This window comes from Methylobacterium sp. D48H (assembly GCF_053345715.1).
The window spans coordinates 56024-111013 of record NZ_JBKFAP010000019.1; the positions used below are offsets into that span (position 1 = coordinate 56024).

Annotated in this window: 54 protein-coding genes and 1 pseudogene (2 of these 55 only partly in view); 19 read left to right on the plus strand and 36 right to left on the minus strand. The window is 72.8% G+C overall.

What is annotated here, in order from left to right; translation table 11 throughout:
* Together tcuC and ACLBX8_RS23795 are read left to right on the plus strand one after the other, a co-directional pair.
* A protein-coding gene (gene tcuC, locus ACLBX8_RS23790) for a tricarballylate/proton symporter TcuC (RefSeq protein ID WP_447715831.1) crosses the window boundary here: on the plus strand, window positions 1–765 show its 3' portion. Its footprint begins 543 nt before the window's first position; 765 of the gene's 1308 nt are visible here — the last part of the coding sequence; its start codon lies off the left edge, out of view; the stop codon is at window positions 763–765.
* Between the two features lie 15 nt (window positions 766–780).
* A pseudogene (locus ACLBX8_RS23795) lies at window positions 781–885 on the plus strand (integrase core domain-containing protein); the annotation flags it as partial.
* A gap of 213 nt (window positions 886–1098) precedes the next feature.
* On the opposite strand, the gene urtA (ACLBX8_RS23800) reads toward ACLBX8_RS23795, so the two are convergent.
* The 12 genes from urtA (ACLBX8_RS23800) to ACLBX8_RS23855 form a co-directional block, all read right to left on the minus strand.
* Window positions 1099–2331, minus strand: a complete 1233-nt coding sequence (gene urtA / locus ACLBX8_RS23800) for an urea ABC transporter substrate-binding protein (RefSeq protein WP_091681517.1) — start codon at window positions 2329–2331, stop codon at window positions 1099–1101.
* Window positions 2332–2505: 174 nt separating this feature from the next.
* Window positions 2506–3342 carry an urease accessory protein UreD gene (locus ACLBX8_RS23805; RefSeq protein WP_103985793.1) on the minus strand — a complete coding sequence of 279 codons (837 nt, stop codon included), beginning with the start codon at window positions 3340–3342 and terminating at the stop codon, window positions 2506–2508.
* Between the two features lie 2 nt (window positions 3343–3344).
* Window positions 3345–3971, minus strand: coding sequence for an urease accessory protein UreG (gene ureG, locus ACLBX8_RS23810; RefSeq protein ID WP_132367921.1), 627 nt, complete (start codon window positions 3969–3971; stop codon window positions 3345–3347).
* A 42-nt stretch (window positions 3972–4013) separates the two neighbouring features.
* On the minus strand, window positions 4014–5726 hold the full coding sequence (ureC, locus tag ACLBX8_RS23815) for an urease subunit alpha (RefSeq protein ID WP_447715832.1): 1713 nt from the start codon (window positions 5724–5726) through the stop codon (window positions 4014–4016).
* A 10-nt stretch (window positions 5727–5736) separates the two neighbouring features.
* Window positions 5737–6432, minus strand: a complete 696-nt coding sequence (locus ACLBX8_RS23820; protein WP_447715833.1) for an urease subunit beta — start codon at window positions 6430–6432, stop codon at window positions 5737–5739.
* Between the two features lie 10 nt (window positions 6433–6442).
* The gene (locus ACLBX8_RS23825; RefSeq protein WP_354455968.1) at window positions 6443–7126 is read right to left on the minus strand and encodes an urease accessory protein UreF; all 684 of its coding nucleotides are present in this window, start codon (window positions 7124–7126) and stop codon (window positions 6443–6445) included.
* Window positions 7120–7584, minus strand: a complete 465-nt coding sequence (gene ureE, locus ACLBX8_RS23830; RefSeq protein WP_447715834.1) for an urease accessory protein UreE — start codon at window positions 7582–7584, stop codon at window positions 7120–7122. Before ureE ends, ACLBX8_RS23825 begins: the two co-directional genes overlap by 7 nt.
* A gap of 90 nt (window positions 7585–7674) precedes the next feature.
* Window positions 7675–8982, minus strand: coding sequence for a type III glutamate--ammonia ligase (glnT, locus tag ACLBX8_RS23835; protein WP_427508435.1), 1308 nt, complete (start codon window positions 8980–8982; stop codon window positions 7675–7677).
* 75 nt (window positions 8983–9057) lie between these two features.
* Window positions 9058–10386 (minus strand): FMN-binding glutamate synthase family protein, encoded by a 1329-nt coding sequence (locus ACLBX8_RS23840; protein ID WP_100252593.1) that lies wholly within the window; start codon window positions 10384–10386, stop codon window positions 9058–9060.
* A 103-nt stretch (window positions 10387–10489) separates the two neighbouring features.
* Window positions 10490–11176 (minus strand): GltB/FmdC/FwdC-like GXGXG domain-containing protein, encoded by a 687-nt coding sequence (locus ACLBX8_RS23845; protein ID WP_447715835.1) that lies wholly within the window; start codon window positions 11174–11176, stop codon window positions 10490–10492.
* A gap of 34 nt (window positions 11177–11210) precedes the next feature.
* On the minus strand, window positions 11211–12119 hold the full coding sequence (locus ACLBX8_RS23850) for a class II glutamine amidotransferase (protein ID WP_447715836.1): 909 nt from the start codon (window positions 12117–12119) through the stop codon (window positions 11211–11213).
* Between the two features lie 101 nt (window positions 12120–12220).
* Window positions 12221–12907, minus strand: coding sequence for a helix-turn-helix domain-containing protein (locus tag ACLBX8_RS23855; protein WP_331326846.1), 687 nt, complete (start codon window positions 12905–12907; stop codon window positions 12221–12223).
* A gap of 308 nt (window positions 12908–13215) precedes the next feature.
* Between ACLBX8_RS23855 and ACLBX8_RS23860 the strand changes: the two genes are divergently transcribed.
* From ACLBX8_RS23860 to ACLBX8_RS23875, 4 genes are read left to right on the plus strand one after another with little or no spacing between them, the layout of a single operon-like run.
* A complete protein-coding gene (locus ACLBX8_RS23860; RefSeq protein WP_447715837.1) occupies window positions 13216–14670 on the plus strand; it encodes an FAD-binding protein in 1455 nt (484 codons plus the stop codon).
* Window positions 14671–14729: 59 nt separating this feature from the next.
* Window positions 14730–15149, plus strand: coding sequence for a DUF4383 domain-containing protein (locus tag ACLBX8_RS23865; RefSeq protein ID WP_447715838.1), 420 nt, complete (start codon window positions 14730–14732; stop codon window positions 15147–15149).
* Window positions 15146–16273 carry a hypothetical protein gene (locus ACLBX8_RS23870; RefSeq protein ID WP_447715839.1) on the plus strand — a complete coding sequence of 376 codons (1128 nt, stop codon included), beginning with the start codon at window positions 15146–15148 and terminating at the stop codon, window positions 16271–16273. The genes ACLBX8_RS23865 and ACLBX8_RS23870 overlap by 4 nt, the downstream gene beginning before the upstream one ends.
* Window positions 16257–16556, plus strand: a complete 300-nt coding sequence (locus ACLBX8_RS23875) for a hypothetical protein (RefSeq protein ID WP_447715840.1) — start codon at window positions 16257–16259, stop codon at window positions 16554–16556. The genes ACLBX8_RS23870 and ACLBX8_RS23875 overlap by 17 nt, the downstream gene beginning before the upstream one ends.
* Before the next feature lie 46 nt (window positions 16557–16602).
* On the opposite strand, the gene ACLBX8_RS23880 is transcribed toward ACLBX8_RS23875, so the two are convergent.
* From ACLBX8_RS23880 to ACLBX8_RS23930, 11 genes are all read right to left on the minus strand, one after another.
* Window positions 16603–16947, minus strand: coding sequence for a hypothetical protein (locus ACLBX8_RS23880; RefSeq protein ID WP_447700137.1), 345 nt, complete (start codon window positions 16945–16947; stop codon window positions 16603–16605).
* Between the two features lie 139 nt (window positions 16948–17086).
* Complete coding sequence (locus ACLBX8_RS23885; RefSeq protein WP_447715841.1) at window positions 17087–18013, minus strand: lysozyme inhibitor LprI family protein; 927 nt, start codon at window positions 18011–18013, stop codon at window positions 17087–17089.
* Window positions 18014–18104: 91 nt separating this feature from the next.
* Window positions 18105–18524, minus strand: coding sequence for a hypothetical protein (locus ACLBX8_RS23890; protein WP_447681871.1), 420 nt, complete (start codon window positions 18522–18524; stop codon window positions 18105–18107).
* 143 nt (window positions 18525–18667) lie between these two features.
* Window positions 18668–19468, minus strand: coding sequence for a hypothetical protein (locus ACLBX8_RS23895; protein ID WP_447715842.1), 801 nt, complete (start codon window positions 19466–19468; stop codon window positions 18668–18670).
* A 67-nt stretch (window positions 19469–19535) separates the two neighbouring features.
* The gene (locus tag ACLBX8_RS23900) at window positions 19536–20294 is read right to left on the minus strand and encodes a hypothetical protein (RefSeq protein WP_447715843.1); all 759 of its coding nucleotides are present in this window, start codon (window positions 20292–20294) and stop codon (window positions 19536–19538) included.
* A 52-nt stretch (window positions 20295–20346) separates the two neighbouring features.
* Window positions 20347–21714, minus strand: a complete 1368-nt coding sequence (locus ACLBX8_RS23905; protein ID WP_042671981.1) for a hypothetical protein — start codon at window positions 21712–21714, stop codon at window positions 20347–20349.
* 12 nt (window positions 21715–21726) lie between these two features.
* Complete coding sequence (locus ACLBX8_RS23910) at window positions 21727–23154, minus strand: peptidoglycan-binding protein (protein WP_042671982.1); 1428 nt, start codon at window positions 23152–23154, stop codon at window positions 21727–21729.
* Window positions 23151–24512, minus strand: coding sequence for a hypothetical protein (locus ACLBX8_RS23915; RefSeq protein WP_447715844.1), 1362 nt, complete (start codon window positions 24510–24512; stop codon window positions 23151–23153). Before ACLBX8_RS23915 ends, ACLBX8_RS23910 begins: the two co-directional genes overlap by 4 nt.
* Window positions 24513–24534: 22 nt before the next feature.
* Window positions 24535–26490, minus strand: a complete 1956-nt coding sequence (locus ACLBX8_RS23920) for an AAA family ATPase (RefSeq protein ID WP_447681877.1) — start codon at window positions 26488–26490, stop codon at window positions 24535–24537.
* 85 nt (window positions 26491–26575) lie between these two features.
* Window positions 26576–27676 (minus strand): AAA family ATPase, encoded by a 1101-nt coding sequence (locus ACLBX8_RS23925; RefSeq protein ID WP_447715845.1) that lies wholly within the window; start codon window positions 27674–27676, stop codon window positions 26576–26578.
* A 3-nt stretch (window positions 27677–27679) separates the two neighbouring features.
* Complete coding sequence (locus ACLBX8_RS23930; RefSeq protein ID WP_042671987.1) at window positions 27680–28273, minus strand: hypothetical protein; 594 nt, start codon at window positions 28271–28273, stop codon at window positions 27680–27682.
* Between the two features lie 274 nt (window positions 28274–28547).
* On the opposite strand from ACLBX8_RS23930, the gene ACLBX8_RS23935 reads away from it, so the two are divergent.
* The 3 genes from ACLBX8_RS23935 (at window position 28548) to ACLBX8_RS23945 (ending at window position 32165) form a co-directional block, all read left to right on the plus strand.
* Window positions 28548–29180, plus strand: a complete 633-nt coding sequence (locus tag ACLBX8_RS23935; protein WP_042671988.1) for a LuxR C-terminal-related transcriptional regulator — start codon at window positions 28548–28550, stop codon at window positions 29178–29180.
* Between the two features lie 142 nt (window positions 29181–29322).
* The gene (locus ACLBX8_RS23940; protein WP_447715846.1) at window positions 29323–30093 is read left to right on the plus strand and encodes a hypothetical protein; all 771 of its coding nucleotides are present in this window, start codon (window positions 29323–29325) and stop codon (window positions 30091–30093) included.
* A 425-nt stretch (window positions 30094–30518) separates the two neighbouring features.
* Entirely contained in the window at window positions 30519–32165 is a 1647-nt protein-coding gene (locus ACLBX8_RS23945; protein WP_091926788.1) for a hybrid sensor histidine kinase/response regulator, read from the plus strand.
* Window positions 32166–32180: 15 nt separating this feature from the next.
* Here ACLBX8_RS23945 and ACLBX8_RS23950 read toward each other — a convergent pair whose 3' ends face one another.
* The 7 genes from ACLBX8_RS23950 to urtA (ACLBX8_RS23980) form a co-directional block, all read right to left on the minus strand.
* Entirely contained in the window at window positions 32181–32477 is a 297-nt protein-coding gene (locus ACLBX8_RS23950; RefSeq protein ID WP_042675131.1) for a hypothetical protein, read from the minus strand.
* A gap of 100 nt (window positions 32478–32577) precedes the next feature.
* Window positions 32578–32784: a hypothetical protein gene (locus ACLBX8_RS23955; RefSeq protein WP_020095148.1), complete on the minus strand. Its 207-nt coding sequence runs from the start codon at window positions 32782–32784 to the stop codon at window positions 32578–32580.
* 300 nt (window positions 32785–33084) lie between these two features.
* Window positions 33085–33780 (minus strand): urea ABC transporter ATP-binding subunit UrtE, encoded by a 696-nt coding sequence (gene urtE / locus ACLBX8_RS23960; RefSeq protein ID WP_020095147.1) that lies wholly within the window; start codon window positions 33778–33780, stop codon window positions 33085–33087.
* A 2-nt stretch (window positions 33781–33782) separates the two neighbouring features.
* The gene (gene urtD, locus ACLBX8_RS23965; protein WP_020095146.1) at window positions 33783–34586 is read right to left on the minus strand and encodes an urea ABC transporter ATP-binding protein UrtD; all 804 of its coding nucleotides are present in this window, start codon (window positions 34584–34586) and stop codon (window positions 33783–33785) included.
* Window positions 34583–35737, minus strand: coding sequence for an urea ABC transporter permease subunit UrtC (urtC, locus tag ACLBX8_RS23970; RefSeq protein WP_056530760.1), 1155 nt, complete (start codon window positions 35735–35737; stop codon window positions 34583–34585). Before urtC ends, urtD begins: the two co-directional genes overlap by 4 nt.
* A 5-nt stretch (window positions 35738–35742) precedes the next feature.
* Window positions 35743–37314 carry an urea ABC transporter permease subunit UrtB gene (urtB, locus tag ACLBX8_RS23975; protein ID WP_447681882.1) on the minus strand — a complete coding sequence of 524 codons (1572 nt, stop codon included), beginning with the start codon at window positions 37312–37314 and terminating at the stop codon, window positions 35743–35745.
* Window positions 37315–37405: 91 nt separating this feature from the next.
* A complete protein-coding gene (urtA, locus tag ACLBX8_RS23980) occupies window positions 37406–38701 on the minus strand; it encodes an urea ABC transporter substrate-binding protein (RefSeq protein WP_056530753.1) in 1296 nt (431 codons plus the stop codon).
* Window positions 38702–39026: 325 nt separating this feature from the next.
* On the opposite strand from urtA (ACLBX8_RS23980), the gene ACLBX8_RS23985 reads away from it, so the two are divergent.
* Both ACLBX8_RS23985 and ACLBX8_RS23990 read left to right on the plus strand, forming a co-directional pair.
* On the plus strand, window positions 39027–39245 hold the full coding sequence (locus tag ACLBX8_RS23985; RefSeq protein WP_020095142.1) for a DUF6894 family protein: 219 nt from the start codon (window positions 39027–39029) through the stop codon (window positions 39243–39245).
* A gap of 224 nt (window positions 39246–39469) precedes the next feature.
* Window positions 39470–40249: a Crp/Fnr family transcriptional regulator gene (locus ACLBX8_RS23990; RefSeq protein ID WP_042675138.1), complete on the plus strand. Its 780-nt coding sequence runs from the start codon at window positions 39470–39472 to the stop codon at window positions 40247–40249.
* 3 nt (window positions 40250–40252) lie between these two features.
* Here ACLBX8_RS23990 and ACLBX8_RS23995 read toward each other — a convergent pair whose 3' ends face one another.
* Window positions 40253–40972, minus strand: a complete 720-nt coding sequence (locus ACLBX8_RS23995) for an HWE histidine kinase domain-containing protein (RefSeq protein ID WP_042675139.1) — start codon at window positions 40970–40972, stop codon at window positions 40253–40255.
* A 57-nt stretch (window positions 40973–41029) separates the two neighbouring features.
* Complete coding sequence (locus tag ACLBX8_RS24000) at window positions 41030–41761, minus strand: Crp/Fnr family transcriptional regulator (protein WP_042675140.1); 732 nt, start codon at window positions 41759–41761, stop codon at window positions 41030–41032.
* 424 nt (window positions 41762–42185) lie between these two features.
* On the opposite strand from ACLBX8_RS24000, the gene ACLBX8_RS24005 reads away from it, so the two are divergent.
* Genes ACLBX8_RS24005 through ACLBX8_RS24025 form a run of 5 tightly spaced genes read left to right on the plus strand, consistent with a single transcriptional unit; the run spans window position 42186 to window position 47288 of the window.
* Window positions 42186–43148 (plus strand): ABC transporter ATP-binding protein, encoded by a 963-nt coding sequence (locus tag ACLBX8_RS24005; RefSeq protein WP_447681885.1) that lies wholly within the window; start codon window positions 42186–42188, stop codon window positions 43146–43148.
* On the plus strand, window positions 43145–44038 hold the full coding sequence (locus ACLBX8_RS24010; RefSeq protein ID WP_042675144.1) for a branched-chain amino acid ABC transporter permease: 894 nt from the start codon (window positions 43145–43147) through the stop codon (window positions 44036–44038). The genes ACLBX8_RS24005 and ACLBX8_RS24010 overlap by 4 nt, the downstream gene beginning before the upstream one ends.
* A gap of 9 nt (window positions 44039–44047) precedes the next feature.
* Entirely contained in the window at window positions 44048–45079 is a 1032-nt protein-coding gene (locus tag ACLBX8_RS24015) for a branched-chain amino acid ABC transporter permease (RefSeq protein WP_376738926.1), read from the plus strand.
* 33 nt (window positions 45080–45112) lie between these two features.
* Window positions 45113–46480 (plus strand): ABC transporter substrate-binding protein, encoded by a 1368-nt coding sequence (locus ACLBX8_RS24020; protein ID WP_447681887.1) that lies wholly within the window; start codon window positions 45113–45115, stop codon window positions 46478–46480.
* Window positions 46481–46487: 7 nt separating this feature from the next.
* Complete coding sequence (locus ACLBX8_RS24025; RefSeq protein ID WP_447681888.1) at window positions 46488–47288, plus strand: ABC transporter ATP-binding protein; 801 nt, start codon at window positions 46488–46490, stop codon at window positions 47286–47288.
* A 27-nt stretch (window positions 47289–47315) separates the two neighbouring features.
* On the opposite strand, the gene ACLBX8_RS24030 is transcribed toward ACLBX8_RS24025, so the two are convergent.
* The 3 genes from ACLBX8_RS24030 to ACLBX8_RS24040 all read right to left on the minus strand — a co-directional run bounded on the left by ACLBX8_RS24030 (window position 47316) and on the right by ACLBX8_RS24040 (window position 49220).
* Entirely contained in the window at window positions 47316–47537 is a 222-nt protein-coding gene (locus ACLBX8_RS24030) for a hypothetical protein (protein ID WP_091681463.1), read from the minus strand.
* Between the two features lie 98 nt (window positions 47538–47635).
* Window positions 47636–48886, minus strand: a complete 1251-nt coding sequence (locus ACLBX8_RS24035; RefSeq protein ID WP_447715847.1) for a hypothetical protein — start codon at window positions 48884–48886, stop codon at window positions 47636–47638.
* A 55-nt stretch (window positions 48887–48941) separates the two neighbouring features.
* Entirely contained in the window at window positions 48942–49220 is a 279-nt protein-coding gene (locus ACLBX8_RS24040) for a hypothetical protein (RefSeq protein ID WP_020095131.1), read from the minus strand.
* Between the two features lie 646 nt (window positions 49221–49866).
* On the opposite strand from ACLBX8_RS24040, the gene cysE reads away from it, so the two are divergent.
* The 3 genes from cysE to ACLBX8_RS24055 all read left to right on the plus strand — a co-directional run bounded on the left by cysE (window position 49867) and on the right by ACLBX8_RS24055 (window position 54547).
* Complete coding sequence (cysE, locus tag ACLBX8_RS24045; RefSeq protein WP_020095129.1) at window positions 49867–50739, plus strand: serine O-acetyltransferase; 873 nt, start codon at window positions 49867–49869, stop codon at window positions 50737–50739.
* A gap of 429 nt (window positions 50740–51168) precedes the next feature.
* On the plus strand, window positions 51169–52566 hold the full coding sequence (locus tag ACLBX8_RS24050; protein WP_026605239.1) for a family 2B encapsulin nanocompartment shell protein: 1398 nt from the start codon (window positions 51169–51171) through the stop codon (window positions 52564–52566).
* Window positions 52553–54547 (plus strand): family 2A encapsulin nanocompartment cargo protein cysteine desulfurase, encoded by a 1995-nt coding sequence (locus ACLBX8_RS24055; protein WP_447715848.1) that lies wholly within the window; start codon window positions 52553–52555, stop codon window positions 54545–54547. The genes ACLBX8_RS24050 and ACLBX8_RS24055 overlap by 14 nt, the downstream gene beginning before the upstream one ends.
* Before the next feature lie 114 nt (window positions 54548–54661).
* On the opposite strand, the gene serA is transcribed toward ACLBX8_RS24055, so the two are convergent.
* Window positions 54662–54990, minus strand: the 3' portion of a protein-coding gene (gene serA / locus ACLBX8_RS24060; RefSeq protein ID WP_082558002.1) for a phosphoglycerate dehydrogenase. It continues 892 nt past the right edge of the window; the window shows 329 of its 1221 coding nt (coding positions 893–1221); its start codon lies off the right edge, out of view — the gene reads right to left on this strand; its stop codon occupies window positions 54662–54664.

Consider the following 54990-nt stretch of genomic DNA (forward strand, 5'->3'; position numbering starts at 1 on the left):
ATGCTCGCCTGGGGATGGCGCATTCCGTTCCTGATCGGCTGCCTGATCATCCCCGTCCTGTTCTGGATCCGGCGCTCGATGCAGGAGAGCGAGGATTTTGCGCAGCGGGCGAAGCATCGCCGCGTAACCCTCGGCGAGATCTACCGGTCACTTCTCCAGAACTGGGCGATCGTGCTCAAGGCGGTGCTGCTCGTCACACTGACGAGCGTCTTCTTCTACATGATCACGGCCTATACCCCGACCTACGCGCGTCAGGTTCTTGGCCTAAGTGCGCATGACAGCTTCGTGGTCACCGTCTGCGTCGGCGTGGCGAACTTCGTCTGGGTGCCCGTTATGGGGGCGGTGTCGGACCGGGTCGGGCGGCTTCCGGTGCTCCTGACCTTCTCGGTGTTGATCGGTCTCACGGCTTACCCGGTCATGGCGTGGCTCGTGACAGACCCGTCCTTCGGCCGCTTGCTGGCCGCCCTCATGTGGATGTCGTTCCTGTATGGCGGCTACCAGGGGGTGATGGTCGTCACGCTGACCGAGATCATGCCGGCCGAGGTTCGCGCCACAGGCTTCTCCCTGGCCTACAGTCTCGCACAGGCAATTTTCGGCGGCTTCACCCCGGCGATCTGTACCTATCTGATCCACGCAACGGGGAATCGAGCCATGCCAGGCCTCTGGCTCGCTTGTGCGGCCCTGTTCTCGATCGTGGGCGCTCTGACCCTCTACCGCAACGTGCACATCTCCCGACGTGGGACGACGGCTGTCACGCCGGCCTGAGCGCGGACCGGCACAAGCGCGTTGGCCGACTCGTTCAATGGCCGCCTGCGCGACGAGTGCCTGAACGCGAACTGGTTCTCGTCGTCGGCCGCCGCGAGGAGCGAGATCGATGCGTGGCGGCCGCAGGCCAGCCCGGCTGGACCACAGCCTCCGTCTCTGGGCGCCTCAAGGCGTTTCAGCTCTTCCGACGACGGACACGCGGCGCGGCCCCGTCATCGGCGTCGTCGACCCGCAGGCGGCGATCAAACGCGACATCGCCGGCCACAACCGACACGCCGAGCCCGTCATCTGGACCCGGCCGGCCACCGATATCCTCGCAGCCGTCAGCCTGGCCTACTGGTACCCTTTCGGGAACGGATCGGGCTTGATCAGTTCGGGGCTGGTGTAGACGATCTCGAACTGGCCGTCGGGCTTGGCCCGGCCGACCCGGGTCTTCGACCAGAGATGGTGGTTCTCGTCGATCTTCACGTAACCTTCCGGCGCCCCCTTGAATTCCAGGCCGGGCGAGGCCGCCACGACCTTGTCGACGTCGAAGGTGCCGGCCTTCTCGCAGGCCATCTTCCACAGGAACGGGCCGAGATAGGCCGCCTGCGTCACGTCGCCGATGACCGTCTTCTCGCCCCACATCTTCTTGAACGCGGCCACGAACGCCTTATTGTTCTCGTTCTGGATCGACTCGAAGTACTTCATGCACGAGTAGGCCCCGGCGATGTTCTCGCCGCCGATGCCGTCAACCTCGTCCTCGGTCACCGACAGCGTCATCAGCACCTGCTTCGACAGGTCGATGCCCGCCGCCTTCAGCTGCTTGTAGAACGCCACGTTCGAGCCGCCCACGATCGTGGCGAAGATCACCTTCGGCTTGGTGAGCTTGATCTTGTTGATGACCGAGTTGAACTGCGTGTGGCCGAGGGGGAAGTACTCCTCGCCGACGACCTTGCCCTTGAGCACGGTCTCGATGTGCCGGCGGGCGATCTTGTTAGAGGTGCGCGGCCAGATGTAGTCCGAGCCGATGAAGTAGAAGCTGTCGCCGCCCTTCTCCTTGTGGACCCAGTCGAGCCCGGCGAGGATCTGCTGCGTGGCCTCCTGGCCGGTGTAGAAGACGTTCTTCGACTGCTCCAGGCCCTCGTAGAAGGTCGGATAGTACAGCAGGCCGTTGTACTGCTCGAAGACCGGCAGCACCGCCTTGCGCGAGGCCGAGGTGAAGCAGCCGAACACGGCGGCGCAGTGGTCGTTGACGAGGAGTTTCTTGGCCTTCTCGGCGAAGGTCGGCCAGTCGGAGGCGCCGTCCTCCTGGATGATCTTGATCTTGCGTCCGAGCACGCCGCCGGCGTCGTTGATCTGCTGGATCGCCAGCTTCTCGCCCTGGCTCGGCCCGGTCTCCGAGATCGCCATGGTGCCGGTGATCGAGTGCAGGATGCCGACCGTCACCTCGCTGTCGGTCACCGCCAGAGCGCCGGCCTCGGCGGCCGCCGCGACGCGCGGCAGCGATGCCGCGAGCGGGGCCGCCGCCAGCCCGAGCAGCAGGCGCCGGCGGAGGGTGAAGTGCGCGGGATCGTCTGTCGCCATGGGGGGCAAATCCTTCAGATCGTTCGAGAAGGTGGGCCGCCCCGTCCGCACCGGATCAGCCGTCGCGCACGGATCGTCTCCTTCGGCACATTTCTTCAAAAGAAAATAAATTTCGCAAGATGAAAACATCGGCAGCCTGCCCATATCGGCGGCGGCGCTCCCGGGCGCCGGCTCCTATTTGCGGCGGCGCGCCGGGGCGAGCCCGGTCAGCGCCGCGAAGGCGCGACCGGCGGCCGCCTCCAGCCCCGCCGCCAGGGTGCCGCCGTCGGGCGCGAGGAGCCGGAGGCCGAGCCCGGCCGCGTTCGGCAGCGGGCTGAGCCCGGCCCGGCAGCCGGTGCGGTCGGCCGCGGCCTGGACGTCCCCGGGATCCGGCAGGCACGGGGCCGGACCGAGGATGACGAGGGCGCCGTAGGCCCGCCACGGGCCGAGCGGCGAGGCCGGATCGCGGAACTCGGCGCCGGCGATGCGCGCCCGCTCGCGGACCAGGACGGCCCCCGCCGCCGTCTCGATGCCGAGGGCGAGTTCGACGTGCTCGAACGGCCTGCCGCGGCCCTCCGGGTCGTGACACGCAATGCTCTCGGAGACGACGGCACGGGCCCCGGGCTCGAGCGTGACCCGGGTCGAGGCCGAGAGGGCGGCGCCGGGGAACAGGATCAGGGGATCGGGCACGCAGTGGAGGAAGGCATCGGCGCCGACGCGGATCCGCGTGTCCTGGCGGGCCGGCTGGTCGGCGCTGCGATGGACGACCGTGGCGGCCTGGGTGGTGACGTGCGCCGCCGAGCCCGGACCCATCGCGATGTCGAGGCCGAGACGGTCGCCGCGGTAGAGGCCGCCGGAGGCCGATTGCAGGTACAGGGTGATCAGCTCCGGCCGCTGCGGATACAGGCGGAACGGCTTCGTGATGTGGAACGGGTACGGCACGTGCTGGTCGGCGAGCACGCTGGTCCCGCCGCCGCGCACGAAGCCGAGGCGGGCCGTCGCGCGGCGGCCGGTCTGGACGTCGTCGGGCACGGCTAGGGCGCGAACAGGACGGCCCGGCCGATGGCATCCGCCACCGCGTCGATGCCGAGGCCCGCGCGCGCGTTCGTGGCGAGGACCGGCCTGCCGCTCCGGACCCGCGCGGCCTCCGCGAGCATCCCGTCGAGGTCGACGCCGACATGCGGCGCGAGGTCGATCTTGTTGATCACGAGGAGGTCGCAGCGCAGCACGCCCGGGCCGCGCTTGCGCGGGATGTCGTCGCCGCCGGCCACGTCGATCACGAAGATCCACCAGTCGACGAGGTCGAGGGAGAAGGTCGAGGCGAGGTTGTCGCCGCCGGATTCGAAGACGAGCAGCTGCAGGCCCGGGAAGCGCGCCTCCAGCGCGTCGCCCGCGGCGATGTTGAGGGTCGGGTCCTCCCGGATCACCGTGTGCGGGCAGGCCCCGGCCTCCACCGCCTCGACGCGGCTCGGATCGATCAGCCCGGAGCGGCGCAGCCGCTCGGCATCCTCCTTGGTGACGAGATCGTTCGTGATCACCGCGAGATCGACGCCCCGCGCCCGCAGCACGGGGATCAGCCGCTCGATCAGCGCGGTCTTGCCGGATCCGACCGGGCCGCCGATCCCGATCCGGGCGGCGTTCGCGGGAGTCACGTCGGTCATGGGGAGCGGGGCCGTGAGAGGGGTGGCGGGGTTCGGCGCCGCTCAACGCAGCATGTAGCGCTGGGCGAGCGGCAGAGTCCGGGCCGGCTCGCAGGTGGCGAGCACGCCGTCGACGAAGACGTCGAAGGTCTGCGGGTCGACGCGGATCTCCGGGCAGGCGTCGTTCCAGAGCATGTCGGCCTTCGTCAGCGTGCGGGTCCCGCGGGCGGGCAGGAGCGCCTTGCGCAGGCCGAGCCGGCCGCCGAGATCGGCCTCGATCGCCAGGGGGTGGACGAAGCAGGCCGAGAGCGCCTGCTTGGCGCGCCCGAAGGCGCCCCATTGCGGGCGCATCAGCACCGGCTCGCAGGTCATCAGCGAGGCGGCGGAATCGCCCATCGCGCCCCAGGCGATGAAGCCGCCCTTGATCACGAGCTCCGGCTTGATCCCGAAGAAGGCCGGCCGCCAGACCACGATGTCGGCCATCTTGCCGGGCTCCAGCGAGCCGACATGCTCCTGGATGCCGAAGGTGCGCGCCGCGTTGATCGTGTACTTGGCGATGTAGCGCCTGATCCGGGCATTGTCGCCGAAGCCCGGCCTCTCCTCGGGGAGCGGGCCGCGCTGGTCCTTCATCTTCGAGGCGAGCTGCCACGTCCGGCAGACGACCTCGTGGATCCGGCCCATGCCCTGGCTGTCGGAGCCGAGCATCGCGATCGCCCCGATGTCGTGGAGCACGTCCTCGGCGGCGATGGTCTGGGCGCGGATGCGGCTCTCCGCGAAGGCCACGTCCTCCGGCAGGGCCGGGTTGAGGTGGTGGCACACCATCGTCATGTCGAGGTGCTCGTCGAAGGTGTTGACCGTGTAGGGGTTGGTCGGGTTCGTCGACGACGGTAGGCAGTGCGGCAGCCCGGCGACCCGGATGATGTCCGGCGCGTGGCCGCCCCCGGCCCCCTCGGTGTGGTACATGTGGATGGTGCGGCCGCCGATCGCCGCCAGCGTGTCCTCCACGAAGCCCGACTCGTTCAGCGTGTCGGTGTGGAGCTGGACCTGGAAGTCGTATTCGTCGGCGAAGCCCAGGCAGGCGTCGATCGCGGCCGGCATCGCGCCCCAGTCCTCGTGGATCTTGAGGCCGAGGACGCCGGTCTCCAGCTGCTCCTTCAGGGCGGCCGGACGGTGGGTGTTGCCGCGCCCGAGGAAGCCGAAATTCACCGGCCAGGCCTCGGCGGCCTGGAGCATGCGGCCGGTGTTGAACGGGCCGCCGGAATCGATGCCGACGGTGATCGGCCCGAGCGAGCCGCCGAGCAGGGTCGTGACGCCGGAGGCGATCGCGTGGTCCGGCAGGCCGGCGGAATCGAAGTGCACGTGCACGTCGATGGCTCCGGGCGTCGCGATCAGGCCCTCGCAGTCGCGCACCGTCGTCCCGGCCGACACGATCAGGCGCGGGTCGACGCCGTCCATGATCGCCGGGTTGCCGGCCTTGCCGAGCGCCACGATCCGCCCGTCCTTGATGCCGAGATCGCCCTTCTGGATGCCGAGGACGGGGTCGATCACCACGACGTTGCAGAGGAGGAAGTCGAGCGCGCCCTGCGCGGCGGTCACCCCGGGCGCCATCCCGATCCCGTCGCGCAGGGTCTTGCCGCCGCCGTGCAGGCACTCGTCCCCGTAGACGGCGTGGTCGTGCTCGACGACCGCCACCAGGGAGGTGTCGGCGAGCCGCACCCCGTCCCCGGTGGTCGGCCCGTAGAGGGCGGCGTAGTCGCGGCGCGGGATCGTCACCATGGCACTCTCCCTAGGCGCCCTTGAAGCCGCGGGCCCTGGCGCGGGCGAGGGCCGCCGCCCGCGCCGCGTCGTCGGGCAGGGTCCCCTGCGTCAGGTCGTTGAGCCCGGTCAGCTCCCGGGCGCCGCCGAAGCCGACCAGTGTCACGGTCTTGCGCTGCCCCGGCTCGAAGCGGATCGCCGTCCCGGCCGGGATGTCGAGGCGGTGGCCCAGGGCCGCCGCCCGGTCGAAGTCGAGCGCCCGGTTCACCTCGAAGAAGTGGTAGTGCGAGCCGATCTGGACCGGGCGGTCGCCGGTGTTGACGACGTCGAGGGTGACCCGCGGGCGGCCCGCGGCGAGCTCGATCGCGCCGTCGGCCGGCAGGATCGCGCCGGGCTCCAGGGTGTCGGCGGGGGCGCCCGCCCGGGCGCGGACCGGCTCGTGGACCGTGACGAGCTTGGTGCCGTCCGGGAAGACGCCCTCGACCTGCAGGATCGGCAGCATGGCGGCGATGCCCGGCATCACGTCCTCGGTCGACAGGATCGTGGAGCCCCAGCCGATGAGGTCGGCGACGCTGCGCCCGTCGCGCGCGCCCTCCAGGATCTCGTCGGTGATGAGCGCCACCGCCTCGGGGTAGTTGAGCCTGAGGCCGCGGGCCCGGCGCTTGCGGGCGAGCTCGGCCGCGGTGAAGATCGTGAGCCGTTCCAGCTCGGTGGGCGTGAGCAGCATCACCCGCTCCCTAGTTGGCGAACAGGCGCAGGTCGGCGCGCGCGTGCCGCATCGCGGCGACCTCGATCAGCGGCGTGAAGCCCGTGAGGACGATCGCGCCGTCGGGGTCCTCGGTCACCGGCCGCTCGGCGATCTCCGCGACGAGCGGCAGCACCGCCTGGAGGGCCTGCTGGCCCTGGATGGCGCCCACCTGACCGAGCCGGACCGTGGCCGAGACCAGGCCGGAGACGAGCTGGTAGCCGGCGACGGCCGCCGCCTCCGCTTCCGACAGGCCCAGCCCCCGCCACAGGGCGCCCTGCACGGTGGCGAGGTGCCCCAGCATGAGCCCGGACCGGATCGCTGCACGGATGTCCCCGGCACCGGGCGTCGCCAGCCGCGCGTGGGTGGTCAGCAGGGAGGCGCCGTTGCGCCGGCTGCCGGTGCGCATCGCCTCGACGAGGGTGGCCGCCTCCACGGCGGCGTCGATGCGGCCGAGCCGGGCCGGATCGGGGCCGGCGCGGTGGGCGAGGATCAGGGCGACGCGGTCGCTCTCCGCCCACCGGAAGCGCACGAGGGCCGTGAGCGTCCGCGTCAGGCTCCCCGTGTCGAAGGCCGGGTCGCCCGCGACGAGCCCCTCGATCCCGTTGGAGAAGGCGAAGCTCCCGCTCGGGAAGGCGGCGTCGGCCTGCTGGAACGCCAGGAGCCGGCTCAGCACGGCGCCGCCTCGTCGAGGATGGTGTGGGTCACCTGCCGGTCGGTGACGAGGGCGCCGAGGCGCACGAGGTAGTCGTCGGCCGGCCCGTCCAGGGCTACCAGGAGGGCGCCGTCGGCGAAGCGCACCCGCCAGTGGAGGTTGCCAGCGTGGTAGCCGAGTTCGAGGGCGGCGGCCTGGCTGTCCGGGACGAGGCGGAGCCAGCGCTCGGAGCCGACCCGGGCGACGAGGGCGCGGTCCGCGTCCAGCGCCAGCACGGCCCCGTCGAAGAGCGGCTCGTCCCGCGGCAGGGCGAGGGCGATCTCCTCGCCGGACTGGGTGGTCGCGCGGATCCGCCGCCGGGCGACGTCGGTGCTCGACACGACGAGCACGTCCACCGCGCCGCGATGCGCGAGGTGGTGCAGGCGATGCGCCATCTCGGCGTCCTGCCGGCTGCCCAGGATACGATGGATCACACGCATGTCGGTCCGCGTCCCGCTCCCCGTGGCCAGGATCGATCTGGGCCTTGCAAGAGCCGGTCCGCCGCTCGGCACGTCACCGGCAGCACCGGCTCAGACATCGAGCGTGGTCTCGCGCTCCCAGGCGGTGAAATGGGCGCAGTAGCTGTCCCACTCATTTTGCTTCAACTTGAGGTAGGCGACAGAGAACGCGCCGCCCAGATTGTCCCGCAGGGCCTCGTCGGCCTCGAAGGCCCGCAGCGCGTCCAGCAGGTTGAGCGGCAGGCGCGGCGCGCCGGTGACGGCGTGGCCGTCGCGGTACATGTCGACGTCGCTGTGCGGCCCGGGATCGGCCGCCGACGCCAGGCCGTCCAGGCCTGCCGCCAGGATCGCCGCCTGGAGCAGGTATGGATTGGCCGCCCCGTCGGGCAGGCGCAGCTCGAACCGGCCCGGGCCGGGCACCCGCACCATGTGAGTGCGGTTGTTGCCGGTCCAGGTCACGGCGTTCGGCGCCCAGGTCGCCCCCGAGATCGTGCGCGGCGCGTTGATGCGCTTGTAGGAATTGACCGTCGGGTTGGTGATCGCGGCGAGCGCGGGCGCGTGCCGCATGATCCCGCCGAGGAAGTGCCGGCCCCGGGCCGACAGGCCGAACGGCATCTCGGGATCCGCGAAGGCGTTCACGGTGCCGGCATTGTTCCACACCGAGACGTGGCAGTGGCAGCCGTTGCCGGTCAGCCCCGGGAACGGCTTCGGCATGAAGGTCGCCCGCAGGCCGTGCCGCTCGGCGACCGAGCGGACCATGAACTTGAAGAAGGCGTGCTTGTCGGCGGTGGCCAGCGCGTCGTCGTATTCCCAGTTCATCTCGAACTGGCCGTTCGCGTCCTCGTGGTCGTTCTGGTAGGGCTTCCAGCCGAGCGCCAGCATGTGGTCGCAGATCTCGGCGATCACGTCGTAGCGGCGCATCAGCGCCTGCTGGTCGTAGCAGGATTTCTCCGCCCGATCGTGGTGATCCGAGATCGCCGATCCGTCCGGGCTCAGCAGGAAGAACTCCGCCTCGACGCCGGTCTTGACCCGCAGGCCCTCGGCGGCGGCCCGCGCCACGAGCTGCTTCAGCACCACCCGGGGCGCCTGATCGACCGGCGCGTCCGCCATGGTGCAGTCGGCCGCCACCCAGGCGACGTCCGGCTTCCAGGGCAGGCGGATCACCGAGGCGGCGTCCGGCATCGCGAACAGGTCGGGATGGGCCGGGGTCAGGTCGAGCCACGTGGCGAAGCCGGCAAAACCCGCGCCGTCGCGCTGCATGGCGCCGATCGCCTGCGCGGGCACCAGCTTGGCGCGCTGGCAGCCGAACAGGTCCGTGTAGGAGATCATGAAGTACTTCACGCCGTGCTCGGCGGCGTAGGCGGAAAGGTCGGTCGTCACGGCAGCCCCCTGAGCGCGGATCGGTTGGGGGCCGGCCGCGCCCCGTTCCGGCGCGACCGGCGGGGTTGAAGGGCCCTAGAAGCCCGCTTTGCCCGGGTACCAGTCGGTCCCGGCCAGCGGCACGCGGGCCATGGCGGCGGCCTCGAGCGTCAGCGCCACGAGGTCCTCGGGCTCCAGATTGTGCAGGTGGTTGTGGCCGCAGGCGCGGGCGATGGTCTGCGCCTCCAGGGTCATCACCTTCAGGTAGTTGGCGAGCTTCCGGCCGGCGCGGACCGGGTCGAGGCGGGCCGCCAGCTCGGGGTCCTGCGTGGTGATGCCCGCCGGGTCGCGGCCCTCGTGCCAGTCGTCGTAGGCACCCGCGGTCGAGCCGAGCTCGCGGTACTCCTCCTCGTAGGCCGGGTCGTTGTCGCCGATGGCGACGAGCGCCGCGGTGCCGATCGAGACCGCGTCCGCCCCGAGCGCGATGGCCTTGGCGACGTCCGCGCCCGAGCGGATGCCGCCCGAGATCACGAGCTGCACGCTCCGGTGCAGGCCGAGATCCTGCAGCGCCTGCACGGCGGGGCGGATGCAGGCGAGCGTCGGCTGGCCGACATGCTCGATGAACACGTCCTGGGTCGCCGCCGTGCCGCCCTGCATGCCGTCGAGGACGACGACGTCGGCCCCGGCCTTCGCGGCCAGTGCGGTGTCGTAATAGGGCCGGGCGCCGCCGACCTTCACGTAGATCGGCTTCTCCCAGTCGGTGATCTCGCGCAGTTCACCGATCTTGATCTCGAGATCGTCCGGGCCGGTCCAGTCCGGGTGCCGGCAGGCGGAGCGCTGGTCGATGCCCTTGGGCAGGTCGCGCATGGCGGCGACCCGGTCGGAGATCTTCTGGCCGAGCAGCATGCCGCCGCCGCCGGGCTTCGCGCCCTGGCCGACCACCACCTCGATGGCGTCGGCGCGCCGGAGGTCGCGCGGGTTCATGCCGTAGCGGGAGGGCAGGTACTGGTAGACGAGGATGTCGGAATGGCCGCGCTCCTCGTCGGTCATGCCGCCGTCCCCCGTGGTGGTCGAGGTGCCGGCCAGCGTAGCGCCGCGGCCGAGGGCCTCCTTGGCGTTGGCGGACAGGGATCCGAAGCTCATGCCGGCGATGGTGATCGGGATCTTCAACGCGATCGGCGTCTTCGCAAACCGCGTGCCGAGGGTGACGCCGGTCCCGCAGGTCTCCCGGTAGCCCTCCAGGGGATAGCGGGACATCGAGGCGCCGAGGAACAGCAGGTCGTCGAGATGCGGGAGCTTGCGCTTCGTGCCGCCGCCGCGGATGTCGTAGATGCCGGTGGCCGCGGCCCGGCGGATCTCCGCCAGGGTGTGGTCGTCGAAGGTCGCCGACTTGCGCGGCGGCATCGGCGGGTTCTGATAGGTCATGCCCGGTCTCCCGCTTGAGCCGCTCCCGATCGGGAGCGGCTTTAAGTCCTTGATTCGACGCGCTCGCTCGCGCCGAACCGGTATCCACTCCGGCGGCGCGCTCTCAGTAGGCGTCGGCGTTGTCGATGTTGAAGCTGTAGAGTTTGCGGGCCGAGCCGTAGCGCCGGAACTCTTCCGGCCGGACGTCCGCGACCCCGGCGCGGTCCAGCAGGGCCGCGAGGTGCGCGCGGTGCTCGGGGCGCATCGGCTTCTCGATGCAGTCGGCCCCGAGGCTCTTCACGCTGCCGCGCACGAACAGCTTCGCCTCGTAGAGCGAGTCGCCCAGCGCCTCGCCGGCATCGCCCAGGACCACCAGGGAGCCGGACTGGCCCATGAAGGCCGACATGTGCCCGATCGAGCCGTGCACGACGATGTCGATCCCCTTCATGGAGATGCCGCAGCGCGAGGCCGCGTTGCCCTTGATGACGAGGAGGCCGCCGCGCCCGGTGGCGCCGGCATATTGCGAGGCGTCGCCCTCGATCACGACCGTGCCGGACATCATGTTCTCGGCGACGCCCGGGCCCGCCGAGCCCTGCACCGTGACGGTGCCGCCGTCGTTCATGCCGGCGCAGTAATAGCCGACCGGGCCCCGCACCGTGACGGTGACGGGCCCGTCGATCCCGACCGCCACCGCGTGCTGGCCCCGCGGGTTCAGCACCTCGAAGGCGGTGTCATTGGCGCCCGGAGCGACGCCGTGGAGGGCCTGGTTCAGGGCACGCAGCGGCGTCGCCGCCAGATCGAAGACGGGCATGGGCGAGATCCGTGAAGGCTGCGGGGGGAGCGGCTCAGGCGGCCCGCCGCTGATCCCAGAAGTAGACGGTCGCCGGCTCGGGCTCCCAGACGCGGGCGGATTCGATCCCCGGCAGGCCGACGAGCGCCCGGTATTCCGAGCCGAAGGCGACGTAGCGCTCGGTCTCGGCCATGATCGCGGGTTTGCAGGCGATCGGGTCGCGCAGCACCCCGAAGCCGGACTTGGTGCCGACCACGAAGGTGAAGAACCCGTCGAGATCCGTGAGCGCCCCCGCGAGCGCCGCGCCGAGGTCCCGGCCCCGCGCCATCGCGGTGGTGAGATAGGCCGCCGCGACCTCGGAATCGTTCTCCGTCTCGAAGGCCATGCCGTCCCGGGCGAGGCTCCGGCGCAGGTTGTTGTGGTTCGACAGCGAGCCGTTATGCACGAGGCACTGGTCGGCGCCCGTCGAGAACGGGTGCGCGCCCATCGTGGTCACGGCCGATTCCGTCGCCATCCGGGTGTGGCCGATGCCGTGGGTGCCCGACATTCCGGCGATGCCGAAGCGCGCCACCACGTCCTTCGGCAGGCCGACCTCCTTGTAGATCTCGACGCTCTCGCCCGCGCCCATCACGCGCAGATCGGGCGCGAGGCCCTTCAGGGCGCCGCGCGTCGCGGCGAGGCGGTCGGACGCCACGGTGATGACCGCGTGCGAGCTCTTCACCGCCACCCGCGCCGAGCCGCCGGAGGCCTCCGCGAGGCGCTGCTCCAGGGCGGGGAAATCCGCCTCCGGGCGTGCCGACTGCACGGTGATCTTCGACAGGCCGAGGGCCGGCGGCCCGTAGATCGCGAGGCCGGCCGAGTCCGGCCCCCGATCCGTCATGGTGACGAGCATGTCGGCGAGCAGCGCGCCGAGCTGCGGCTCCAGGGCGGGGTCCTTCAGGAACAATCCGACGATGCCGCACATGGCACCACCTCCGTCGCGGGTTCGCCCGGAGCATAGGCGGCCTGCGCGGCGGAAATCAACCCTCAAGAAATAAGATTTCTTCCTGAGAACAACGCGGCCCGTCAGCCGGCGCGGCCGGACTGCGGATACGCGATCACCGAGAGGTAGCGGGCCGGCAGCACGAGAAGCTCCGCCGGCCCGTGCGGGGCATCGGCGTCGAAGAACAGGCTGTCGCCGGGCTGCATGTGGAAGTGCCGGTCCCCGTGCCGGTACAGCACCTCGCCCTCCAGCATGTAGAGGAACTCCAGGCCGGGGTGCTGGAAGGTCGGGAACACGTCCGAATCGGTCGTGAGCGTGATCAGATACGGCTCGACCGTCACGCCGCTGGTGTTCTCGTGGATGTGCCCGAGCAGGTTGTACTGGTGCCCGGCCCGCGTGCCGCGCCGCTCCAGCTCGATCCCCTCCCCGGCCTTGACGAAGACCGCGTTGCGGACCTCCTCGTAGCCGCGGAAGAAGCCGGTGATCGGCATGCCGAGGGCCTGGGCGAGCAGCTGCAGCGTCGTCAGGGACGGCGAGATGTTGCCGTTCTCGATCTTCGACAGCATGCCGGGCGACAGGCCGGTCGTCGCGGCGAGGTCCGCCGAGGTGATGCCGAGGCGCTTCCGGCGCTCGCGCACCGCGTGGCCGATCGCGCGCTCGAGGTTGTTCTCGCGCGGCTCGCGGACGGCGTGCGGATCCTGCAGCAGGACCGGCTCCCGCTCCGGCCGCGGGGCCTCCCCTGCCGTCCGGTTCGAAGCGCCTGACGGCATGGCGGATCTCCCTCCTCGGCGATCGTGGGCTCCGGCCACGCGGGTCCTCCGCCGCCGTGCCGCGGCGTCGGACGCCTGTCAACGTCGCGATCCGCGACCCGTCGAGGAACCGCGGTTGAGGACGGATCGGCGCGTGGCGCCGACGGCCGGAGCGCGGGCGCTCGACCGCGCCGGGGGCAGCGTGGCATCGTCCCGGCCGGCGGCGCGCGGCGCTCCGTGCGTGATCTCACGCCGCCGGATCCGAACCCGTCGCAGGGTTGGCCGGCGGGGCGAGCCGGTCGCCCCGCCGGCGCGAATCGAGGGTGGGCATGGCCGGGACAGGACCGAGCAGGCGCGGGATCCTCGCGGGCGGCGGCGCCGCGGCGGCGGCCGCGCTGCTGCCGCGGGCGGCCCGGGCCGCGCCGCGGATCATCCTCAACGACGCGAGCGGCCTCAACCCGACCCCGGTGACGCGCCACGCCGTGCTCCCGACGGGGTCGACCGACGCCCTGATCGAGGCCGTGCGCGCCGAGATCCGGGACGCCGCCGCCGCCGGCCGGCCGGTCGCCGTCGGCGTCGCCCGCCATTCCATGGGCGGCCAGAGCCTCGCCCGCGACGGGACGGCCGTGACCCTGGAGGGCGGCCCGATCGAGCCCGACACAGCCGCCGGCCTCTACCGGGTCGGGGCCGGCGCGCGCTGGTCGCAGGTCATCCGGCAGCTCGACCGGATCGGCTACTCGCCGACGGTCATGCAGTCGAACAGCGATTTCGGGGTCGGCTCGACCTTCTGCGTCAACGCCCACGGCTGGCCCGCGCCGCACGGCCCGTTCGGCTCCACCGTCCGCGCCCTCCGCCTCGTCCTGGCCGACGGCAGCCTCGTGACCTGCTCCCGCGAGGAGAACGCCGAGCTGTTCGGGCTGGCGATGGGCGGCTACGGCCTGTTCGGCATCGTGGTCGACCTCGTGGTCGAGATGGTGCCGAACCGCCTCCTGACGCCGACCTTCGCGGTGATGCCGGCCGCGGATTTCGCGCCGGCCTTCGCGGCGGCGGTGGCGCGCGACGCCCGCCTGCGGATGGCCTACGGCCGGCTCTCGGTCGCGCAGGCCGGATTCTTCGACGAGGCGATCCTCGTCACCTACGCGGAGGCCGAGCACCCGCCGCAGGTCCTGCCCGCGGCGGCCGCGCAGGGGGCATTCTCGGCGGTCTCGCGGGAGATCTACCGGGCCCAGGTCGGCAGCGAGTTCGGCAAGCGCGCCCGCTGGATCGCCGAGACCCGGCTCAACCCGACGCTCGATCCCGGCCTCGCCACCCGCAACAGCCTGATGAACGAGCCGGTGGCCAACCTCGCCTCGCGCGACCGCAGCCGCACCGACATCCTGCACGAGTACTTCGTCCCGCCCGAGCGCTTCGACGCGTTCCTCGCCGCCTGCCGCGAGACCATCCCGCGCTCGGGCTGCGACTGCCTCAACGTCACCCTGCGCTACGTGGCGGCGGACCCGGACTCGACGCTGGCCTACGCGCCGGGCCCGCGGATCGGCGCGGTGATGTCGTTCTCGCAGGGGCTCACCCCAGGCGACGAGGCCGCGATGATGCGCATGACCGAGGCCCTGATCGAGCGCGTCGTGGCGATCGGCGGGGCCTATTACCTGCCCTACCGCCTGCACGCCCGGCGCGACCAGATGGCCCGGGCCTATCCCAGGCTCGACGCCTTCGTGGCCGCCAAGCGCCGCTACGATCCGGGGCTGCTGTTCCGGAACGCCCTGTGGTCGACCTACATGGCCTGACCGCGCCCCGGCACGGATCCGCCTCGCGCGGGCCGCGCGTGCCGACTCAGGAGACGCCCATGAGACCCACGCCCCCGCAGGTGGCCGCCCTCGCCTTCGCGGCCATCCTGCTGTTCGCCGCCGCCACCGACTACGTCCCGGCCTTCCGGGACGCGGAGGGCCGCGTCTTCGGCCTGTTCCGGCTCGACGTCTACAAGGACGCGCTCCACCTCGCCTCCGGCCTGTGGGCGCTGGCCGCCGGCCTGTGGTCGCGCTCCGCCGCCGTGACCTTCCTGCGGGCCTTCGGGGCGATCTACCTCCTCGACGGCGTCGTCGGCGTGCTCACCGGGTCGAGCTTCCTCGACCTGTCGCTGTTCCTGAAGGGCTTCCAGGACAGCCCGCTCCTCTCCAACGGCCCGCACCTGAGCCTCGGCCTCGCCGGCGTCGTGCTCGGCTGGTGGTCGTGGCGCGCCCGGACCGCGGCCGGGGTCGCCGCGTGAGCCCCCCGCCCCCCCGCCGCCGGCGACGGGTCGTCCGCTGGGCGATCGCCGGCCTCGCCGTTCTGGCCCTCGCCTGCGCCCTGCCCGTCGCGGCGATCGAGGGGGGCTGCACGGTCAGGCCCGATCCCGCCGGGCCGGGGCGTTCGGCGGGCGGCTCGCGCTTCGGGATCGCCCCCGAGGGCTACAAGCGCGCGGCCGGCGACAGCTACCTCACCTTCCCCGAATGGGACATCGTCCACGCCTACGCGGACCTCGCCGGGGTGACGCGTTCCGCCTCGGAATCGGCCTTCGACTACTGGGCGGCGACGACGGGCTTCTGGACGAGCCTGTGCGGAGCGACCCGGGCGGCCGGGCGCACCGGCGACGTCACCGCGGGCCAGAAAGTCACCAACTACGTGATCGGCCTGAGCTTCACGGCCGAGATGCTGATCCAGGGCGCCTACGAGCGCACCCTCGGGGCGCTGACCGCGCGGTGGCGGGGGCCGGAGCCGACGGACGAGGACCGGTTCAACGCCCGGCTGCTCGGGGATTACGCCGCGTTCCTGCGCCAGACCCCCTGGTACCGCTACCCGTTCGACGCGGAGCTGTCGCGGCTCTGGCACGAGGTCCCGTTCACGCCGTCCCTGCGGGCGGTCGAGCGGCGCGGCGCGCTCACGCTGCAATACGGGGTGAAATGGGCCTACGCCCAGGGGATCGCGTGGCTCGCCGGGATGGACCCGGCCGGCCTGACGATCCGCAGCGTCGTGGCGGGGCTCGATGCCGGCGACGCGGCCGCCGACCCGCGCATCACTCTCCTCGGCCCCGTCCCGGCCGGCGACGGCGGCCCGGCCGCCCTGATGGAGACGCCGCGCTACCGGGCCTTCACGGAGATCGTCCGGGGCCTCGGCGCGCGGGGCCGGATCGTCCTGGAGATCGCCGGCAACCACCGGATCCTCACCACCGTCCTCCTGCCGCCGGGCCGGACGGTCACCCTCGGCGGGGCCGAGCCGCTGTTCGCGATGCCGATCCAGTCCGAGCCGGGCTGGCAGCGCGTCGGCTACGACACCGCGGTGGAGCAGCTCGTCGCGCAGATCCGCGCCGTGGAGGCCGCGGGGGGCCGGTTCGAGCATGCCTACGATTACTGATCGGCGCCCGCGGCGCGGCCTGCCGGTCGGCGCCGTCGCGGCGGCGCTCGCCGGGGGGCTCGGCGTGACCGCGCTGACCGCCCTCGCGGTCCAGCCGGAGACCGTGGTGGCGCTCGGGAACCCCGGCACCCTGGCGGCCGCCGACGACGGGGCCCTGGTCTCGGCCGGCCGCGCGTACCTGGTGCTCCGGCCCGCCGCGCCGGGCGCGGTCCGGCGCCTCTACGCGGGCGGCGCCTGGCTGGTCATGCCGGCGCCCGGGACCGGCTGCCTGGGCACGCGCTGAGGAGAGCGCCCGCGGGGCAGCCGGAGGGCCGGCCGCGGGCCGGTGCTCAGTAGGGATCGGAGCGCTCGAGGATCTCCTGCCCCATCAGCACGCAGCTCCCGGGCATCGGCGCGTAGATCAGCCGGATCCGATACGCGCCCTTGTAGATGCTGCCCTCCACCTCGATCACCTGGAAGCGCCGCGTCCCGACCAGGGACGCGACGGTGCCGACGGACCGGACGGACGCGGAATCGACCGTGGCCCGCGTGTCGCCGTCGCTGTGGAAGCGCAGCAGCTTGAGGGCCTGCCGCTCGGCGTCGGCCGCGCAGGGGGGAATGGGGGCCGCGACCGCGGCGGTCGCGGCCAGGCCCGTCACGGTGATCAGCGGCAGCGCCCGCAGGATCCGTTTCATCGGCACGCGACTCCGTATTCGTGGACCTCGGGCAGTTCGCCATCGCCCGTCGTAGTCACCGAGAGCGTGCCGGCGGCCCCGGGCCGGCGCAGGGGCCGGCGCAGGGGCCGGATCGGGCGTGGGGTTTGTGGTCCCATCGTCACCGGCTGCTCGGGGCGCCCGCGGGCGCGGGCGGGCTCGATCCCGGGGCCGTCCGGGCCGCCGGAACCGGGTCGGGCGGCGGATAGGCGGGGTCGGTCAGGCACGCCGAGAGCCAGGTCTCGGCATCGGCGTCCGGGGCCAGCTCGACGTCGAGGACGGGCCGAGGTCCCGCGGGTGCCGCCGCGCCGGCGGCGGCCGGGGCGGCAGGCCGCGCCCAGCGGCCGTCGGCGCTGTCGGGACCCGGGCATTCCGCGTCGTCGCCCCCGCCGATCGTGCAGGTCGCGACCGTGCGCGCGGCGCCGTCGACGACCCGCGCGACCGTGCGCGTCTCGGAGGTGTGGCCGCTCGCCCAGTCGTCGGACAGCGTGCAGACCCGGTCGCCGTTCTGGTAGCGCCGGCTGCCGAAGCACCCGTAGACCCGGTCCCGCCCGACGGGGAGGAAGTCGCACGCCGTCTCGAACCCCGCGAAGGGGCCGCCGGTGAACCGCGCCGCGAAGGCCCGCTGCCGCAGTGCCGCCGCGATCCAGTGCGGTCGGGCGGGATCGCTCTTCGAGCGGCCGGACAGGTCCTCGGTCCGTGCCCGGATCGCCTCCAGCACGACGGCGCGCGCGTCGGCCGCGTCCAGGTCGCCGAGCCACGTGTCCCGGGCCGCCACCCAGCGCTTCTGGCTGGCGACCAGCATCGCGCGGATCTCGGCGTCGTCCGTGCTGTGCAGGAGGCCGGAATAGGCCGCACCCAGGGCGGCGTCCGCCTTCCGGAGCGCCGGGTCGGCGCAGATCATGCGCTCGAGTGGGCTGGCCGCCTTGCGGCAGTCGATCGCGCGGGCCGACGACGGCGCCAGGAGGGTTGCGGCGAGGGAAGCGGCGAGGGCTGCCGCGAGGGCGGCCGCCGGGAGGCGCGTCACGGCCGGCCCCGCGCTGAGCATCGCCCCGAACCTCGCCCCGAAGCTCGCAGCGGACCGCGCATCGGAACCTCGCCTCTGGGCCGCGTGCCTGGAGCCGGTCGACATCGGGGGCCTACTGCGCCGCGGCATCGACGATGCGGCACAGGTTCTGGTCGACATCCTGACCGATCTGACCGGCCTGCACCATGAACAGGGCGTCGACCCGGCTGCCCGCCCCGGCCTTGCGCACGACGACCCGCAGCGTCTGCGGTCGCCCCGAACCGGATGTCTCCTGCTGGGCCGTCAGGGTGCCGAGCGCCTTCTCCACGTGCACGCCCACGAACCCCTCGGCCAGGACCGCCCGCGTCACCCGGTCGAACGCGGCCCTGGGGCTGACCGAGGGGAAGATCATCCACGTCTTGTAGGTGATGGCCTGGAGCATCGGCGTCCCCTCGCTCCGGTAATGGTCGCGGCACGTCTCCGCCGCGGCCGCGGGGAGCAGGAGCGTCGACAGGATGGCCGCGTAGACGAACGCGTTCCGCATCGATCCCATGGGGTGCCTCTCACTTCGCTCTGCTGGTGGCTCTGCTGGTGGCTCTGCTGGTGACTTGCCGGACCTGTGCAGCGGGGGCCCTGGCAGGCGTGGATTCGTACGGGTGCGGAAGGTCGGCCTGCACCGGCCGGCCCCGCAGGGTCTCAGAGCTGCGGCGTGGCCGCTGGCCGGGGGCGCGGCGCCGGCGCCATCGCGCGTGGCGGCGGAGGCTCGGTCCGAGGCGGCGCGTCCGCCGCGGCCGCCTCGGACTTCGGAGGCTCCGCGACCGGTGCCGGCCGCGGGGCCGCGACCGAGCCGCGGACCGTGTCGCGCAGGAAGTCGCCGGTGCTGGTTCCGGCCTCCCGGGGGGCCGGAGCCGGCGTCGCCCGGGCCGCCGGCGCGGCCTGCCCGGCGCCGCCCGCGCGCGGGACGGGCGCCTGCGACACCGCCGGGGCCCGGCGGGGCTCGCCCGGCGGCACGGTGATCCGGAACGTGTACGGCACCGTGGACCCGTCCCCGAAGGTGACGTCGATCGACAGGGTGTCGAGTCCGGAGAAGTCGGGCCGTGCCGTGTAGTAGAGCGACATCGAGTCCTTCTTGGCGTCCTCGCAGCCGTCCGGCTGCCGGATCTGCGCCCCGGTCTCGTCGACCTTGCCGCTGAGGATCCGGAACTCGCGCCGCTGCTCGATGCGCCCGCCGCGCGGCGGCCTGACGAGCTCGATCGTGGCCGCGCGCGAGCGGCACCCCTGCGTGGCGAAGTAGTAGGTGAAGCCCTGGAGGAAGATCCGCTGGCCGGCGCGCGCGGTCTTGTTCTCCACCTCCGCCCGGGCCGGCAGGGCGAGGCAGAGCGAAATGCAGAGCGGCAGGCAGAGCGCCGATCCGGGGGCGAGGACGCTGGCGCCGGCGCGCCGACGCGGTCGGGTCGGTGCCGCGGATCGGGGGGCGTTCGGGAGGCGCTGATGCACGGGACTCGCCCTCGGCTTGGCGGTGGGGGTGCGGGCGGCCGGTCCGGCCGTCCGCGCCGGAGCTGCGTCAGAGCTGCGGCGCGGCGGGCGGGCGCGGCGGTGCCAACTGCTGTGGCGGCGCGGGCGGTGCGGGCGTGCCGGGCACGGGCGCCGCGGCCTCGGCGGCCTTCGGGGGCGGCGCGGCCGGCGCCGGCCGAGTGGCCGGGACCGCGCCCCGGACCGCGTCGCGCAGGAAGTCGCCGGTGCTCGCCTCCCGGGGCGCCGGAGCCGGAGTCGCGGCCGGAGTCGCCCGCTCGGCGGGAGCGGCGCGCGCCGCCGGGGCCGGCCGCGCGAGGCCCGCGTCGCGGGGGGCGGGTGCCTGGGACACTGCCGGCGCCCGCCGGCCCTCGCCCTCGGGCACCGTGATCCTGTAGGTGTAGGTGGCCTCCTCGCCGGTGACGAACGTGACGATCACCGACACCGTGTCGTGGCCGGCGAAGTCGGGCCGGGCCGTGTAGTAGAGCGTCCGCGCGTCCCGCTCGACGTCCTGGCAGCCGTCCCGCGACGGGGTGCCGTCGATGTTCTGGCCGAGGACCAGGAACTCGCGCCGCTGCTCGATGCGGCCGCCGCGCGGGGGCGTGACCAGCTCGATCGCGGCCGCCGGAACGGACGGGCAGCCCGGTCGGGTCTCGTGGGTGGCGTAGCCGTCGAGGCGGACCCGCTCCCCGGGCCGCGCGGTCACGCTCGTGGATCCCGCGAGCGCCGGTCCCGCGAGGCAGAGCCCCAGGAGGCCGACGAGGATCCCGGTGCCGCCGGCCCCTCCCGTCGTCGCAACGCGTCGTGCCATGGGATCCTCCTCGGGTTCGCGGGTCATGCGGTTCCGGTCCGCGGCGAGAGCCTCACTTCGCGTCGCCGCGCGTCAGGACCGGCTTGCCGCCGTCGGTGCGGAACCGGACCGCGTAGGTGCTGTTCGCCGACTGGGCGTTGCAGGTGATGACCACCGGGCCGCCCATCGGGTTGGGCATCTCGCAGGTGCCCTTGACCTTGAAGGTCGACTGGTCGCGCTCGGCGTACATCAGCTCGTCGACGGGCTGGTGCAGGGTGCCGCCCTCGACGAAGCCCTTGGCCGAGGCCATGAACGCCATGGCCTTGCCGTCGGTGGTGCCGAAGATGAACCCGGCCTTCGGGCTGCCGACGACGGAGGTGTTCACCGCCTCCGGGGCGCAGGTCGCGGTGAGGTCCTCCCCGTCCATCATCAGGGACTCGCAGCGGCCCTTGAAGGACAGCTTCAGGAACGTGCCCGGCGGCGGATCGCGCCCCTCCGCGCCGTCGCGCGGCGGAGGCGGCGCCTGTGACGGCGCCTGTGCCGGTGGCGGCGACGGCGGCGTCTCGGGCGTGGCCGGAGCCCGGGCCTCGGCCCGCCGGTCCCAGCCGCCGCGGGGCTGGCCGGGCTGCCAGACGCAGAGACGGGCGCCGTCATTGTCCCAGCAGGGGCCGCTCGGCGACAGGGCGCCGAGGGCCTCGGCGGCGCGCAGGCCCCCGGACGACCCGTTCCAGAAGGCCGTGGCCTTCAGCGGGTTCTGCGGGTCGCGGACGAGCTGCGCCACGACGTCGAGCTTGCCCGCGGCGTAGGAGCGGATCTCGAAGCCGCGGGCGCCGGTCTGCCCGGTCTCCGACCGGAACTGGCAGGCCCCGTCGAGGCGGACATCGCCCGCGACCTCGAGGTAGCAGTCGGCGGCCCGCGGGGCGCCGGCCTCGGGCGCCGCCGCGGGGGCGCCGCCGAAGCCGGGGCGGCCCTCGCCGACCTTCCAGGCGCAGATCCGGCTCCGGGACCCGGTCCAGCAGGCGCCGCCCGCGGTGACGCTGTCGGCGGGGCCGTCCTCGGGCTTGCCGCCGGGCTCCCGGTTCCAGGTCGCCGTGCCCTGGCCGGGCGCCGTCACCGACACGACCACGCCGTCGCGCAGGTAGCCGTCGGTGTAGGTGGCGAGGCGGAACCCGCCCACGCCGTAGCTGCGCGCGTCGGTCAGGAACTCGCAGACCCCGTCGATGACGGTCCTGCCGTCGGCCGCGAAGAAGCAGTCGGCCTTGCGGACCTTGATCTGCGCCTGCGCGGCGGCGGGCAGGAGGAGGCCGGCCAGCAGGCCCGCCATCAGGGCGGCGGCGCGGCGGGCAATGCGATCGCCGGTGCGATGGCCGGTGCGGTGGCCGATGCGGTTTCCGGCCCGGGGAACCGGGAACCGCGCGGGATCCTTGCGGCGGGGACCCATGATGGCCGTCTCCTATGGATTGCCGAGGAGGCGGCGCGCCGCCTGGATGGTCCGGTCGTTGCGCTGGTCGACGACGCGGCCCTGGTAGAGATTCCGGTCGGCGAGGCGCTGCTGGAGAGCGGCCCAGAAGCCGGCGCCCCACTGGTCCTGCTCGAGATTCTGCAGGATCTCGGTGGACTTGAGCTCGAGGGCGCGGATCGTCATGTCGGCCGCCTTCGCGGGGTCCCGCTGCAGGCCGGCGCCGCCGAGGTCGTACAGGAAGGCCGCCGAGGCCGCCGCGGGGGCGAAGGAGCGCTCGACCGCGAGGCGCTCGAGATACCGGGCCGCCAGGGGGCCGTCCGGCGCGGTGACCCGCTGCTCCCGGTTGGCCGGGGACAGGTGCATCGCGGCGTAGAGGTACTGCGCTACCGGGACGCCGCTCTCCGCCAGGCCCCGGAGCTTCGCCGCGTCGGCGGCGTTGGAGACCGCGCTCTTCGACAGCGCGATGAGGTCCTCGACGCTCGGCGTCGCCGCGGGCGGTGCCGGAGGCGGCGGGCCGGCGGGCTTCGCGGCTCCGGTGTTGCCGGCTCCGGGGTTGCCCGCCCCCGCACTGCCAGCTCCCGCGCTGCCCTGCGGGCCGGCACCCCGGCCGGCCAGGGCCTGCACGGCCGCGCGCGTCTGCGGCGTCGCCGTCCCGTCGGCCGGCCCGGTGTAGAAGCCGCGCTTGGCGAGGTCGCGCTGGATCGCCGCCACGAGGTCGGGGGGCTGGCGGCCGAGCTCGTCCGTGAAGGTGGTGACCGCCCGCGGCAGCTTGGCCGCCACCGTGTTCATGTAGAGGTCGGCGGCCTTCTGCGGATCCCGCGGGACGCCGCTCCCGGCATCGGTGTAGCAGCCGGCGATCCAGTAGAGCGTCGACCAGGAATCGAGGTAGTTGTTCCGGGCCGCGACCGGATTCGCCTGGAAGGCCAGCCCGTAGCGGCAGCCCCGCTTGAGATCGTGCTGGCCGCGGGCGGGGTCGAGCAGGAGCTCGGTCATGCCGCGCTGGGCCCCGGGGAAGCCGAGGTCGGCGGGCTTCTGGTAGTAGGTCAGCGCCTTGGCGGCGTCGGGCTTGACCGGGTTCTTGGCGTAGACCGCGGCCCATTCGGGATTGTAGAGGGCGCCCATGAACGAGCGGGCGCTGACGTCGCCGGCCTCGGCGGCCGTCCGCAGCTTCTCGAAGGCGGCCCGGTCGCCGTCCTTGCCGGCCTTGTCGAGCAGGTCGAGATAGAGCTTCTCGTTCTCCTTGCTGTCGGCGGGCTTGCCCCACTCGCCCGCGGGCTTCAGCAGCGCCAGGGCGAGGCCCGCCAGGAGGGCGACCGCGGCCTGGGGCAGGACCAGCCAGGCGAGGCGGTAGCGCGCGTCCGCGTACCAGAGCGTCGCGTGCGCCCGGAGCCGGTCGGTCCCGATCGTGACGCCGCTCATGACTTGGCTTTCATGTAGGCGCGCAGGGCCGTGATGACCGCGGCATTGCGCTTGTTCTCGACCGGGAGCGTGTAGAAGCCGCGGGCGGTCAGCGCGGCCTGGATCGCGCCCCAGAACCCGTCGCTCCAGTTGCCCGCCTCCGGGAACAGCAGCCAGAAGGTGATCTGGTCGTCCTTGAGGTCGACGCCCCGCAGGGCGAGGGCCGCCGCCTTCCCGGGATCCTTGGCGACGTTGCCGTAGCCGGAATCGTACAGCACCGCCGCCTCGCCGGCCGCCATGCCGTTGCCGGCGGCCGCGGCGCGCTCGTAGGCGGCGACGGCGACCTGCGCGTCCGGCGCGAAGACGTCGCCCTTGTTCATCACCGGGTTGAACAGGCGCGCGTAGGCGGTGAGCGCGTCCGCGTCCCCGGCCTCGGCGCGGCTCTTCAGGTCGGCCATCTTCCGCCGGTCGCCGGTCCGGGCGGCGGCCTGGAGGGCCAGCACCTCCGGATCCGGGCCTTTGGGCGTCACCCGCCGCGGCTCGGGCCGCGGGGTCGCGACCGTGTTGGTGATCCCCGCCTCCACCTGGAGGGCCGTGATGATCCCGGGATTGGGCCGCCCGTCCACCGGGCCGATGTACCGGCGCTGCTCGGCCAGGTGCCGCTGGATGCCCGACACCAGGGCGGGGTTCTGCTGCCCGAGATTGTTGATGAAGGCGTCCATCGTCGGCCGGTGGCGGCGCCACAGCACCGCGGTCACCAGCCCCCCGGCCCGCACCGGGTCCTGCGGCAGGCCGCTCTCGGGCTCGACGTAGCAGGTGGCGAGCTTGACGGTCAGCCGCTCCTCGCCGGTGATCGTGCGCTCGAGCGTCTCGGGGGCGTCGATCCAGGTCTGGGCCAGGCGGCAGCCGCGCCGGAGGTCGCGGTTGGGGTTGGCCGGGTCGAGCAGCACGTCCGCGAGGCGCGTGACCGCCAGGAGATCGCCGATCGCGGCGCCCGGTCCGTAGAGGGCGGCCGCCCGGTCGAAATCGTTCGGCGCGGGCTTGTTCGGGAAGTAGGCGGCGGTCAGGGGGTCGTAGAGCGTCCCGAGCTTGGTCGCGGCGTCGATCTGGCCCTGGGTGGCCGCGGCGGTCAGCGCGTCGAACGCCTTGCGGTCGCCGTCCTTGCCGGCCCGGTCGCGCAGGGCGCTCAGCTCGGCGAGCCGCGCCTTCGAGGCGGTGGCCGGCTGACCCCAGACACCCTGCGCGGCCAGCGCCATGCACAGGCCCGCCACCGCGCAGGTCACGGCCTGCGGCAGGGCGAGCCAGGCCAGGCGGTAGCGGCGATCGTCGTACCAGAGGGCCGCGTGCGCGCGCAGCCAGTCCTCGCGGGCGATGCTCATGGCTGCGACGGCTCCCGGGCCGTCACGACAGGGCGGCGGGGCGCGGGGCCCCGCCGCCGAGCGCCCGCTCGACATCCACGAGCTCGAACTGGCCGTAATCGCCCAGGGGATCGCTGGCGAGGCGCATCGCCTGGGCCTCGCGCAGGCGCTCCAGGAGCGTGCGCATCTCGCGGGCATTCGCCCAGTCGTGCCGCTGCGCGCGCTGCTCGACCCACGGGATCAGCAGGGTCTCGAAGCGCGGCGGCAGCCGGAACGATTGCCGCGACGCCATCAGGCGCAGGATCTCGACGAGGTCGTACGGGTCGTAGGCCGGGAACGCGACGGTCTTGGTGAAGCGGCCGGCGAGGCCGGGATTCGTGTCGATGAACCGGGCCATGTCGCCGGTGTAGCCGGCGACGATCACGATGATCCGGTCGCGGTTGTCCTCCATGAACTTGAGGAGGGTGTCGATCGCCTCCTTGCCGAAGTCGCTGCCGCCCCCGCCGCCCTCGGCCAGCGTGTAGGCCTCGTCGATGAACAGGATGCCGTCGAGGGCCTCGCGGCAGCGCTCCAGGGTCTTGGCCGCGGTCTGGCCGACGTAGCCCGCCACCAGCCCGGCCCGGTCGACCTCGACCACGTGCCCCTTCCGCAGGACGCCGAGCGTCCGGAAGATGTCGCCCATGATGCGCGCCACCTCGGTCTTGCCGACGCCGGGGGGCCCGGTGAACACCATGTGCTGGCTCACCGCGCCGACCTCGATGCCCTCGGCGCGGCGCCGGGCATCGACCAGCACCCGCGCCGCCACGGTCTTCACCTGCTCCTTGACCGGCGCGAGCCCGATCATCGCGTCGAGGCGGGCCATGACCTTCCGGGCCGCGTCCATGTCGACCGCGCCGCCGGCCTGGCGGCCGAGGGCCGCGGCGATGTCGGCGGGTTCGAGCCGGTTGATGTCGCCGCCGGGGCTGGCGGCGAGGCGCAGCGCCTGCGCCTGGCGGGCCTTCTCCAGGACCGTGCGCATCTCGCGGGCGTTGGCCCAGTCCTCGGCCTTCGACCGGGCCCCGACATAGGCGGCGAGGTCCTTCTCGAACCCCTCCGGCATGACGAAGCCCTGGCCCGCGGCCATGCGCTTCAGGATCTCGGCGAGCTCCGGCGGGCTGTAGGGCGGGAACTCGACGGTCTTGGTGAACCGGCTGGCGAGGCCGGGATTCGCGTCGATGAACCGGCGCATGTCGTTGGTGTAGCCGGCGACGATCACGATGATCCGGTCGCGGTTGTCCTCCATGAACTTCAGGAGGGTGTCGATCGCCTCCTTGCCGAAGTCGCCGCCGCCCCCGCCGCCGGGAGCCAGCGCGTAGGCCTCGTCGATGAATAGGATGCCGTCGAGGGCCTCCTTGCAGCGCTCCAGGGTCTTGATCGCGGTCTGGCCGGCGTAGCCCGCCACCAGCCCGGCCCGGTCGACCTCCACGAGGTGGCCCTTGCGCAGCACCTTGAGCGCCTTGAAGACGCTGCCGAGGACCCGGGCCACCTCGGTCTTGCCGACGCCGGGCGGCCCGGTGAACACCATGTGCTGGCTCATGGCCGCCACCGGCAGGTTCTGGGCGCGGCGCTGCTGCTCCACCTGCATCCGGGCGATGACGCCCTTCACCTCCAGCTTCACGGGGTCGAGCCCGACCATGCCGTCGAGGGTCGCGAGCGCGGTGGCCAGGAGGTCCTTCTTCTCCGCGGCCGCGCCGTCGTCGACGAAGCGGATCGGGCGGATCTTGCGGCTCGCCCGGGCCCGGTCCAGGGCGCGCCGCGTCGCCTCGATCCGCGCCGGGATGTAGCTCGCCGCGAGCAGGCCGCCGACGAGGCCCCCGAGGATCAGGCCGTTGCGCAGCAGCGCCGACGGCGTCGCGGCGAGCGACCCGAGCACGTCCGGCCGCAGGGCGACCAGCAGGCCGGTGGCACCCAGCACGATGACCGCGAAGAGCGCGACCGGATGCTTGTCGAGGCGTTCCATGGACGTGGCGAACCTTGGTGCTGGCCCTGGTGATGGCCTGGGTGCTGGCCTGGGTGCTGGGCGCGCGTGGCCCCTCGGGCCGCCCTCAGGCGTCCTCGCCGGTGGCGCGGAGCAGATCGACGATCTCCAGGCGGCGCAGGTCGCCGCCCTGCAGGGCGACCCGGGCGGCCTGGGCCTCGCGGGCCTTCTCGAGGAGGGTCCGCATCTCGCGGGCGTTCGACCAGTCGTCGGCGCGGGACCGCTGCGCGAGCCAGGGAGTCAGCGCCGCCTCGAACCCCTCGGGGAGCGCGAATTGCTGCCGGGCCGCCATGCGCTTCAGGATCTCGCAGAGATCCTTCGGGCTGTAGGGCGGGAACTCGACGGTCTTGGTGAACCGGCCGGCGAGGCCGGGATTCGTGTCGATGAACCGGCGCATGTCGTTGGTGTAGCCGGCGACGATCACGATGATCCGGTCGCGGTTGTCCTCCATGAACTTCAGGAGGGTGTCGATCGCCTCCTTGCCGAAGTCGCCGCCGCCCCCGCCGCCGGCGGCCAGGGTGTAGGCCTCGTCGATGAACAGGATGCCGTCGAGGGCCTCGTGGCACTTCTCGAGGGTCCTGGCCGCGGTCTGGCCGACATAGCCCGCCACCAGGGCCGCGCGGTCGACCTCCACGAGATGCCCGCGGCGCAGCACTTCGAGGGACCGGTAGATCTCGCCGATCGCCCGCGCCACCTCGGTCTTGCCGACGCCGGGCGGCCCGGTGAACACCATGTGCTGGCTGATCGCCGCCACCGGCAGGCCCTCGGCGCGCCGCCGCTGCTCCAGCTCCAGCCGCGCGATCAGGGCGTTGACCTCGCGCTTGACCGGCGCGAGCCCGACCATGGCCTCGAGATTCGCGATCACGGCCTCGGGGGACCGGGTCTCCACGACCCGGCGCGGCGCCACGATCAGGCGCGGCAGGGCCAGCAGGCCGCCGGCCGGCTGCCCGAGGCCGGCCTCCGCCTTCCGCGCGGCCGTCGCGGTCGCGGCGAGGCCCAGAGCCGCCAGTAGGGCGACGGCGATCCCGATCGCCGCCTTCCAGCGCAGCTCCGGCCCGGCGGCGTTCCACCAGGCGACCGGGCCGTAATCGGTGCTCAGCAGGAGCGGGGTGAGGACCGCGACCACCAGCCCGGAGACGACGAAGGGGAGGATGGCGGATTTCGACATCCGTCAGCCTCCGCAGGGCTTGCTGGTATTCCAGATCACGGGGATCCGCTGGACGCCGCCGGTCGTGTCGATCTTCAGGCCCGGCGTCAGCTCGACGAAGACGTCCTTGGCGGCGCCCTCGATGGTGATCTCGCCCTTGCCGGTCTCGTAGGGCGCCGGGAACGGGACCGCGATGTTGATCGGCCCGTCGGCGACGTTGAAGGCGGGGGACAGGTAGTTCCCGGCCCGGATGCGCACCACGCCGCCGGCATCGGCCGCCATCTTCGACAGGCGCATCTGGCCCAGCGGGGCTCGGCAGGCCTTGGCCTCCGCGACGATCTTGTCCTTCTCGTCGGAGGGCAGGGTCTCGGCGGCCTTGTCGATCTCGCCCGCCTTGACCAGCGTCAGGGCCGGGCGCGCGGCCGTCCCGGCGGTCTCGCCGCCGCCCGAGAGCAGTACGCCCGCGACGGCGCCCGCCGCCACCAGGCCGCCCACGATCGCGATGAGGCTCGGCGAGAGGCCCGGCTTGGCGGCGGGCGGGGCGCTCGGGGCCGCGCGAGGCTCGGAAAGCCTATCCTGAGCCTGCCGCTCAGCATTCTGGTGTTCGACTTCCGACATCCAGCGGGCCCCCGAACATGGAACGACGTAATTCGTGCGTCGCGTCGGCGCGCACGACATGACCTGCAGCCTCGCTCTTTTTGGAAAGATTCGAAGAAATTAGCGGGCCGATGCCTGTCACCATGACCGGCCGACTTCTAGGCAGGCGGAAAAAACCGGTCTACTAGTGTATATGACCTATCGTCGCAGCCTTGACACGCCGGGGATTTTCCTCGGCATGGCTCCGCGCCGCGACGTCATGGGGATAGATTCCGATGCTGCGACCGGGAGTGGCATGAACGGCTCCGCGCGAGAGACCCTGATCGTTGCCGACGACCACCCGCTGTTCCGCGAGGGCATGCGGCGCATCGCGGAGCGGCTCTACCCGCAGGCCCTGGTCCGGGAGGCCGCCACCATGGAGCAGGTCCTGGCGATGGCCCGCGCCGGGGCGCCCCCGCGGGCGTTCCTCCTCGACCTCCTGTTCCCCGGCCTCGATCCCCGCCACTCCATCGGCGCGCTGCGCGTCGAGTTCGAGCGGGCCTCGATCATCGTCGTGTCGATGATCGAGGACGAGGGCCTGATCCGGACCGTCATGGCCGAGGGTGCCGACGGCTTCATCGGCAAGGCGCTGCCCGCCGCGGAGATCGCCCAGGCGATCGCGGCGATCCGCGACGGCGAGTTCGTGATCCGGCGCAGCCCGGTCTCGGGTCTCGCCGCGCCGCGCGGCCCGCTCCCGCCCCTGACGCAGCGCCAGCGCGACGTGCTGCGCCTCGTCGCGCTGGGACGCACCAACAAGGAGATCGCCCGGGAACTGGAGATCTCCCCCTTCACCGTCCGCATCCACGTCTCGGCGCTGCTGCGCGCCCTCGACGTGACCTCCCGGTCCGCCGCGGCCGCGAAGGCCGCCACGGCCGGCGTCGGGGATTGAGGAGGCGGACCGTGCGGCGGGGCCGATCGTACACCTGTCCGAATGGCCCGGTGCCGGGCCCCGTGGCAGAGCCCGGCGCATGAGACGGGCGGGACGGGGAGACGGGCGCGCGGCCCGCAGGCGTTTTCTGACGGGCCCTGCCGTGGCGGTGCTGCCGGTGCTGGCTGCCGGGCTCGCTGCCGCGCCCGCCGCGGCCGATCCCGATCTCGCCATGCTGCCGCGCGCCACGGTGCTGGCGGCGATCTGCGGGCGGCCCGCCGACAAGGAGGCCGAGACCTGCCGGATGAAGGACGGCCGCACGGCGGAATTCTGGACCGCCGCGATGTTCTCCACCGAGACCGGGAGCCGGTTCACCGGCTTCGTCACGATGCCGGCCTTGGGCGAGGACGCCGCGGCGCCCGACCGGCTGAGCGTCGCGGCCGCCACCTACGTCCTCAAGGATATGCGCTGGCGCCTCGAAGACGTGCAGGTCCTGTCCGGCCGGATCGGGACCGGGAACCGCAACGGCGGCGCCCCGGAGGTGGACGAGCGGCTCGGCGCCGTGTTCAGGCCGCTGAGCCGGGGCCGCCTCCTGATGGGCCTGCGCCTCACGGTCTACGGGACGGCCGGATCGCAGGGCTTCTCGTACCTCCTCCTCCAGTTCCGCGACGCGCCGGCGCACTGGACGCTCGCGGGCGAGGTCGCGGCGGGCGCCGACGAGACGGCCGGCTGCGCGGAGGATCCCTGCCGGCTGGGATCGAGCACGGGACGGCTGGAGATCCTGCCGGAGGATCCGCGCGACCCTGCCGCGTGGCCCCCGGTCCGAGTCGCCCTGAGCGGCACCGTGCTGGGCGCGGACGGGGCGCTGCGTCCGGCCACGGACCGGGATGCCCGGGTCTATCGATTTGATCCGGGCGCCGGCACCTACCGCTGACGGCGCCCGCGACCGTGCGTGCGGCCGGTCGACGAGATCAGACCTGCAGTGAAGTAAAAAATAATCTGCCGCATATTTTCCGCAGGAACGTCTCGCTGCAGCACGGGGACCATTGTAGCGGAGACTGAATAAGCGGTTCTAGCACCGAAGACTCGTCCGCGCCGCCACATCGCGGGCTCCCGCCGCGTCTGGTGGCGTCGATCACCTTCAGGTAGACTTGTCAGATCTGTCCGCGATCGGCGACGGCGGCGCGCCGTTGCCCGGATCCCGGGCGGCGACGCGGCAGGGCGACTGCACGATGAAGCGACAGCGGGAGACCGGGGCCGGCACGGCGCGATTCAGGGCGGACGCCGCGGGATCCGTCCCGGCGGAGCGGGTGCCCGGCCTCGGTCTCGGCGTCGCGGCCGGCCGGGCCTGAGCCGACGATGTTCGGGTCGCGGCGCCGGCGGGACGAGGCGTACGACAACGAGAAGGCGCAGGCGCTGATCCGGGCCGTCGTCATCGGCCTCGCCTGCCTGTATCTCCTGCCCCAGATCTACGGCGGGATCGCCCCGCCGGAGGCCCGGTTCGTCGCCTATCTGGTGACGTGCCACTGGGTCTTCGCCGTGGCGCTGTACGGCTGGATCAGCCGCAACCCCGGCAGCAACACGCCGCGCCGCGTCGTCACCTTCCTCCTCGACCTCGGCGGGATGACCTACACGATGGCGGTGGGCGGCGCGCCGTTCCTGCCGCTCTACGCGATCGTCATCCGGCTGATCGTCGGCAACGGCCTGCGCTACGGCGTCACCGCCCTGAAGGCGTCCACGGCGGCGGCCCTGGTCTCGATCGCGGTCACCACGTACTTCAACGCGTACTGGCGCGCGAACCCGTTCCTCGTCCTGACGCTGACGGCCATCACCGTCCTCGTGCCGACCTACATCTACAGCCTGCTGGAGCGCCTGCGCGGCGCCTACGAGCGCGAGCAGGAGGCGAGCCTGTCCAAGTCGCGCTTCCTGGCGCAGGCGAGCCACGATCTGCGCCAGCCGATCCACGCCATCAGCCTGTTCACCGCCTGCCTGCGCGGCGCCCGGCTGGGGCCGGAGGAGCTGCAGATGGTCGAGAACATCGACCGGTCGCTGCAGAGCGTCTCGCGCCTGTTCAAGTCGCTCCTGGACATCTCGACCCTCGACAGCGGACGGGTGGAGCCCCGGCCCGAGCCCGTCGCGATCAACGACATCCTCGAGGATGTCCGGCGCCAGAACTCCGAGGCCGCCCAGATCGCCGGGACGGCCCTGCGCAGCCGCGCCTGCGCGGTCGTGGTGCGCACCGACCGGGCCCTGCTCACGACCATGGTCCAGAACATCGTCAACAACGCGATCAAGTACGCGCCCGGCCGGCCGATCCTGATCGCCTGCCGCCGGCGGGGCGACCGGCTCGCCATCCAGGTCTACGATCGCGGCCCCGGGATCCCGGTCGCGCATCAGGAGCGGGTCTTCGACGAGTTCTACCAAGTCCGCCGCCGCGGCGACCGGGACGTCGAGGGGGTGGGCCTCGGCCTGCCGATCGTCCGGCGGCTCGGCGCGCTCCTGGACCTGACGGTGACGCTGCGCTCGGTGCCGGGGCGCGGGACCTGCGTGACGATCGGTGACCTGCCCCTCGCCCGGGCCCCGCAGCCCGCGGCCCTCCCCGCCCGGCTCGACCCGCCGGCGACGATCGGCGGCCTGCGCGTGCTGCTGGTGGAGGACGACGCTGCCGTGCTGCGGGCGACCGCCAGCCTGCTGGAGAAATGGGGCTGCCGCGTCCGGCCCGAGACCGGGATCCCCGACGCCGTGCCGGAGATCGACCTCCTCATCACCGATTTCGAGCTCGGGAACGGCGTCACGGGGACGGACTGCATCGCGGCGGTCCGGAGGCTCGCCGGCCGCCCGCTGCCGGCGGTGGTGATGAGCGGCCACGACGAGGCGCGCGTGCGCGAGGATCTGGGGGCGCCGGACATCCCGATCCTCTCGAAACCGGTCCGGCCGGCCGAGCTGCGCTCCGTGCTCACCGCCGCGAGCCTCCGGCTGCGCCCCCGGCCGGCGCCGGCCGCGTGAGGCGCGGTCGGCGCCCTACCGGGCCGGTTCGCCCGGGGCCCTGCCCGGCTCCCTGCCCGGCTCCTCGCCGGGACGCGCGGTCCCCGTCCGGCCGCCCTGCTGGTCGAGCATCGCCCGGAGCAGCGCGTCCCGCGCGAGGCCGTGCTCGGTCGCGATGCGGTCCACGATCCGGAGCGCCTGCGCGGCGGGGGAGCGGTCCGTCACCGGCAATTGCGCGAAGGCCTGGCTGAGTCGCGTTCCCGCGACGTATCCGATGACGATCCCGACGAGGACGCCGCAGGCGCCGGCCAGGATCAGGACGCCGAACTTCATGACCCACCCGCCGGCTGCCGCGAGACTGCCGGCCTTCTGACCATCCCGCGCGGGTGATCTCAAGAGGCGGGCGGCCGGCTCGGCGGCCCCGGTCGCCGCGTCAGCCCTGCTCCGCGCGGTCCGCGCCGTCGCGGGCCTCGGCCTCCCGCCGGGCCGCGCGGGCCTGGGCGATCAGGTCGACGGCCGTCAGCGGGGCGTTCGCCCCCACGCCGCCGGCCAGCAGCAGGCCCGGCGGCACCGTCCGGACCTGGGCACGGCCGCCGCGGACGCCGCGGCGGCCGGCCCTTCGATCGGTCGCGTTCGTCATGACAGCGCGCCGCCCGTCAGCGCGGGCCGGCCTGCGGCCGCGGCCGCGGAACGGCGATGGTGACCAGCTCGCCGGTGATCGGATCCAGGATCGTCATGGGCCCCCCGTGGTTGTGCCCCATGGCGGACCTGAATTGTGTTTTAACATTGGCCAACCGGGGCCGTGTGCACAGATTTGGCGGTCGATGTCGGCCCGGGCCGCGCTCCGATTGTTGATTATCCGTCCCGATATCCGGATCGAAGTGCGGTATTCCCGGGCCCGGCGCCGGCGGGACGTGCGGCGGGACGTGCGGCGGGCCCGCTAGACGGACATCCAGCGGAGCACGTCGGCCTCGACCATCCCGGCCCGGGGGCCGGCCAGCACCACCTGCCCGCGATCCATCACCGCGTAGGAGTCGCAGAGGTCCCGGGCCCACTCGAAATACTGCTCGACCAGCACGATCCCCATCTCGCCCTTGCCGCGCAGGTAGGTGATCGCCCGGCCGATATCCTTGATGATCGAGGGCTGGATCCCCTCGGTGGGCTCGTCGAGCACGAGGAGCTTCGGCCGCGTCACCAGCGCCCGGCCGATGGCGAGTTGCTGCTGCTGGCCGCCCGAGAGGTCGCCGCCGCGCCGGTGCAGCATGTCCTTGAGCACCGGGAACAGGTCGTAGATCTCCCCCGGGATATGGCGGTCGCGGCGCCTGAGCGGCGCGAAGCCGGTCTCCAGGTTCTCCTTGACGGTGAGCAGCGGGAAGATCTCGCGGCCCTGGGGCACGAAGGCGATCCCGGCGCGCGCCCGGTCGTAGGGCGCGAGGCCCTGGATCGGGCGGCCGTCGAGACGGATCGCGCCGGAGCGCACCGGCTGCTGGCCGACGATCGCCCGCAGCAGCGAGGTCTTGCCGACGCCGTTGCGGCCCAGGACCGTGGTGACCCGCCCGGCCTCGGCCGTCAGCGAGACGCCGCGGAGCGCCTGCGCGGCGCCGTAATAGAGGTCGATGCCGTCGACGGAGAGCATGGTCATCGTCCCAGATACACCTCGACGACCCGCGGGTCGGCCGAGACGGCGTCGATCGAGCCCTCGGCCAGCACCGCGCCCTCGTGCAGGCAGGTGACCCGGCAGCCGAGGTCCCGGACGAAGTGCATGTCGTGCTCGACCACCAGCACGGCGTGCTCGCCGGCGATGCGGCGCAGCAGGCGGGCGGTCTCGGCGGTCTCGGCGTCGGTCATGCCGGCCACCGGCTCGTCGACCAGCAGGAGCTTGGGGTCCTGCGCGAGCAGCATGCCGATCTCCAGCCACTGCTTCTGGCCGTGGCTGAGATCGGCCGCCGGGCGGCCCCGGTGGGCCAGCAGGCCGACGGTCTCCAGCAGGGAATCGATCCGCGCGGCCTCCACCCGGTTGCGCCAGCCGAACAGGGACGCGAAGGCGGCGCGGGGCCCCTTGAGGGCGAGCAGGATGTTGTCGGCGACCGTGTGGCTCTCGAACACGGTGGGCTTCTGGAACTTGCGGCCGATGCCGAGGTCGGCGATCGCCGGCTCGTCGCTCCTGAGCAGATCGTGGGTGCCGTCGAACAGCGCGATGCCGCTGTCCGGCCGCGTCTTGCCGGTGATGCAGTCCATCATGGTGGTCTTGCCGGCGCCGTTCGGGCCGATGATCGCCCGCAACTCGCCGCGGGCCAGCGTCAGCGACAGGCCGCGCAGGGCCTTGTAGCCGTCGAAGGTCACCCGCAGGTCGTCGAGGTAGAGGAGCGCGTCCGTCTCGCGCTTCCGGTTGGCGGGGCCGCGGGCAGCGGCATCCGGCGGTTCGAGGAGGTCGGTGCTCACGAGCCCTGCCCTTCTTCGGCGAGTTTCGGGGCGATGGCGGGCTCCGGCGGCAGCTTGGCGGCGGCGCGCCGGGAGCCGAACCGCTCGATCGCGGTGCCGACGAGGCCGCGCGGCAGGAACAGCGTCACGAACACGAACAGGCCGCCGAGCGCGAACAGCCACGCGTCCGGCATCGCGCCGGTGAGCACGGTCTTGGCGTAGTTGACCAGCACGGCGCCGAGCGCCGCGCCGACCAGCGTGCCGCGACCGCCCACCGCCACCCAGATGACCGTCTCGATGGAGTTGGTGGGCGCGAACTCCCCCGGGTTGATGATGCCGACCTGCGGCACGTAGAGGGCGCCGGCGACGCCCGCCATCATGGCCGAGACCGTGAAGGCCAGCGTCTTGAAGTGCTCCGGCCGGTAGCCGAGGAAGCGCGTGCGGCTCTCGGCGTCGCGCACGGCGATCAGGATCTTGCCGTAGGCCGAGACCGTCATGACCCGGGCGATCAGGTAGCCCAAAGCCAGCGCGATTCCGGTGGCCACGAAGATGCCGACGCGGAAATTCTGGGACTGGACGGAGACGCCCAGGAGATCCTTGAAGTCGGTCAGCCCGTTGTTGCCGCCGAGCCCCATGTCGTTGCGGAAGAAGGCGAGCATCAGCGCGTAGGTCAGCGCCTGGGTGATGATCGACAGGTAGACGCCGGTCACCCGCGACCGGAAGGCGAGCCAGCCGAACACGAAGGCCAGCAGGCCCGGCACCAGCAGCACCATCAGGGCCGCGAAGGCGAAGTGGTCGAAGCCGTACCAGTACCAGGGCAGCGCCTTGTAGTTCAGGAACACCATGAAGTCGGGCAGAACCGGGTTGCCGTAGACGCCCCGGGCGCCGATCTGGCGCATCAGGTACATGCCCATCGCGTAGCCGCCGAGGGCGAAGAACGCCCCGTGGCCGAGCGAGAGGATGCCGCAATAGCCCCAGACGAGGTCGAGGCTGACCGCGAGCAGCGCGTAGGCGAGGTATTTTCCGAAGAGCGAGACGAGGTAGGTCGGCAGGTGCAGGCCGGAGCCCTCCGGCACCGCGAGATTCAGCACCGGCACGGCGAGGCAGAAGGCGGCCAGGACGGCGAGGAAGATCCAGCCCTTCAGGTCGATGAGGGGGGTGCGAGGCGGCATGGGGCTCACGATTCCACCGCCCGGCCCTTGAGCGCGAACAGGCCGCGCGGGCGCTTCTGGATGAACAGGATGATGAAGATCAGGAGGCCGATCTTGGCCAGCACCGCGCCGATATACGGCTCGGCGAGCTTGTTCACGACGCCGAGCGTCAGCGCCGCCACCAGCGTCCCCCAGAGGTTGCCGACGCCGCCGAACACCACCACGAGGAACGAGTCGATGATGTAGCCCTGGCCGAGATTGGGCGAGACGTTGTCGATCTGCGAGAGGGCGACGCCCGCGATCCCCGCGATGCCGGAGCCGAGCCCGAAGGTCAGGGCGTCGACGTAGGGGGTGCGGATGCCCATCGCGGCGGCCATGCGGCGGTTCTGGGTGACCGCCCGGGTCTTCAGGCCGAAGGACGTCTTCCGCAGCACGAACAGGAGGCCCAGGAACACGGCGAACGCGAACACGATGATCCACATCCGGCCCCAGGTGATCGACAGGCCGTAGAAGTCGAAGGCGCCGCTCATGAAGGCGGGGGCGCCGACCTCGCGGTTGGTCGGGCCGAAGATCGAGCGCACGCCCTGCTGCAGCGCGAGGCTGACCCCGAAGGTGGCGAGCAGCGTCTCCAGCGGGCGCCCGTACAGGAAGCGGATGATGAACCGCTCGATCAGCACCCCGACGAGGCCGGCGACCAGGAACGCGCAGGGGATGCTGATCGCCAGCGACCAGCCGAACAGGACGGGCGCCTTGGTGCGGATCAGCTCCTGCACGAGGTAGGTCGTGTAGGCGCCGAGCATCACCATCTCGCCGTGGGCCATGTTGATCACGCCCATCACCCCGAAGGTGATGGCGAGCCCGATGGCGGCGAGCAGCAGGACCGAGCCGAGCGAGATGCCGTACCAGACGTTCTGGAGGGCGCCGATTATCGCGAGCCGCGTCTCGATCGCCGCGATGCCGCGGGCGGCGGCGGCGCGCACGGCCTCGCTCGGATCCGCCGCGAGACCGCGCAGGATGCCCATCGCGTCGCCATCGCCCCGGGCCTGGATGGCGGGAAGCGCGGCAATCCGGTCGGGTTCCGCGGTGCCGGGCCTCGCGAGCAGCACGGCGGCGCGGGCCTCGGTGAGCGCCTGCCGGACGCCCGGACTGGTCTCGCGGGCGAGCGCCGCGTCGAGGGCCGGCAGCGCGGCCGCGTCCCGCGCCTTGAACACCGCGTCGGCGGCGGCCCGGCGCCGGGCCGGGTCGGGGCTCGCGAGGTCGAGCTGCCCGCGGGCGGCCTCGATCGCCCGGCGGACGCGGTTGTTGGCCCGCACCGGCTTGAGGTCGGGGCTGTCGGCGGCCGGGGCGCCGGTCCTCGCGTCCACGACGGCGCCGCCCTGCCGGATGAGAAGGGTCTTGTCCGGGCCCACCAGCAGGCGGCCGTCCGACAGGGCCGAGAGGATCGCGTCGGCGCGCGGGTCGCCAGAGGCGGCGAGGCCGGAGACGCCGGCCTCGATCTCGGCGTAGCCGTCGCCGGCGAGCTGGCCGTAGGGGTCGGGCGCCTGCGCGAGCGCCGGGGCGGCCAGCATCAGGAAGAGGAGGGTCAGGAGACGGAGCATCGGGGCCGTTCTGCGAGCCGGGAGCGGTGCGCCCCACACGGGTGAGGCGCGTGTCCCCTCTCCCCGCTCGCGGGGAGAGGAGGTGCAGGGCTTACGCGCCGCCGCAGGACTTGGTCTTGGTGTTGTAGTTGCCGCACTTGAGCTTGACCCAGTCGGCCTCGAGGTCCTTCGAGCCCTCGAGCTGCTTCGACCACGCCTCGCCGGGGATCAGGCCCTCGGTCTTCCAGACCACGTCGAACTGGCCGTTCGCCTCGATCTCGCCGATGAAGACCGGCTTGGTGATGTGGTGGTTCGGCAGCATCTTCGCGGTGCCGCCGGTGAGGTTCTTCTGCTCGATGCCCGGCAGCGCGTCGATCACCTTGTCGGGATCGGTGGTGCCGGCCTTCTCGACCGCCTTCACCCACATGTTGAAGCCGATGTAGTGGGCCTCCATCGGGTCATTGGTGACGGCCTTGGGGTTCTTCTTGAACGCCTGCCACTTCTTGATGAAGGCCTCGTTCTCCGGCGTCTTGATCGACTCGAAGTAGTTCCAGGCGGCGAGGTGGCCGACCAGCGGCTTGGCGTCGATGCCGGCGAGCTCCTCCTCGCCCACCGAGAAGGCCACGACCGGGATGTCGGTCGCCTTGATGCCCTGGTTGCCGAGCTCCTTGTAGAACGGCACGTTGGCGTCGCCGTTGATGGTCGAGACCACGGCGGTCTTCTTGCCGGCCGAGCCGAACGCCTTGATCTTCGACACCTCCGTCTGCCAGTCCGAGAAGCCGAACGGCGTGTAGTTGATCATGATGTCCTCGTCCTTGACCCCCTTGGACTTGAGGTAGGCTTCGAGGATCTTGTTGGTGGTGCGCGGGTAGACGTAGTCGGTCCCCTCGAGCACCCAGCGCTTGGCGCCGCCGCCATCCTCCGACATCAGGTAGTCGACCGCCGGGATCGCCTGTTGGTTCGGGGCGGCGCCGGTGTAGAACACGTTCCGCTCGCTCTCCTCGCCCTCGTACTGGACGGGGTAGAACAGGATGTTGTCGAGTTCCTTGAAGACCGGCAGCACGGATTTCCGCGACACGCTGGTCCAGCAGCCGAACACGGCCGCGACCTTGTCCTTGCTGATCAGCTCGCGGGCCTTCTCGGCGAAGAGCGGCCAGTTCGAGGCCGGATCGACCACCACCGGCTCCAGCTTCTTGCCCAGCACGCCGCCCTTGGCGTTCTGCTCCGCGATGAGCATCAGCATCGCGTCCTTGAGGGTGGTCTCCGAGATCGCCATCGTGCCCGACAGCGAGTGCAGGATCCCGACCTTGATGGTCTCCTGCGCCCGGGCGGCGCCCGCTCCCAGCGTGCCCATCGCCAGCCCGGCGGCCAGTGCGGCGGCCGAGGCCCAAGTTCCAAATGCCTTCATGGCGGTCCCCTGCGTCGTCTTCCTCGCGACGGGGCGGGCTTCGCAAATCGTGTGCCAATTATTTAGGCATGGCGCGCCGGGAGGCTGCTCGGGGCGCGCCGGCGCCCAGAAGGACGGCGTTTCGCCCGCCGGAGCGGCAGCGCCGTGCCGCGTCCTGCGGCGTCGGGGGGCGCGTCGGGGGGCGGGCGGACCAAGCGGTGGGCACCGGCGACCGCAATCTCGCCAGCACGTTGAACGGATGCGGATCGATGCCACTTACCTCAACCCGCGGGGCGGGCGGCGCCCGTCCGCCGGGGCGGGAGGGGGTCCTGAGCTGAAGGCTGTCATGGCAGAGCGCTACTATTTCCGCCTGAGGAGCGACGGCGAGACGATCGAGGACGAGACCGGCGTCCTCGCCGCGTCGGTCGCGCACGCCGAGGCGGAGGCGCTGGTGCTGATCGAGGAGTTCCGGAAGGCCGGCGAGCTGCCGGACGCCGCGGCGGGCTGGCGGATGGAGATCCATGACGCGAACGGCACCGTCCTGCGCACGCTGCCGCTCTCCTGATACGCCGACCCGGCCCCATGCCCCGACGGGCACGGCGCGGCGCGACCCCAGCGCGACCCGGCACGACCTTCGCGGCCGATTCCGGGAGGCGGCCCCGATCCGATCGCGCCGAGAGCCGCATCCGGGCGTGGCGATCATTTGATGCGTTCGCGGAGTAAGGATAAGCCGTCACGCGTTTACGCAGAGGCGGCTCCGCGCGCGGGGCAGGATGTCCGGGAGATCCCTTGAACCCCTTCCTTCGGAAGCTGGCCCTGCGCGCGAACCTGGACGAGGGCGACGTGGCCGCCCTGGCAGCGGCGACCAGCGACGTCGCGCAGGTCGAGGCGGGCCGCGACCTGGTCTCGGAAGGCGTGCGGCCCGACGCCGCCTACGTGATCCTCGACGGGTTCGCCTGCCGCTACAAGCTGGTGCCCGACGGGGGGCGCTCGATCCTCGCCTACCTCGTGCCCGGCGACGGCTGCGACCTGCACGCGTCCCTGCTCAACCGGGCGATCCACTCCGTAGCGACGCTGACGCCCTGCACCGTCGCCTCGGTCCCCTACCGGACGATCAAGGAACTCGCCGCCCTCCGGCCCAACATCTACCGCGCCCTCTGGTGGTCGGTCCTGGTCGACGAGGCCGTCCTGCAGGAATGGCTCGTCGGGGTGGGGCGCCGGTCCGCCGACAGGCAGGTCGCCCACATCATCTGCGAACTCTTCGCGCGCCTGAACGCCGTCGGCCTCGGCCTGGAGCCCGATTACCGCCTGCCGCTGGCGCAGTCCGAACTGGCCGACACGGCGGGGCTCTCGAACGTCCACCTCTCGCGCGTCCTCTCCGATCTGCGCAGGGCGGGCCTGATCGAGAGCGGGCGCAAGAGCGTGCGCGTTCCGAATCTCGAGCGTCTGCGGGAGTTTTCCGGGTTCACGCCCGACTACCTGCTCCTGCCCGGCCCGAACCCGCCCGTGGAGGCGCTCGGCGCGCTGCCGCAGATGACCGGGCAGGTGCGGGCGGCGTCCGGCACGTGAGGCTCACCGGCCGTCGCCGTCCCAGTCCGTCTCGGGATCCTCGGCCACGCGGCGCCCGATCTGGGCCGTGAGCGGCACGCGGATCGCGCAGCGCAGCCCGTCCGGCTCGTAGCGCAGGTCGACCGCCGCGCCGAGATCGTAGGCCAGCATCTCCGTCAGCACGTCCGTGCCGAAGCCGCGCCGTCCGGAGGCCTGGACACCGCTGCCGCCGGTCTCGGCCCAGTCGAGGCTGAGGACGGGCGGTCCGGCCTCCGCGTCCGTCACCCGCCACGCGGCGCGGATCCGGCCCTGGGGGAGCGCCAGGGATCCGTGCTCCACCGCGTTGCTGGCCAGTTCGTGCAGGGCCAGCGCGACGACCTGGGCGGCCTTGGGGCGGAGGCGCACCCGCGGGCCCGCGAGGCTGGCCTGCTCGCCCTCGCGGGCGAGGTGGAACATCAGCTCGTCCGAGATCAGCGTGTGCAGGTCCGCGTCGCCGAACGCGTCCGTGGCGGCCTGCACGCGCATGATCGCCCCGAACCGGCCGTCGAGATGCGCCACGTAGCTCTCGACGTCCGCGGCGCTCTCGGCGGAGCGGTGCATGACGGTGCGCATCATCGCCATCGTGTTGCGCATGCCGTGGCGCAGGCCGTCCGGGAGCCCCGCCGCGTCGAGCAGCCGGCGCAGGCGCGCGTTGTCGGCCTCGAGGGCCGCGAGTCGCTCCGCCGGATCGCGAGGGTCTGTCATGCCGGGCCACTCCGGATGTGGTTCAACCTGGCTCAATCACCGCGGGGCGGGCAGGGTTCAGCGCGCGGCGGCGTGCCCGGCCTCGGTGAGATGGAGGTACGCGGTGTCGAAATGCGCGAGCCGGGCGAGCGCGGTCGGATCGTGGATGGTCAGGCGCCGGCTGCGCAGGGTGATCAGCCCCATGCCGCGCAGTTCCTGGAGCGTGCGGTTGATGTGCACGCTGGTCTGCCCCATCGCGTCGCCGAGATCGTTCTGCGTCATCGGCATCGCGCAGGTATTCCCGTCGCTCAGGCCGATGGCCGCCAGGCGCGCGTGCACCTCGCAGAACAGGTGGGCGAGGCGCTCGATCCCGGTGCGGCTGCCGAGGCTGACCGTCCACTCGCGCTGGATCGCCGCGGTGGCCAGGGCCTCGCGGTGGAAGGCCATGTCGAGCCGCGGGCTGCGGGCGGTCACGTCCCGCATCGCAGGGCCGGAGATCTGGCCGAGGAGCACGGGCGTGATCGCGCCGATCGCGTGATCCATCTCGTCGAGGAGGAAGATGTGCGGGTCGCACGGGTCGCCCGGGAGCAGGAGCGAGACGATCTGGCGGCGCCCGTTGGCGAACTGCCGGTACCGGCAGGCCCAGCCCTCGAGGATCACGTTGATCGAGCGCGGATCGTCGCCCTCGTGGATGATGTCGGTGCGCGCGGCGACCATGCGGCTCGGGCTCATGGCGTCGGCCAAGCACATCCGGTCGTCTTCGGAGAGCCCGACATAGCAATTTAGCTTGTGCACGAGCGGGTTTGGCATGGCGGCGTCTCCACGACGGCGTGGGGGCGCGAACCTACATTTTGTTTCAAGCCATGAATACTTATGCAGATTAGTTTGTGCTACCGTAAGGTGTCTTTCCGCCCGCCGCACCCGGCCGAATCGCCCGGATCCGGGCCCGTCACCGTCGCGAGGCGGCAAGATCTCGGCGGTTCGGGCGGCCCATCGTCAGGACTAGGGCAGTGATCCAGCGCCTGCCTCTCCCGGAGGGAGAATGTTCGCGCGTCATGTCGAAATTGAAAAGACTGTGCTTTTGACTTCGCGGATCCGGCGGAGCACGATTTGACGGGCGGGAATGCCGGAACATCGGCTCGGGACACGTCGTCGTCCTGTTCCTCGCCTTCTCTCAACGGGTTCCGCCGGTTCGCGCCGCAGCGGACGGCCTATCGTGGACGGATTTCTGCCCATGCAGCCTGCGCTGCGCCTCGTCCGCCCGGTCCGGGACGGGCGAGGCCCCCTCCCCCGGCCCGCCGCCCGCCCGGCGGCAGGCCCCGGCGGCGGCCCGCACCGGGACCGGGCGGACGCGGTCCTGTCGGTCGAGGGGCTGTCCCTCGCCTTCGGCGGCACCGTCGCCTTCGCGGAGATCGACCTCGCGGTCGGGGCCGGCGAGATCCACGCCGTGATCGGGCCGAACGGCGCCGGCAAATCCTCGCTGATCAACGCGATCACCGGCCTCTACGCACCGCGGGCCGGGCGGGTGCGGCTCGGCGCGGAGAGCTTCGCCCGGGTGCCGGCCGGGCGGCTCGCCGCACTGGGCGTCGCCCGGACCTTCCAGAACCTCGCCCTGTTCGCGGGCCTGAGCGTGCGCGACAACGTCCTCGCGGGGCTCTCGGCCGCGCGGCGCGCCGGGCCCGCGGCCCAGATCCTGGGCCTGCCCTCCGCCCGGCGGGAGGCGCGCGCCCACCGCGCCGCCGCCGAGGCGGTGATCGGACGCCTCGGCCTCGCGGCGGTGGCCGACCGCCCCGCCGGCAGCCTCCCCTACGGGCTCCAGAAGCGGGTCGAGCTCGGCCGGGCCCTGGTGGCCGGGCCGCGGCTCCTGCTCCTCGACGAGCCGATGGCCGGCATGACGGCGACCGAGAAGGCGGAGATGACCGGCTTCATCCGGGCGGCGCGGGATCGGTCCGGGGCCGCGATCGTCCTGATCGAGCACGATATCGGCGTCGTCATGCGCCTCTCCGACCGGGTGACCGTGCTCGACCACGGCCGCCGCATCGCCACCGGCACGCCCGCGGAGGTGCGGGCGGACCCAGCGGTCATCGCGGCCTATCTGGGGCTCGCGGACGGGGAGGCGGATGCCGCCACTGATCCCGCCGCGGATGGAGGCGCGGATGTAGACGTGGCCGAAGACGGGGACGCGGCTGCCGCATGAGCCCGGATCTCGCCTTCCTGATCGAGGTCGTCGTCGGCGGCCTCCTGTCGGGCGTCATGTACGCCCTCGTGGCGATCGGCTTCGTGCTGATCTACAAGACCTCGGGCGTGCTCAACTTCGCGCAGGGCGCGATGGTGCTGTTCGCCGCCCTCACCTTCGTGAGCCTGACCGAGCGCGGCCTGCCCGTCCCGGCGGCCCTGGCCGCGACGCTCGCCGCGATGGTGGTGGTCGGTCTCGGCGTGGAGCGCCTGGTGCTGCGGCCGCTCGTCAACCAGCCGCCCATCACCCTGTTCATGGCGACGCTGGGCGTCGCCTACGTGATCGAGGGCGCGGCCCAGCTCGCCTGGGGCACCCAGGTCCACGGGCTCGACCTCGGCATCGACGACACGCCGATCGATCTCGGCGGCGTGCTGGTCAGCCGGTTCGACCTGTTCGCCGCCGCGGTGGCGGGCCTGATGGTGGCGGTCCTCGCCGCCTTCTTCCGCTACACCCGCACCGGCCTCGCCTTCCGGGCGGTGGCGGACGATCCGCTCGCCGCCCTCAACACCGGCCTCCGACTGCCCCGGATCTGGTCGGCGGTCTGGATCGCCGCCGGGATCGTCGCGCTGGTGGCGGGGCTGCTCTGGGGGGCGCGGCTCGGCGTGCAGTTCTCCCTGTCGCTGGTGGTGCTGAAGGCGCTGCCGGTGCTCGTGCTCGGCGGCTTCGACTCCGTCGCCGGGGCGATCGTGGCCGGGCTGATCGTCGGCGCGGCGGAGAAGCTGTCCGAGGTCTATCTCGGGCCGGTCATCGGCGGCGGTATCGAGGGCTGGATCGCCTACGTGGCGGCCCTGGGCTTCCTGCTGGTCCGGCCGTCGGGCCTGCTCGGCCTGCGCGCCGTCGAGCGGGTCTGAGCCGCCGTGGTGGCCCTCCCCCGCGCCGTGCCGCGCCCGCACCTGTCCGCCGGGACCCTCGGCCTCGGCGCCCTGCTGGTCCTCGCCTACGGGATCGTACCGCTCACCGGAACGAGCTACCTGTTCGAGGCGCTGCTGACGCCGTTCCTGGCCCTGGCGCTGGCCGGCCTCGGGCTCAACCTGCTCACCGGCTATGCCGGGCTGCTCTCCCTGGGCTCGGCCGCCTTCATGGCGGTCGGGGCCTACGCGGCCTTCAACCTGTCGCTGCGCCTGCCCGGCCTGCCGCTCCCGGCGTCGCTCCTGCTCGCCGGCCTCGTGGCGGCGCTCGCCGGGCTGGTGGCGGGGCTGCCGGCCCTGCGCCTGCGGGGCTTCTACCTCGCGGTCTCGACGCTCGCCGTGCAGTTCTTCGTGGCCTGGGCGCTGAACCGGATCGGCTGGATCTCCGACGACAGCCCCTCGGGCATCGTCACCGCCCCCCGGCTGGTGGTGGCCGGCCTGTCCTTCGACGACCCGCGCGGCCGCTACCTGGTCACGCTCACGGTGGTCACGCTGCTGACCTTCGTCGCGTGGAGGCTCGTGACCTCGCCCACGGGCCGGAACCTCGTGGCGATCCGCGACAACGAGACCGCCGCCCGCCTCGTCGGCGTGCGGGTCGCCCGGACCAAGCTCCTGGCCTTCGCGGCCTCGTCCTTCGTGATCGGGATCGCCGGAGCGCTCTGGGCCTTCGCGTATCTGCGCACCGTCGAGCCGGCGGGGTTCAACCTCGACCGCTCCTTCCAGATCCTGTTCATCGTGATCATCGGCGGCCTTGGCACCCTGCGCGGCGCCTTCCTGGGCGCGGGCTTCATCGTGGTGCTGCCCCTACTCCTGTCGCGCCTCGGCGCGGCGGTCCTCGGCGACGGGTTCGATTCCGGCACCCTGGAGATGGTCCAGCGCGTCGTGCTCGGCGCCCTGATCGTCGCCGTGCTGATCCGCGAGCCCGCCGGCCTCGCCGCCCTCCTCGACCGGGCGGGCCGCCGCCTCGGCCGCCGCGCTGCCTGATCCCCTCCCCGCCCGACCAACCCCAGGACGACCATGCCCCTGACGACCCGACTCCGCGCAACGCTCCTCGCCGGCACCGTCGCGCTCGCCGGCGCGGCCCCCCGGGCCGCTTGGGCCGACGAGCAGTATTTCCCGCTCCAGAGCTACCGGGTCGGCCCCTACGCGGCCGGCGGGACCGGCTTCTTCGGGGGCTTCATCGACTATCTCAACCTGATCAACGCCCGCGACGGCGGGGTGAACGGCGTCAAGCTCACCTGGAGCGAGGGTGAGACCCAGTATGAGGTCGAGCGCGGCGTCGAGGTCTACGAGCGGCTGAAGTCCCGGCCCGGCATCGCCGCCTGGAACCCGCTCTCGGTGGGCATCGCCTACGCGATGATCGACCGCATCACCGCCGACAAGGTGCCGCTGATCACGATCAACCACGGCCGCACCGACTCCACCGACGGGCGCGTCTTCCCCTACGTGTTCCCGCTGCTGCTCAACCCCTACAGCGAGACGAGCGGCATCATCCAGTATCTCGGCACCCGCGCGGGCGGCCTCGACAAGCTGAAGGGCAAGACCGTCGCGGTGCTCTACCACGGCTCGCCCTACGGTAAGGAGACGATCCCGATCTACGCGCGGCTCGCCGAGCGCTACGGCTTCACCGTCGCGCAGATCGAGGTGCCCCATCCCGGCAACGAGCAGCAGTCGCAGTGGCTCACGATCCGGCGCCTGAGGCCCGACTTCGTGGTGCTGCGCGGCTGGGGCGTGATGAACCCGGTGGCCCTGAAGACCGCCCAGAAGACCGGCTTCCCGGCCGACCGCATCGTCGGCAATGTCTGGTCGAACTCGGAGGAGGACGTGATCCCGGCGGGCGACGCCGCCAAGGGCTACGTCGCCATCACGACCCAGGCCTCGGGCACCGCCTACCCGGTGATCCAGGAGGTTGTCGGCAAGGTCTACGGGGCCGGCAACGGCAACCTCGCCGACCGGAAGCGGATCGGCAGCGTCTACCACAATCTCGGGGTGCTGAACGGCATCCTCAACGTCGAGGCGGTGCGGATCGCGCAAGCGCGGTTCGGCCAGCGGACGCTCACCGGCGACGAGGTGCGCTGGGGCTTCGAGCACCTGCGCCTCGACGAGGCCCGGGTGGCGGCGCTCGGCGCCAAGGGCCTGTTCCACTCGATCAACGTCACCTGCGCCAACCACGAGGGCGAGGGCCGCGTCACCTTCCAGCAATGGGACGGGGCGAAGTGGAATGTCGTGTCCGACTGGATCGCCCCCGACTGGGCGAGCCTGCGCCCGCTCATCGAGGCCTCCGCGACCGCCTACGCCAAGGAGCGCGGCATCACCCCGCGCGACTGCGCGGCCGAGGAGGCCGCGGACGCGGCCGGCAAGCAGGCCGCCGCGGCGGCCCGGTGAGCGCCCGATGAGCGCCGCGCCGCCCCTCCTGCAGGTCGAGGCCCTGGAGGTCGTCTACGGCGGGGCGGTGCACGCCCTGCACGGCGTCGACCTCGCGGTCCGGGCGGGGGAGATCGTCGCCCTGGTCGGCGCCAACGGCGCCGGCAAGACGACCCTGCTGCGGGCGGTGTCGAACCTGCTGCCGGCCCTGCGCGGCCGGGTCACGGCCGGGCGCCTCGCCTATGACGGGCGCGACGTGACGCGGACCCGGACCGACGTCCTCGTCCGCGCCGGGCTCGTGGGGGTGCTGGAGGGGCGCCACTGCTTCCGGAGCCTGAGCGTCCAGGAGAACCTCGTGGCGGGCGGCCTCGGGCGCGGTACGGGCCGCGGCGGCGTGCGCGCCGATCTGGACCGGGTCTACGGCCTGTTCCCGCGGCTCGCCGCGAAGCGGGGCGTCGCCGCCGGCCTGCTCTCGGGCGGCGAGCAGCAGATGGCGGCGATCGGCCGGGCGCTGATGGGGCGGCCCCGGCTGCTCGTCCTCGACGAGCCGTCCATGGGGCTCGCCCCCCGCTTGGTCGAGGAGATCTACCGGGTGCTCGCCGGCCTGAACCGCGCCGAGGGTCTGACCCTGCTGGTGGCCGAGCAGAACGTCCGCCTCGCCCTGCGCCACGCCCACCATGCCGTGGTGCTGGAGAACGGGCGCAGCGCGCTGGCCGGCACCGCCGCGTCCCTGCGGGCGCGGGACGACGTCCGGTCCCTGTATCTCGGGGGCGCCGACGATGCCGGGGCCGCCGCGCTGCCGGAGACGGGCCGCCGCGCATCGGGCTGACGGTGCCGGCCCGCGTCAGGCCTCGCGTCAGGAGTCCCGGTCGGCCCGGCGCAGGGACCAGAGCAGGGTACCGTGGGCGTCGACCAGCCACAGGGCGTTCACCGCGTCGTCCTCGATCGTCAGCGAGCGGCTGTTGGCGAGGCGCACCGCCTCCTTCGCGTCAGCGGCCGTCAGCACCTCGTCGACGCGCGGCGCGCCGATCTCGCCATCCTCGCCACGGACCGCCCCGCGCAGGCGATAATCCGGCATCCGTCGAACCCCCGTCTCTCCGCGGCCGGCGCCCGTCCGGGGCGTGCCGCGGGTGCGAAGATAGGCGCCGGCGCGGCGTGTCGAGGGTCGGCGGGCCGCTACGGCCCGTCGCGGCTCGCCAGGATCCGCTGCGGCTCCGCGAGGAACAGGGCCCGCAGCGCGGCGGCCGATTCGCGGGCCGGAAGGTCGAGGGCGCGCCGCGTCGCGGCGATCCGGGCGGCGCAGTCGCCCGAGGGGGCCGCCGCTGCGGCCATCGACCGCGCGGTGCCCGGGTCCGCGGCGGGCGCGGCCGCTCCGTCCGGCCGCGCGGCCCGTGTCCGGGCGAGGAGCGGGGCGAGCCCGTGCGACGCGGGCCGCTCGGCCCGCAGCCGCGCGTCGAGCGCCACGAGGTCGCCGGCCGCGAGGAGGCCGCAGGCCGCCGCGTCCCCCGCGCCGGCCCGCTCCAGCGTCGCCAGGATCCGCTGGCCCAGGGCGCGGACGACGGCGTCGTCGGCCGACCGGAAGCGCCGCTGCAGGTAGCCGGCGGCCATCCGCCTCAACCCCGCGGCGGCCTCCGCCTCCGGCCGGCCGGCGGCGTAGCCGTCCCGGTACCACCGGGCGATCGGGTCGAGCCCCGCCGCCTCGGCCTGGCGCAGGATCGGCAGGTTCCGCAGGATCGCGGCCCGCGCCCCGGCCGCGCTCGGATCCGCGTCCAGGGTGGAATCGGGGAAGCGGTCCGGTCCGACGACCTCGGTGACGATGCCGGCCGCGCGCAGCTCCCCGTCCGTCGGGATCCAGATCCCGGCCGGGGGCACGGCCAGCGCCCGCGTCACGAAGGCCGCCGGCAGGCCGGCGGCCCGGTAGGCCGCCCGCTCCGGCGCGGAATCCACCGGGCGCATCCGGCCCCGCGCCCCGATCTCGTAGGGGGCGTGGAAGCCGAGCCGCCCGCCGGTCGCGAGGTAGCGCGTCCGGCCGCGGACGAAGATCAGCGTGCAGGCCGAGGCGCAGGCGTCGGGGACGTAGGTGGCGAGGCCGCGGGCCGCCACGAGCGCCCCGATCGCCGCCCCCTCCTCCACGAGGCCGCCGTCGCTCGTGAGATGGATCCGGGCGATCCGCGGGTGCGCGGCGAGGATGGCCCGGACCCGCGCGGCGACCCCGGCCGCGAGATCGCCCGCGAGCCTCAGGTCCCGTCCGCCCGGCCCGACCGTGAGCCGGGCCGGGACGTCCGGCACGCCGGCCGCGCCGCGGCCCTTCGGCTTGTGTCCGGCCGCGGCCGGGCCGGCGGCACCGAGCGCCAGGGCGGGCGCCAGGGCGAGCGCGCAGGCGGCCGTCCCCGTCCGGCGCCTCCACCCGCGGGGGAAGACCGACATGGCAGGTTTCCATCGTTCGTGGTCGGAGAGGCCGGCGCGGCCGGCAGCGACGCGCCTACTGGAGGTAGGCGACGAACATCTCGGACACGGCCCGGGACGCGTAGGCTTCCGGGCTCTCGCCCCAGCGGATCGGGAAGGCCTCGGCCACCGGGCGGCCGGCGAGGATCTGCGCGACCTCGTCGGGCATCAGGCCGTCGTCGAGGGCGCTCGCGAGGGCGGCGCGTTCGTGGGAGGGATGGGAGCGGACGCTCCGGGACAGGGCCCGGCCGAGGGCGGCGGCCGGTTCGGGGCTCAGGTCGGGACGGGTGTTCCGGGTCGTGTCATAGGTCAGCATCGGTGGTCGCCTCGCGTGTCTGATGTCGTGCGCTCTCCTCCTCTTGGACGCGGCAACACGGCAGACACGGCGCAGTCATCCGGGCGAACCGTTCCTTGCTGGTGATCACGGCAAACCTCCGTTGAGCTCCGCATCGACTGTATGTCGACGCCGTCAATGTAGACGCCGGGCCCGAGAATGTGCTGCCAAATTGGCGAGGACTTGCAGCGCAGGTTGTTCGTCGAAGCCGCGAGCCGGAGCAGAAGCACGGGGTCGGCGGAGATATGCCCGGATCGCGGCCGCGATCGATCGCCGGTGCCGGTCGGCGACGGCCGGCTCCCGGGACTTGCCAAAGCCGGCGCGATGCCTGAATATCATTCTGTAACAATGACTTAGCGAAACAATGCTCCGGCAACGCGCTCGTGCGGTCGAAACCTTCTCCGCCGGACCGGGGCATCCGGAAGAGACTTCTCGCCGGCGCCGCCGGCGGCGGAATCGGGCCGCCACCGCCACCGCGACCGATTCGAGGGAGACGACACCATGGCCCCGGGGACGATGATGCGGGGCGACGCCCCGGCCAATGTGGGCGTGACGGTCCAGGGGCACGACGCCCTGGAGCGCGGCCGGCCCGGCCCGTTCCGCCCCCTGCCGTGATCGGCGACGACCGATGCATCACGCTGCCCTGCCCGCCGCGGGTGCCACGATGGCCGTGGTCCAGCCGCCCCTGCGCATCACGAGCCGCAGCACCGCGGAGGCCGAAGTCTGGGCCGCCCTGCGCGCCGAGGCCGAGGCGGCCCTGATCGAGGAGCCCCTCTATGCGGGGATCATCCAGGCGACGATCCTCGACCAGCGCTCGCTGGCCCAGGCCCTCGCCTACCGCCTCGCCCACCGGCTCGGGGACGGCGACCTCGCACGCCTGTCGATGCGCGACCTGTGCCTCTCGGCCTTCGAGGCCGACCCGCAGGCCGGCGCCCACGCGGTGCGCGACCTCGTGGCGATCCGCGAGCGCGACCCGACCTGCCGCCGCTACCTCGACCCGTTCCTGTTCTACAAGGGACTCGCCGCGCTCGAGGCGTACCGGGTCGGCCACTGGCTCTGGCACCGGGGCCGGGCGACCCTGGCGCTGCACGTCCAGAGCCGGATCTCCGAGGTGTTCGGCTGCGACATCCACCCGGCGGCCCGGATCGGCTCGGGGGTGTTCATCGACCACGCCACCGGCGTGGTGATCGGCGAGACCACGGTGATCGCCGACGACGTCTCGATCCTCCAGTCGGTGACGCTCGGGGGCAACGGCAAGGAGAGCGGCGACCGGCATCCCAAGATCGAGCGCGGGGTGCTGCTCAGCGTCGGCGCCAAGGTACTGGGCAACATCCGCGTCGGGGCGGGCGCCAAGGTCGCGGCCGCCGCGGTGGTGCTGCAGGACGTGCCGCCCCACACGACCGTGGCGGGCGTGCCGGCCCGGGTCGTCTCGCGCCTGCCCGTCGACGAGGAGCCGGCGCTCAGCATGGACCAGTCCTTCGGCTACGGGGACGGCATCTGAGACGCGCGAAAGATTTTTCCTGACAACAAAGTCGTCCGGGCGCCGCCGCCGGGCGAGACTCCATAGAATTAAGTTCTCTGACATGCCCGTCTGAGGGCGGTCGTGTCCTGTTCGTCGTGCATACCACGGGATCCATTTCTACGAATCGACGAAAAATGGGGACATCATTCCGTTGACCCTTGGGCGAATCAGACTTTATCCAGACATCGCCGGAACAACGATGAAGTCGGCCCGGCCGAGCGTTCGAAGATGGCTGTCGGACTGCTAGAGAATACATGATTTGATTGACGGTGCGGCCGCTCGGGTCGCGATCGTCGTCGCGTTCTGATCGGAACGACTTGCGTCCGCCCCGCGCAGGCTGCGGGGCGCACCGCCGCCGCGCGGATCGGCGCGGCGCGCCTGAAATCCTGGATGGAGTGAGGACGAACGATGAGCGGACCGGGTCTGAGCGTGAGCGCCACGGCGGCACGCAATCTTGCGACGGCGACCGTCACCTCGGTCCAGAACGCGGCCAACACGCCGCGCTGGCTGCTCCGGCTCCTGCCCTTCGTGGACGTGGCGGGCGGGGTCTACCGCGTCAACCGCCGCGCCGTCGTGCTGGCCCGCCCCGGCCGGATCGATCTCGTCGCCGAGGACAAGGGGGACGGCAAGGTGATCCGTCCCGCCTCCCTGCGGGCCGTGCCGCTGTTCAGCCGGCTGGGCGATGCCGAACTGGCGGCGCTGGCGGCCAAGTTCACCGAGAGCCGGCACAAGGCCGGAACGGTGATCCACGAGGAGGGCTCCGCCGGCCGCAGCCTCACGGTGGTGGCCGACGGCACCGTCGAGCTGACCCTGTCGGGCCCCTACAAGGGTCGCCTGCGCCAGGGGCTCGCCACGAAGGGCGACTATTTCGGCGATGCGGGCCTCGCCGGTGAGCGCGCGCCCGCCCCGGCCGTGAAGGCCCTGTCGGCCGTGACCCTCCTGACCCTCGACGCCGCCGCGGTGGAGAGCGAGGAGATCCGTGCCAAGATCGCGCAGTACCGCGAGGAGCGCGACCGCCTCAAAGGTCACACCAACTCCTACGGCGAGCAGGGGATCGAGCTGCTGGCGGTCCATACCGGCGAGCCGCGCCTGCCGACGACCTTCGTGGACTACGAGGTCGATCCGCGCGAGTACCACCTCTCGACCATCCAGACGATCCTCAACACCCATACCCGCGTCACCGATCTCTACTCCAACGAGATCGACCAGCTCCGCGAGCAGATCCGCCTCACGGTCGACGCCGTGAAGGAGCGCGAGGAGTGGGAGCTCCTGAACAACGCGCAGTTCGGCCTTCTCGGCGAGGTCGGCCCGCGCCAGCGCATCCCCACCCGCGGCGGCCCGCCCACCCCGGACGACCTCGACGAGCTGCTGACCCTGGTCTGGAAGAAGCCCGCCTTCTTCGTGGCCCATCCCCGCGCCATCGCGGCGTTCGGCCGGGAGGCGACCCGCCGCGGCGTGCCGCCGGTCGTCGTCCACCTGTTCGGCGCGCCGTTCATCACGTGGCGCGGCGTGCCGCTGGTGCCGAGCGACAAGCTGCCGATCGACCTCGACCCGGTGACCGGGGCCGAGACCACCTCGATCCTGCTGCTGCGCGTCGGCGAGGGCGAGCAGGGCGTGGTCGGCCTGCAGAAGTCGGGCGTGACCGGCGAGATCGAGCCCGGCCTGTCGGTGCGCTACATGGGCACCAACGACCACTCGATCGCCTCGCACCTCGTGACCCGCTACTTCTCGGCCGCCGTGCTGGTCGAGGACGCGATCGCCCGCCTCGATAACGTGCTGCTGGGCAATTACCATGACTACGCCTGAGGCCTTCGCCCGCGGGCTGCCCGGGGCGAGCCCGGGCGAGCTGGCCCACGCGGATCTCGTCGGACGCCTCGCCCGGGAGATCTACGGGCAGGGTCAGGCCGCGAGCCGGCCCTTCGCGCCGGCGCTCCCCGCCGGCCCCCAGGTCCCGCAGGCCCTCGAGAGCCTGCCCCAGGGCCCGGGCGGCGCGCCGCTGCCGAGTGCGCCCCTGGGCGTCCCTTCCGCCCCAGCGGGCGGCCAGCCCGCCGGCCTGCCGCCCGACGCCTTCGCGCTGGCGGCGCGCTCCTTCGGGGCGCAGCCGGTCGGCCTGCCGGGCCTCTCCGGCCCGACCGTGCCGAACCTCGCACCCGCGAGCCCGGCCCTCGCCGATGTCGGGGCGATCCCGCCGGTCCACCCGGCGAGCCCGCGCCCCGTGCTGCCCGATTTCTCCTTCGCCGGCGCCCAGGCGCTCGCGGCCGCCCTGCCCGGCGGTCCGGAGCTGCACCGGCAGATCGCCGCGGACCATCCCCGCGCCAACGCCTTCGCGCACGCCCTCGCCCCGGCTCTCGTGCCGGCCGATCCGTCGAAAGTCGGCCGCGATGCGGCGCAGGAGCGCTTCGCCCGGACCGGCCATCTGTCCCGGGCGCCCGAGGCACCGCCGTCCGACTACTACTTCCTGAACCTCGGCCCCGGGCCGGCCCGCAGGGCGCCGGCGAGCCCCCGGGTGGAGCCGGCCCGCGACCCGGGCCCGGCGCCGCGCCTGGCCGCGCAGGGGTCGAGCCCGGTGGCGGCGCCCTTCGACGTGGAGCATGTCCGCCGGGACTTCCCGGCCCTGCACCAGAGCGTCAACGGCCACCCGCTGGTCTGGCTCGACAACGCCGCCACCACCCACAAGCCGCAAGGGGTGATCGACGCGACCGCGGAGTTCTACGCCCGGCACAACTCGAACATCCACCGGGCCGCCCACACCCTGGCGGCGCGCGCCACCGACCTGTTCGAGGGCGGCCGCGGGGCGGTGCGCCGCTTCCTCAACGCGCCGTCGAAGGACGACATCGTCTTCCTGCGCGGCACCACGGAGGCGATCAACCTCGTGGCGAACTCGTACGGCCGGGCCAATGTCGGCCCGGGCGACGAGATCATCGTCTCGACCATCGAGCACCACGCCAACATCGTGCCCTGGCAGCTGCTGGCGCAGCAGACCGGGGCGACGCTCCGGGTGATCCCGGTCAACGATCGGGGCGAGATCATCTTCGAGCAGTACGCGGCGTTGCTCTCCGGCCGGACCAAGATCGTCTCGGTGACGCAGGTGGCCAACGCCCTCGGCACCGTGAACCCGGTGCGGGAGATCATCCAGCTCGCCCACGCCTACGGGGTGCCGGTGCTGGTCGACGCGGCGCAATCCGCGCCGCACATGCCGCTGGACGTGCAGTCCCTCGACGCGGACTTCCTGGTCTTCTCCGGCCACAAGGTGTTCGGGCCGACGGGCATCGGCGCGCTCTACGGCAAGACCCACCTGCTGGAGGCGATGCCGCCCTGGCAGGGCGGCGGCCACATGATCGAGGACGTCACCTTCGCGAAGACCGTCTACAAGGGCGCGCCCGAGAAGTTCGAGGCCGGCACACCCGACATCGCCGGGGCCGTCGGTCTCGGAGCGGCGCTCGACTACCTCGCGGGTATCGGCATGCCGGCGATCGCCGCCTACGAGCACGACCTCCTGGGCTACGCGCAGGGCGGGCTCGCCGACGTGAAGGGCCTGCGCCTGATCGGCACGGCCCGGGAGAAGGCGAGCGTGATGTCCTTCGTGATCGAGGGGCAGACGAACGAGGCGGTGGCCCACCACCTCGACGCGCACGGCATCGCGGTGCGCTCGGGCCACCACTGCGCCCTGCCGGCCCTGCGCCGGTTCGGGGTCGACCAGTCGGTGCGGGCCTCGCTGGCCTTCTACAACACCCGCGCGGAGGTCGACGCCTTCCTGAGGGCGCTGCACACGCTGCCGCGACCGTGACCGGCGCGTCGCCGGCCGGCGGGCGCGGGGGCGTCGTGTCCGCGCCGAACCCTGCCCTGCGGGTGTGAGGATCCGCGCGACCCGTCGCCGACGTCCGGCGCGGCGCGCGGATCCTCACGCCGCCGGTCGGAGATGCCGCGTCCGCACCGTGCCGTCGATGGCCCGCAGCGCGCGGAGCACCGCGTCCGCCTCGCCCGGCGGCACGGACGCATCCACCACGACGTAGCCGAACTCGCCGTCCGTCTGCAGGTACTGCGCGTCGATGTTGAGCGACCGGCCCGAGAAGATCGCGTTGATCTGCCCGAGCACGCCGGGCACGTTCCGGTGCACGTGGAGGAACCGCGCGCCCGACAGGCGCGGCGGCAGCTGGACCTGCGGGAAGTTCACGGCGCCGAGCGTCGAGCCGGTCTGGACGTAGTCGACCAGCTTGCGGGCCACCTCCG

What these genes read in the sequence shown, in the direction of transcription:
- urtA (WP_091681517.1), bottom strand. Translation starts at nt 2,331, where the DNA reads ATGGCGACAGACGATCCCGCGCACTTCACCCTCCGCCGGCGCCTGCTG.
- ureG (WP_132367921.1), bottom strand. Translation starts at nt 3,971, where the DNA reads ATGACCGACGTGACTCCCGCGAACGCCGCCCGGATCGGGATCGGCGGC.
- ureC (WP_447715832.1), bottom strand. Translation starts at nt 5,726, where the DNA reads ATGGTGACGATCCCGCGCCGCGACTACGCCGCCCTCTACGGGCCGACC.
- ACLBX8_RS23820 (WP_447715833.1), bottom strand. Translation starts at nt 6,432, where the DNA reads ATGCTGCTCACGCCCACCGAGCTGGAACGGCTCACGATCTTCACCGCG.
- ureE (WP_447715834.1), bottom strand. Translation starts at nt 7,584, where the DNA reads ATGCGTGTGATCCATCGTATCCTGGGCAGCCGGCAGGACGCCGAGATG.
- ACLBX8_RS23840 (WP_100252593.1), bottom strand. Translation starts at nt 10,386, where the DNA reads ATGACCTATCAGAACCCGCCGATGCCGCCGCGCAAGTCGGCGACCTTC.
- ACLBX8_RS23845 (WP_447715835.1), bottom strand. Translation starts at nt 11,176, where the DNA reads ATGCCCGTCTTCGATCTGGCGGCGACGCCGCTGCGTGCCCTGAACCAG.
- ACLBX8_RS23850 (WP_447715836.1), bottom strand. Translation starts at nt 12,119, where the DNA reads ATGTGCGGCATCGTCGGATTGTTCCTGAAGGACCCCGCCCTGGAGCCG.
- ACLBX8_RS23855 (WP_331326846.1), bottom strand. Translation starts at nt 12,907, where the DNA reads ATGCCGTCAGGCGCTTCGAACCGGACGGCAGGGGAGGCCCCGCGGCCG.
- ACLBX8_RS23860 (WP_447715837.1), top strand. Translation starts at nt 13,216, where the DNA reads ATGGCCGGGACAGGACCGAGCAGGCGCGGGATCCTCGCGGGCGGCGGC.
- ACLBX8_RS23865 (WP_447715838.1), top strand. Translation starts at nt 14,730, where the DNA reads ATGAGACCCACGCCCCCGCAGGTGGCCGCCCTCGCCTTCGCGGCCATC.
- ACLBX8_RS23875 (WP_447715840.1), top strand. Translation starts at nt 16,257, where the DNA reads ATGCCTACGATTACTGATCGGCGCCCGCGGCGCGGCCTGCCGGTCGGC.
- ACLBX8_RS23880 (WP_447700137.1), bottom strand. Translation starts at nt 16,947, where the DNA reads ATGAAACGGATCCTGCGGGCGCTGCCGCTGATCACCGTGACGGGCCTG.
- ACLBX8_RS23885 (WP_447715841.1), bottom strand. Translation starts at nt 18,013, where the DNA reads ATGCTCAGCGCGGGGCCGGCCGTGACGCGCCTCCCGGCGGCCGCCCTC.
- ACLBX8_RS23890 (WP_447681871.1), bottom strand. Translation starts at nt 18,524, where the DNA reads ATGGGATCGATGCGGAACGCGTTCGTCTACGCGGCCATCCTGTCGACG.
- ACLBX8_RS23900 (WP_447715843.1), bottom strand. Translation starts at nt 20,294, where the DNA reads ATGGCACGACGCGTTGCGACGACGGGAGGGGCCGGCGGCACCGGGATC.
- ACLBX8_RS23905 (WP_042671981.1), bottom strand. Translation starts at nt 21,714, where the DNA reads ATGGGTCCCCGCCGCAAGGATCCCGCGCGGTTCCCGGTTCCCCGGGCC.
- ACLBX8_RS23910 (WP_042671982.1), bottom strand. Translation starts at nt 23,154, where the DNA reads ATGAGCGGCGTCACGATCGGGACCGACCGGCTCCGGGCGCACGCGACG.
- ACLBX8_RS23915 (WP_447715844.1), bottom strand. Translation starts at nt 24,512, where the DNA reads ATGAGCATCGCCCGCGAGGACTGGCTGCGCGCGCACGCGGCCCTCTGG.
- ACLBX8_RS23920 (WP_447681877.1), bottom strand. Translation starts at nt 26,490, where the DNA reads ATGGAACGCCTCGACAAGCATCCGGTCGCGCTCTTCGCGGTCATCGTG.
- ACLBX8_RS23925 (WP_447715845.1), bottom strand. Translation starts at nt 27,676, where the DNA reads ATGTCGAAATCCGCCATCCTCCCCTTCGTCGTCTCCGGGCTGGTGGTC.
- ACLBX8_RS23930 (WP_042671987.1), bottom strand. Translation starts at nt 28,273, where the DNA reads ATGTCGGAAGTCGAACACCAGAATGCTGAGCGGCAGGCTCAGGATAGG.
- ACLBX8_RS23935 (WP_042671988.1), top strand. Translation starts at nt 28,548, where the DNA reads ATGAACGGCTCCGCGCGAGAGACCCTGATCGTTGCCGACGACCACCCG.
- ACLBX8_RS23945 (WP_091926788.1), top strand. Translation starts at nt 30,519, where the DNA reads ATGTTCGGGTCGCGGCGCCGGCGGGACGAGGCGTACGACAACGAGAAG.
- ACLBX8_RS23950 (WP_042675131.1), bottom strand. Translation starts at nt 32,477, where the DNA reads ATGAAGTTCGGCGTCCTGATCCTGGCCGGCGCCTGCGGCGTCCTCGTC.
- ACLBX8_RS23955 (WP_020095148.1), bottom strand. Translation starts at nt 32,784, where the DNA reads ATGACGAACGCGACCGATCGAAGGGCCGGCCGCCGCGGCGTCCGCGGC.
- urtE (WP_020095147.1), bottom strand. Translation starts at nt 33,780, where the DNA reads ATGCTCTCCGTCGACGGCATCGACCTCTATTACGGCGCCGCGCAGGCG.
- urtC (WP_056530760.1), bottom strand. Translation starts at nt 35,737, where the DNA reads ATGCCGCCTCGCACCCCCCTCATCGACCTGAAGGGCTGGATCTTCCTC.
- urtB (WP_447681882.1), bottom strand. Translation starts at nt 37,314, where the DNA reads ATGCTCCGTCTCCTGACCCTCCTCTTCCTGATGCTGGCCGCCCCGGCG.
- urtA (WP_056530753.1), bottom strand. Translation starts at nt 38,701, where the DNA reads ATGAAGGCATTTGGAACTTGGGCCTCGGCCGCCGCACTGGCCGCCGGG.
- ACLBX8_RS23985 (WP_020095142.1), top strand. Translation starts at nt 39,027, where the DNA reads ATGGCAGAGCGCTACTATTTCCGCCTGAGGAGCGACGGCGAGACGATC.
- ACLBX8_RS23995 (WP_042675139.1), bottom strand. Translation starts at nt 40,972, where the DNA reads ATGACAGACCCTCGCGATCCGGCGGAGCGACTCGCGGCCCTCGAGGCC.
- ACLBX8_RS24000 (WP_042675140.1), bottom strand. Translation starts at nt 41,761, where the DNA reads ATGCCAAACCCGCTCGTGCACAAGCTAAATTGCTATGTCGGGCTCTCC.
- ACLBX8_RS24005 (WP_447681885.1), top strand. Translation starts at nt 42,186, where the DNA reads ATGCAGCCTGCGCTGCGCCTCGTCCGCCCGGTCCGGGACGGGCGAGGC.
- ACLBX8_RS24010 (WP_042675144.1), top strand. Translation starts at nt 43,145, where the DNA reads ATGAGCCCGGATCTCGCCTTCCTGATCGAGGTCGTCGTCGGCGGCCTC.
- ACLBX8_RS24020 (WP_447681887.1), top strand. Translation starts at nt 45,113, where the DNA reads ATGCCCCTGACGACCCGACTCCGCGCAACGCTCCTCGCCGGCACCGTC.
- ACLBX8_RS24025 (WP_447681888.1), top strand. Translation starts at nt 46,488, where the DNA reads ATGAGCGCCGCGCCGCCCCTCCTGCAGGTCGAGGCCCTGGAGGTCGTC.
- ACLBX8_RS24030 (WP_091681463.1), bottom strand. Translation starts at nt 47,537, where the DNA reads ATGCCGGATTATCGCCTGCGCGGGGCGGTCCGTGGCGAGGATGGCGAG.
- ACLBX8_RS24035 (WP_447715847.1), bottom strand. Translation starts at nt 48,886, where the DNA reads ATGTCGGTCTTCCCCCGCGGGTGGAGGCGCCGGACGGGGACGGCCGCC.
- ACLBX8_RS24040 (WP_020095131.1), bottom strand. Translation starts at nt 49,220, where the DNA reads ATGCTGACCTATGACACGACCCGGAACACCCGTCCCGACCTGAGCCCC.
- cysE (WP_020095129.1), top strand. Translation starts at nt 49,867, where the DNA reads ATGCATCACGCTGCCCTGCCCGCCGCGGGTGCCACGATGGCCGTGGTC.
- ACLBX8_RS24050 (WP_026605239.1), top strand. Translation starts at nt 51,169, where the DNA reads ATGAGCGGACCGGGTCTGAGCGTGAGCGCCACGGCGGCACGCAATCTT.
- ACLBX8_RS24055 (WP_447715848.1), top strand. Translation starts at nt 52,553, where the DNA reads ATGACTACGCCTGAGGCCTTCGCCCGCGGGCTGCCCGGGGCGAGCCCG.